52 protein-coding genes, 1 pseudogene and 1 riboswitch are annotated in these 54,922 nt (G+C 36.4%); of the genes and pseudogenes, 21 read left to right on the top strand and 32 right to left on the bottom strand.

The features are described 5' to 3' along the window. The first annotated feature begins 583 nt into the window (after positions 1–583). A complete protein-coding gene (locus tag ACE3RB_RS13300) occupies positions 584–1,441 on the top strand; it encodes a retropepsin-like aspartic protease (RefSeq protein ID WP_374464648.1) in 858 nt (285 codons plus the stop codon). Positions 1,442–2,438: 997 nt separating this feature from the next. On the opposite strand, the gene ACE3RB_RS13295 is transcribed toward ACE3RB_RS13300, so the two are convergent. The 7 genes from ACE3RB_RS13295 to ACE3RB_RS13265 form a co-directional block, all read right to left on the bottom strand. Beyond that, positions 2,439–3,464, bottom strand: coding sequence for a hypothetical protein (locus tag ACE3RB_RS13295; protein WP_374464647.1), 1,026 nt, complete (start codon positions 3,462–3,464; stop codon positions 2,439–2,441). Beyond that, positions 3,457–4,260 carry a molecular chaperone gene (locus tag ACE3RB_RS13290; RefSeq protein WP_374464646.1) on the bottom strand — a complete coding sequence of 268 codons (804 nt, stop codon included), beginning with the start codon at positions 4,258–4,260 and terminating at the stop codon, positions 3,457–3,459. The genes ACE3RB_RS13295 and ACE3RB_RS13290 overlap by 8 nt, the downstream gene beginning before the upstream one ends. 82 nt (positions 4,261–4,342) lie before the next feature. Beyond that, on the bottom strand, positions 4,343–4,867 hold the full coding sequence (locus tag ACE3RB_RS13285) for a hypothetical protein (RefSeq protein ID WP_374464645.1): 525 nt from the start codon (positions 4,865–4,867) through the stop codon (positions 4,343–4,345). Positions 4,868–5,240: 373 nt separating this feature from the next. After that, complete coding sequence (locus ACE3RB_RS13280) at positions 5,241–5,528, bottom strand: hypothetical protein (protein ID WP_374464644.1); 288 nt, start codon at positions 5,526–5,528, stop codon at positions 5,241–5,243. A gap of 54 nt (positions 5,529–5,582) precedes the next feature. Further along, positions 5,583–6,362 carry a helix-turn-helix domain-containing protein gene (locus ACE3RB_RS13275; protein WP_374464643.1) on the bottom strand — a complete coding sequence of 260 codons (780 nt, stop codon included), beginning with the start codon at positions 6,360–6,362 and terminating at the stop codon, positions 5,583–5,585. 353 nt (positions 6,363–6,715) lie between these two features. Beyond that, positions 6,716–6,862 (bottom strand): hypothetical protein, encoded by a 147-nt coding sequence (locus tag ACE3RB_RS13270; RefSeq protein ID WP_374464642.1) that lies wholly within the window; start codon positions 6,860–6,862, stop codon positions 6,716–6,718. Positions 6,863–6,886: 24 nt separating this feature from the next. Continuing rightward, the gene (locus tag ACE3RB_RS13265) at positions 6,887–7,030 is read right to left on the bottom strand and encodes a hypothetical protein (RefSeq protein ID WP_002980068.1); all 144 of its coding nucleotides are present in this window, start codon (positions 7,028–7,030) and stop codon (positions 6,887–6,889) included. A gap of 272 nt (positions 7,031–7,302) precedes the next feature. Between ACE3RB_RS13265 and ACE3RB_RS13260 the strand changes: the two genes are divergently transcribed. Further along, positions 7,303–8,175 carry an alpha/beta fold hydrolase gene (locus ACE3RB_RS13260; RefSeq protein ID WP_374464641.1) on the top strand — a complete coding sequence of 291 codons (873 nt, stop codon included), beginning with the start codon at positions 7,303–7,305 and terminating at the stop codon, positions 8,173–8,175. Between the two features lie 46 nt (positions 8,176–8,221). Beyond that, entirely contained in the window at positions 8,222–8,587 is a 366-nt protein-coding gene (locus tag ACE3RB_RS13255) for a VOC family protein (RefSeq protein WP_374464640.1), read from the top strand. A 78-nt stretch (positions 8,588–8,665) separates the two neighbouring features. Here ACE3RB_RS13255 and ACE3RB_RS13250 read toward each other — a convergent pair whose 3' ends face one another. From ACE3RB_RS13250 to ACE3RB_RS13215, 8 genes are all read right to left on the bottom strand, one after another. Then, entirely contained in the window at positions 8,666–8,998 is a 333-nt protein-coding gene (locus ACE3RB_RS13250) for a helix-turn-helix domain-containing protein (RefSeq protein ID WP_374464639.1), read from the bottom strand. Between the two features lie 22 nt (positions 8,999–9,020). Continuing rightward, on the bottom strand, positions 9,021–9,788 hold the full coding sequence (locus ACE3RB_RS13245; RefSeq protein WP_374464638.1) for a hypothetical protein: 768 nt from the start codon (positions 9,786–9,788) through the stop codon (positions 9,021–9,023). A 17-nt stretch (positions 9,789–9,805) separates the two neighbouring features. Further along, complete coding sequence (locus tag ACE3RB_RS13240) at positions 9,806–10,669, bottom strand: hypothetical protein (protein WP_374464637.1); 864 nt, start codon at positions 10,667–10,669, stop codon at positions 9,806–9,808. A gap of 8 nt (positions 10,670–10,677) precedes the next feature. After that, positions 10,678–11,499: a hypothetical protein gene (locus ACE3RB_RS13235; protein WP_374464636.1), complete on the bottom strand. Its 822-nt coding sequence runs from the start codon at positions 11,497–11,499 to the stop codon at positions 10,678–10,680. Positions 11,500–11,818: 319 nt separating this feature from the next. Continuing rightward, complete coding sequence (locus ACE3RB_RS13230; RefSeq protein ID WP_374464635.1) at positions 11,819–13,099, bottom strand: hypothetical protein; 1,281 nt, start codon at positions 13,097–13,099, stop codon at positions 11,819–11,821. A 267-nt stretch (positions 13,100–13,366) separates the two neighbouring features. Beyond that, entirely contained in the window at positions 13,367–14,845 is a 1,479-nt protein-coding gene (locus tag ACE3RB_RS13225; protein WP_374464634.1) for a hypothetical protein, read from the bottom strand. 275 nt (positions 14,846–15,120) lie between these two features. Next, entirely contained in the window at positions 15,121–15,552 is a 432-nt protein-coding gene (locus ACE3RB_RS13220; RefSeq protein ID WP_374464633.1) for a transposase, read from the bottom strand. Positions 15,553–15,987: 435 nt separating this feature from the next. Then, positions 15,988–17,466, bottom strand: coding sequence for a PLP-dependent aminotransferase family protein (locus ACE3RB_RS13215; RefSeq protein ID WP_374464632.1), 1,479 nt, complete (start codon positions 17,464–17,466; stop codon positions 15,988–15,990). A gap of 84 nt (positions 17,467–17,550) precedes the next feature. Between ACE3RB_RS13215 and ACE3RB_RS13210 the strand changes: the two genes are divergently transcribed. Next, positions 17,551–18,102 (top strand): GNAT family N-acetyltransferase, encoded by a 552-nt coding sequence (locus ACE3RB_RS13210; RefSeq protein WP_374464631.1) that lies wholly within the window; start codon positions 17,551–17,553, stop codon positions 18,100–18,102. Positions 18,103–18,197: 95 nt separating this feature from the next. After that, positions 18,198–18,740: a hypothetical protein gene (locus ACE3RB_RS13205; RefSeq protein ID WP_374464630.1), complete on the top strand. Its 543-nt coding sequence runs from the start codon at positions 18,198–18,200 to the stop codon at positions 18,738–18,740. A 73-nt stretch (positions 18,741–18,813) separates the two neighbouring features. Here ACE3RB_RS13205 and ACE3RB_RS13200 read toward each other — a convergent pair whose 3' ends face one another. Further along, on the bottom strand, positions 18,814–19,275 hold the full coding sequence (locus ACE3RB_RS13200; RefSeq protein ID WP_374464629.1) for an Lrp/AsnC family transcriptional regulator: 462 nt from the start codon (positions 19,273–19,275) through the stop codon (positions 18,814–18,816). Between the two features lie 192 nt (positions 19,276–19,467). Further along, positions 19,468–19,655, top strand: a riboswitch (cobalamin riboswitch). Between the two features lie 173 nt (positions 19,656–19,828). Between ACE3RB_RS13200 and metE the strand changes: the two are divergent. After that, a pseudogene (metE, locus tag ACE3RB_RS13195) lies at positions 19,829–22,132 on the top strand (5-methyltetrahydropteroyltriglutamate--homocysteine S-methyltransferase). A gap of 117 nt (positions 22,133–22,249) precedes the next feature. Here the strand turns inward: metE and ACE3RB_RS13190 are convergent. Together ACE3RB_RS13190 and ACE3RB_RS13185 are read right to left on the bottom strand one after the other, a co-directional pair. Further along, complete coding sequence (locus ACE3RB_RS13190) at positions 22,250–23,047, bottom strand: helix-turn-helix domain-containing protein (protein WP_374464628.1); 798 nt, start codon at positions 23,045–23,047, stop codon at positions 22,250–22,252. 105 nt (positions 23,048–23,152) lie between these two features. Beyond that, positions 23,153–24,568 (bottom strand): aldehyde dehydrogenase family protein, encoded by a 1,416-nt coding sequence (locus tag ACE3RB_RS13185; protein ID WP_374464627.1) that lies wholly within the window; start codon positions 24,566–24,568, stop codon positions 23,153–23,155. Between the two features lie 490 nt (positions 24,569–25,058). On the opposite strand from ACE3RB_RS13185, the gene ACE3RB_RS13180 reads away from it, so the two are divergent. Next, the gene (locus ACE3RB_RS13180) at positions 25,059–25,688 is read left to right on the top strand and encodes a DUF1062 domain-containing protein (RefSeq protein ID WP_374464626.1); all 630 of its coding nucleotides are present in this window, start codon (positions 25,059–25,061) and stop codon (positions 25,686–25,688) included. A 55-nt stretch (positions 25,689–25,743) separates the two neighbouring features. On the opposite strand, the gene ACE3RB_RS13175 is transcribed toward ACE3RB_RS13180, so the two are convergent. The 6 genes from ACE3RB_RS13175 to ACE3RB_RS13150 form a co-directional block, all read right to left on the bottom strand. Further along, a complete protein-coding gene (locus ACE3RB_RS13175) occupies positions 25,744–26,976 on the bottom strand; it encodes an RNA polymerase sigma factor (RefSeq protein WP_374464625.1) in 1,233 nt (410 codons plus the stop codon). A gap of 112 nt (positions 26,977–27,088) precedes the next feature. Then, complete coding sequence (locus ACE3RB_RS13170; protein WP_374464624.1) at positions 27,089–27,430, bottom strand: YciI family protein; 342 nt, start codon at positions 27,428–27,430, stop codon at positions 27,089–27,091. Positions 27,431–27,507: 77 nt separating this feature from the next. Continuing rightward, complete coding sequence (locus tag ACE3RB_RS13165; protein WP_374464623.1) at positions 27,508–28,419, bottom strand: PhzF family isomerase; 912 nt, start codon at positions 28,417–28,419, stop codon at positions 27,508–27,510. 157 nt (positions 28,420–28,576) lie between these two features. Next, positions 28,577–28,990 (bottom strand): hypothetical protein, encoded by a 414-nt coding sequence (locus tag ACE3RB_RS13160; RefSeq protein ID WP_002980051.1) that lies wholly within the window; start codon positions 28,988–28,990, stop codon positions 28,577–28,579. Between the two features lie 197 nt (positions 28,991–29,187). Further along, a complete protein-coding gene (locus ACE3RB_RS13155; protein WP_374464622.1) occupies positions 29,188–30,390 on the bottom strand; it encodes an MFS transporter in 1,203 nt (400 codons plus the stop codon). Between the two features lie 115 nt (positions 30,391–30,505). Continuing rightward, entirely contained in the window at positions 30,506–31,462 is a 957-nt protein-coding gene (locus ACE3RB_RS13150) for a helix-turn-helix domain-containing protein (RefSeq protein ID WP_374464649.1), read from the bottom strand. Between the two features lie 268 nt (positions 31,463–31,730). Between ACE3RB_RS13150 and ACE3RB_RS13145 the strand changes: the two genes are divergently transcribed. Beyond that, entirely contained in the window at positions 31,731–32,576 is an 846-nt protein-coding gene (locus tag ACE3RB_RS13145) for a hypothetical protein (RefSeq protein ID WP_374464621.1), read from the top strand. Between the two features lie 126 nt (positions 32,577–32,702). On the opposite strand, the gene ACE3RB_RS13140 is transcribed toward ACE3RB_RS13145, so the two are convergent. The 3 genes from ACE3RB_RS13140 to ACE3RB_RS13130 form a co-directional block, all read right to left on the bottom strand. Beyond that, positions 32,703–33,314, bottom strand: a complete 612-nt coding sequence (locus ACE3RB_RS13140) for a response regulator (protein WP_374464620.1) — start codon at positions 33,312–33,314, stop codon at positions 32,703–32,705. Between the two features lie 5 nt (positions 33,315–33,319). Beyond that, on the bottom strand, positions 33,320–36,307 hold the full coding sequence (locus ACE3RB_RS13135) for an ATP-binding protein (RefSeq protein WP_374464619.1): 2,988 nt from the start codon (positions 36,305–36,307) through the stop codon (positions 33,320–33,322). 738 nt (positions 36,308–37,045) lie between these two features. After that, positions 37,046–37,693 carry a DUF1349 domain-containing protein gene (locus tag ACE3RB_RS13130; RefSeq protein WP_374464618.1) on the bottom strand — a complete coding sequence of 216 codons (648 nt, stop codon included), beginning with the start codon at positions 37,691–37,693 and terminating at the stop codon, positions 37,046–37,048. An 88-nt stretch (positions 37,694–37,781) separates the two neighbouring features. On the opposite strand from ACE3RB_RS13130, the gene ACE3RB_RS13125 reads away from it, so the two are divergent. The 9 genes from ACE3RB_RS13125 (at position 37,782) to ACE3RB_RS13085 (ending at position 46,642) form a co-directional block, all read left to right on the top strand. Continuing rightward, on the top strand, positions 37,782–38,519 hold the full coding sequence (locus ACE3RB_RS13125) for a LuxR C-terminal-related transcriptional regulator (protein ID WP_374464617.1): 738 nt from the start codon (positions 37,782–37,784) through the stop codon (positions 38,517–38,519). Between the two features lie 91 nt (positions 38,520–38,610). Beyond that, on the top strand, positions 38,611–38,967 hold the full coding sequence (locus ACE3RB_RS13120; RefSeq protein WP_374464616.1) for a helix-turn-helix domain-containing protein: 357 nt from the start codon (positions 38,611–38,613) through the stop codon (positions 38,965–38,967). A gap of 429 nt (positions 38,968–39,396) precedes the next feature. Next, the gene (locus ACE3RB_RS13115) at positions 39,397–40,653 is read left to right on the top strand and encodes an aminotransferase class I/II-fold pyridoxal phosphate-dependent enzyme (protein ID WP_002980041.1); all 1,257 of its coding nucleotides are present in this window, start codon (positions 39,397–39,399) and stop codon (positions 40,651–40,653) included. Between the two features lie 5 nt (positions 40,654–40,658). Next, entirely contained in the window at positions 40,659–41,291 is a 633-nt protein-coding gene (locus ACE3RB_RS13110) for a TetR/AcrR family transcriptional regulator (protein WP_002980040.1), read from the top strand. Positions 41,292–41,390: 99 nt separating this feature from the next. Continuing rightward, positions 41,391–42,476 (top strand): DNA polymerase III subunit gamma/tau, encoded by a 1,086-nt coding sequence (dnaX, locus tag ACE3RB_RS13105; protein WP_374464615.1) that lies wholly within the window; start codon positions 41,391–41,393, stop codon positions 42,474–42,476. A gap of 38 nt (positions 42,477–42,514) precedes the next feature. Continuing rightward, positions 42,515–43,090: a hypothetical protein gene (locus ACE3RB_RS13100; protein ID WP_374464614.1), complete on the top strand. Its 576-nt coding sequence runs from the start codon at positions 42,515–42,517 to the stop codon at positions 43,088–43,090. Between the two features lie 399 nt (positions 43,091–43,489). Next, a complete protein-coding gene (locus ACE3RB_RS13095; RefSeq protein ID WP_002980037.1) occupies positions 43,490–44,572 on the top strand; it encodes a chorismate mutase in 1,083 nt (360 codons plus the stop codon). Between the two features lie 143 nt (positions 44,573–44,715). Beyond that, positions 44,716–45,642, top strand: a complete 927-nt coding sequence (gene rsgA, locus ACE3RB_RS13090) for a ribosome small subunit-dependent GTPase A (protein WP_374464613.1) — start codon at positions 44,716–44,718, stop codon at positions 45,640–45,642. Positions 45,643–46,225: 583 nt separating this feature from the next. Next, positions 46,226–46,642, top strand: coding sequence for a nucleoside-diphosphate kinase (locus tag ACE3RB_RS13085; protein WP_034722935.1), 417 nt, complete (start codon positions 46,226–46,228; stop codon positions 46,640–46,642). A 73-nt stretch (positions 46,643–46,715) separates the two neighbouring features. On the opposite strand, the gene ACE3RB_RS13080 is transcribed toward ACE3RB_RS13085, so the two are convergent. Next, positions 46,716–48,563: an alpha-L-fucosidase gene (locus ACE3RB_RS13080; RefSeq protein WP_374464612.1), complete on the bottom strand. Its 1,848-nt coding sequence runs from the start codon at positions 48,561–48,563 to the stop codon at positions 46,716–46,718. Between the two features lie 153 nt (positions 48,564–48,716). On the opposite strand from ACE3RB_RS13080, the gene ACE3RB_RS13075 reads away from it, so the two are divergent. Genes ACE3RB_RS13075 through ACE3RB_RS13065 form a run of 3 tightly spaced genes read left to right on the top strand, consistent with a single transcriptional unit; the run spans position 48,717 to position 50,558 of the window. Next, positions 48,717–48,938, top strand: coding sequence for a hypothetical protein (locus ACE3RB_RS13075; RefSeq protein WP_374464611.1), 222 nt, complete (start codon positions 48,717–48,719; stop codon positions 48,936–48,938). A gap of 3 nt (positions 48,939–48,941) precedes the next feature. Next, positions 48,942–50,036, top strand: a complete 1,095-nt coding sequence (locus tag ACE3RB_RS13070) for a DUF692 family multinuclear iron-containing protein (protein ID WP_374464610.1) — start codon at positions 48,942–48,944, stop codon at positions 50,034–50,036. A 36-nt stretch (positions 50,037–50,072) separates the two neighbouring features. Beyond that, on the top strand, positions 50,073–50,558 hold the full coding sequence (locus ACE3RB_RS13065) for a DUF1772 domain-containing protein (protein WP_374464609.1): 486 nt from the start codon (positions 50,073–50,075) through the stop codon (positions 50,556–50,558). A gap of 218 nt (positions 50,559–50,776) precedes the next feature. Here ACE3RB_RS13065 and rpe read toward each other — a convergent pair whose 3' ends face one another. After that, positions 50,777–51,427, bottom strand: coding sequence for a ribulose-phosphate 3-epimerase (gene rpe / locus ACE3RB_RS13060; RefSeq protein WP_374464608.1), 651 nt, complete (start codon positions 51,425–51,427; stop codon positions 50,777–50,779). A 339-nt stretch (positions 51,428–51,766) separates the two neighbouring features. Beyond that, entirely contained in the window at positions 51,767–52,840 is a 1,074-nt protein-coding gene (locus tag ACE3RB_RS13055) for a M42 family peptidase (RefSeq protein WP_374464607.1), read from the bottom strand. A gap of 51 nt (positions 52,841–52,891) precedes the next feature. Between ACE3RB_RS13055 and ACE3RB_RS13050 the strand changes: the two genes are divergently transcribed. After that, a complete protein-coding gene (locus ACE3RB_RS13050) occupies positions 52,892–53,596 on the top strand; it encodes a DUF4294 domain-containing protein (protein ID WP_374464606.1) in 705 nt (234 codons plus the stop codon). A 21-nt stretch (positions 53,597–53,617) separates the two neighbouring features. Here ACE3RB_RS13050 and ACE3RB_RS13045 read toward each other — a convergent pair whose 3' ends face one another. Further along, positions 53,618–54,034: an NUDIX domain-containing protein gene (locus tag ACE3RB_RS13045; RefSeq protein WP_374464605.1), complete on the bottom strand. Its 417-nt coding sequence runs from the start codon at positions 54,032–54,034 to the stop codon at positions 53,618–53,620. 145 nt (positions 54,035–54,179) lie between these two features. Beyond that, positions 54,180–54,854 carry a tRNA (5-methylaminomethyl-2-thiouridine)(34)-methyltransferase MnmD gene (gene mnmD / locus ACE3RB_RS13040; RefSeq protein WP_374464604.1) on the bottom strand — a complete coding sequence of 225 codons (675 nt, stop codon included), beginning with the start codon at positions 54,852–54,854 and terminating at the stop codon, positions 54,180–54,182. Positions 54,855–54,922 lie beyond the last annotated feature (68 nt).

Below are 54,922 nucleotides of genomic sequence, written 5' to 3'. Positions count from 1 at the left end.
CTTGAAAACTGTTGACTGTAACAGGTCCGGGGGTTCGAATCCCTCACTCTCCGCTTAGAGAGACGTTAATTTTAACGTCTCTTTTTTTATGTATTGATTTCAGTCATTTTCCAATAATGCGTAGCAATATAGAAAGATATGTTCGGGTTCCGGTGTTCTTTAAACGAAAAAAGAAATTCATCACTGACATATTCTCATTATCCATTATTAAGTGTTCAATATTTCTTTAACCATTCAATCTTATAGCTCAAAAATCATCTTTTTTGAATGCAGTGGCTAACTTGTCTAGGAAATTTAAGATAATGATGGGTTCATTTTCACTAAATATCCATTTTTTCTCAGGATTTTTTATCGCTTGAATAGTAGACGCCATCCGTACAGAATCCTTTTTGTTAAGTTTATAATTCACCTTTATACTCTACGTCAAACATTCGTCATTGGTTGTTTATGTATTTGTTATTCAATATTTTGCTTTATGAAGTGTCTTTGAAGTAAGGATCAGGAAGAATACTATCTATAAATTTGCAATGCAGGAAGACGATATAATGGGCTCCTGTACATAAATATTTAAAATCTAACCCAAATGAAAAAAAAATTTGTACTAATACCTTTAATGTTAGGTATTATTTTAAACGCACAAACATCTCCAAATTTTAAAGAAAAAATTGACTTCAGGTTAGCTGAAAACTCAAGCCACATTTTGATAGATGTTAAGATAAAAGAACAGAAAGGTACTTTTGTATTTGATACAGGAGCTACCACTACTTTGGTAGATGCCGGTTTTGCAAAAAGTGTAGGAATTGAACCTAATTTCCAGCAGAAGGCTTCCGGTGGTGGTGGAAGTAAAGTATACGATGTTGCTTTGAATCAGTCTTTTGTAGTAGGGAACTCAAAAATAGACCAGGCTCATTTTGTACTGGAAGATATGACAAGAATGAGAGAGAAGCTTGGAAATATTGATGGAATAACAGGGAATAATTTAATTAAGAAGTTTATAACTGAAATTGATTTTGACCAAAAATCTATTTTCCTGTATAATAATGATGAAAAATTAGATGTAAAGGATTTCAAGACCATACCATTTGAGTTTGGAAATAATATCCCAATTCCGCAATTTGATATTAAAATAAGACAAGGACAGAAATGGTACTCTGGAAAAATCCTTTTTGACAGTGGAGCTGGGGCAAGCCTGATACTTAACAGCCCTTTTGAAGATAAGGAGAAATTGATGGAAAATTCTGTAAAAAAAATTAAGAGTATATCTAATAATCTGACTGGAACAACCATTAATACATCTTTTATTATAGATGAGATATCAATAGGTGATTACTCATTCCCTCAGGTTCCGATTGATCTACAAAACCTACTTCTATTTTCTTATCCTTATCAGAAGAAGTATATGCATATTCTGCTCCTCTTCCGAATAGTGAAACTTCCATAAGTTTACTGATATTCCCCAAAGTAAATTCACTTTTTTCCCTGCGATAAGTCAGGTAAGTATTGCTCACCACAGGATCGCTTTGGTTATTCAGGGTATAAATATTACCACGGATAAACATATAACCTGAGGGAAGATTAAAGCCACCTGACCCGATAAGCTGATACATATCTGTATTGTTGCCAATGCGTCTGTAACTTGCTGTTATGGTATTTTTACTGTAATTGGAAAACAGGTCGAATTCAGCGTCTTGATAACGCTGTGTAGAAGAAACATTTTGTACGGACACGGAAGTATTCCCGAAGATTTCCTTGTCCGGTTCTCTGAAGCCGGCAATATTCACCGTAAACTGAGAGCTTCTGAGCAGGTTGCCTGAAGGAACAAACCGGAAAACAAATACGGAATCTTTCTGAACATTGATCGTTCCCTTTTTTTCAATAAACAGATTTTTCTGGGTTGCTTCCGGAATCTTAAATACGATGGTCACATTCTGTTTTTTATTCCCTAAATTGGAAACTCTTGCCCGGACTTCCAGAGAATCCTTATAAGTCCCCATGTAGACAACAGGATTTTCAGCGGTTATCCTCATGTTGTTATTCTCCGTCACTTCATAAGACAGACTTTTCTTTATAACCTGGTGTTTTTTTTCATCAGTAATGGTGAAGATCAGATCGGCTTTACCTGAAAGTATTGTAGCGCTTTTCAGTATTTTTATGGGAATAAAAAGTTGCTGGCCGGGATTCAGCTCAATTTCAGGATTACTGTCAGAAATGGTTCTGAAACCAGTGGGGGTGTTTGCTTCAACTCTGCCTTTAAAATGTTTGCTTTCATTGTTTTTCAAAACAAGCAGTACATCTATAATGTTCGGATTAGCTGAATTCTGTTCATTGCGGATTTCCATGCTGATACCTGCATCAGCCTGAGCTGAAGCCCAAATAGAAAACGGGATCAACAAAAAAAGTATTATTTTCGTGAATAGCTTGTTGTGAAGCATTATAAATTATTGAGGCGTAATCTCGAATTGAATGGTTGTAGTGTAATCTTCTGATTTGGCATTGATGAACCTTTCGTCGTTAGGTTTGGTAGAATACCGCATGTCATAATAAACGTCAGAATTCTGCGTGGAACCACCATTTGCTATAAGCTGAGGAGCTGTACTCAGCAAAATCGTATTTGCAGTTCCCGTGTTGCCTGAAACCGGTATCAGATTAAGCTGTACAGCATCAAGAGGAAGAAAGTTGCCGGAAGAAGCACTAAACTGGTTCTGAAGCGATTTTACTTTGATCTGATAATTTGTATTGCTTTTTACAGTAAGTGCATTAGAGTAAATGACACTGGCCCCGTTTGCGTAATCCTGCATATTTTTAAATTCCAGAATACCATTCATTGCAGAAGCTCCGAACTTCATAGACAGCTCCGGAATATCTGTAGGAGTACCAGAAAGCGAGCCGATCTGAAACTGAAAATTATGATCCACGGTACCAAGAATATTATTGTACTGATCATAGGCTGTAAACTGTAACGGAGCTATAAAAGTGATCCATGCAGGATATGATCCCAGATATGATCCTCCTGCCAGGCTGATGCTGTATTTGATCTGAAGGCTGTAATAACCATTGGGCTGAGCCGGCTGATTAAACAACGCCGCATTGGACTGTGGAATCAGGAATACTTCTTGTCCTTCCTTCAGGATTACATTAAGTGGCATGCCAATTTGCGGAATAGTGGGAACGGGGTTGGGGTAAGCTTTTCCTGACGATGAAACCGGCTGAAACGAAATTTTATTAGCTGGTAATATGTAATTCCCGTTGTTTGAGGTAATAGGCTGTTTCAATCGTACAGAAACTCTCCAGTTGGGTATATTGATATTGCCATTTCCTGCTAAAGTAAGATTGTATGCATCAGGATTGGTATTACCGTTATAAGAATTAATCTGCAGATAACCGTTTACCCATGAGCTGTATGAAACCTGTGAGAAACAGCTTACCGAGAACAGAAATAGGAGAAGACATAATATTTTATTCATAGGTAAAATTCAGTTCTGCCAACTCCAGGTTATTGTTGTCGCCATAATCAATCATTACCGATGCGGTATATTTTCCCTTCGAAAGTGTTGCAGGAAGGGGAATATTTACCTCTCTTTTGTTTCCAGGCATGGTATAAAAAATAATCTGGTCAAGTGATACCTTATTACCGTTTTCTGTGTTGATAAGCTCTGTCTGTATTTTTCCGTCTGCCCAGATATTACCCTGATTTTCAAATAAAACAGTAAGATCCTTTTTTGATTGGGCTAAAGCAAGGTTCTGGATTTCAATTTTTTTAGTGGCTTTGGTCGTCAATTTATGGAAAAGTTTAATTCCTGAACGGATGCTTACTTTGATATTGGCTCCTTTATTGTCCACATCATTCACAGGATTCATCTGGCTGACATACAGAACGGCAGTATGAGCCAACAGCTGATCCACTAATGCATTGGGAGAAGTAATGGTTACATCAATATCTTTTCTTTCCCCCGGGCCTAAGGTAAAATAAGTGTCTTCATTTTTTATGGTTACCCAGCTGGCGCAGGATGTCGGCAGCGTATTGGCTGGGGACATTTTGTTTTCTCCAGTTCCGTTGTATTCCCAATCTCCCAGACTGACAGCCATGTCAAGGGAGTTTTTTGCGCTTACATTGGTTACCGTTACTTTTTGGGTGGTACTTTTGCCTGCGTCAGATTCAAAATAAAGTCTTGGAGGAGATACAGATACCCCTGTCTGGGCTTTAGTCTTGGTACACAAAAGAAATAAAGAAAATAAAAAGATGATGTAGGAACGGCTCATTATTATAATTTGCTCTTAAAGTACAGATAAAGTGCTACAATCTGTAACACTTTATCCATATAATTTTATAATATTTAAATACTTATTGTGAAATAATAGTATACGTTAGCTCTGTTGTATAAACAGTTGGATCCTGACCTGCAATGTAATTGTCAAGATAAGCATTCGCGCCGGCACCTTTGTATTCAATGTTGATTTTTTTGTCTACACCACCATTTGCAGATGTTACCAATGTTGCTTCAGTAGCTGAAAGCTGTACGTTTTGCGCATACTGAGCTCCGTTTACTCCATCAGTTCCTGCACTGGCTTTAATCTGAATGGTATTAGCCTGGATATTCTTGGCACCGCTTTGTAAAGCTGCATTGGCACTTTTTACCTTAACCTGAAAGCCACCGGTACTATAAATGCTTAAATGGTCAGCATTTACGGAAGATACTCCGTTTGCATAGTCATCTTTGGTTTTATAGTCTAAGTTAACAACCTTTTGAGCAGGGTTAACGATAAGGGTTTGAATAGGCTTTAATCTGACATTTAAAGTTACGGTTTGTTGAGCTTTTAATGCAACAAAACCCAATAGCAACGTGGAGGCTACAATATATTTCTTCATAAAATAACAGGAGTTTTTATTAGTGTATTCTTGTTTTTTTTCAGGTGCAAATTTAGACAGAGCTACAGGTACTCATTTTGTGAAAAAGTACTAAAGATTTGTAAATTTGGTTTTGGAAAAAAACTTGATAATAAAGAGTATTTTATAAAGAAATATAACGATTTCAGTTAATTAAAAATTAAAAAATCTGTTGATATTGTTAAACGAATATTATATTATTATGAATTTACTAAAAATAAATAATCAAAAATTAAAAAAAATAATATTCAATGCATGGTAAATAGCATCAAATCTACTTATTGAGAGATTAAAGTTAACATCATAGAAGTGGACTTATCTTTAAACTCTTTTATAATTTTATCTATTTTTTGATTTATGATGAATTTTTTTCTATAACTCCATTGTGACTTTTAATAAGATTATACTCATCATTTTCATCCTGCTGAATTCCTAACTGAAAACCGGACGGGCTTGAAATGATCACAGAATTGATTTCCGATTGGGTAGCTTCATTCATTTCATCAATCATTTCACTGTCACCTCCAACAGCAAGCATTTGTGTGGGGTAGAGCCTCACATTTACCTGAACATCATCTGCCTGGGCAAATATGTTAACGGAAACAAAAAAGAATACTACTGAAAAAATACATTTTATCCCCATATGGTATTTTTCACTTATTTGTTATTTATCCAAAAATACAATATTATTTTTATATTATTTCATTTCTGAGGGATTTTTTCCTGTATGTTTTTTAATAAAATTGCTGAAATTTCCTTCATCGCTGAATCCCAGCTTATAAGCGGTTTCAGAAATGTTGTACCCGGAGAAACTAAGTGATTTTTTACATTCATTGATGAGCTTTTCAATAATAATATGTTTCGCACTTTTTCCCAGAACATATTCGGTCATCTCCGTTAATTTTCTTGGGGTGATGTTCAGTTCATTGGCGTAGTAGGAAACCTTTTTAGCTTTTTTATAATCCCGCTGCAAAAGGATTTTAAACCGGTTTACATAGTGAAGGTAATCAAGTTTTACATCTTTTTTCAGTGTTTCTGCAGGGATATGCAGAAATGCATCCAGGATCAGCCTTTCGATAGCATTATGAGCTGCTGAAATAAACAGGCTTTCGTCCTTATGCTGAAAGTTGTGCATCCTTCCCATAAAAACTATGTTCATTTCCCTTATATTTTCAAAAGGGGCTATAAAAACATCAGAATCATAATTAAAAAAAAGCCTTGAATTGAGAAACATACTGTCTTTTGCAGATCTTTCATAAAAACTGGAAGAAAATGTGATAAGATAAACCTCACCTCGTTTGGTTTCACCAAATACAATCTGCTTTTGAGGGCCTAAAAATGCGATGTGCCCACCTTTTATGAAGTGCGGAATATTTTCTATTTCCAATGTGATGTCTTCTATAATGATATAAATACAGAAATACTCAAGTGTATTAAAACTTCTTTTATTATTATTCCTTTGTATTACATTATTCAATGTGTTGATGCTAAATCCTAAATTTTTTAATTGGTCTGTTATAACGTACATAATAATAAGCCTCAATAAAAATGGTTAATCTGTCTTATAAAAAGAAAATTTATAAATCAGATAAATGAACCTGTAAATCAAATCAAAGTAGCATACATGTGATATTTCAGTTCTCACTTTGTAACTTGATTTAAAGACTTATATAAATGTATATAAAATAACTTGATCTTCAGAGGGCTTATCGGGAATATTTAAGTGTTTTTTATACTACAGGTTACTGAAGGCTATTTTGAAGATGTAAAAAATAAAAAGCCTGCAATTCATACGAATTGCAGGCCTTATCTGGAGAATACAGTTTTTTTTTAACTTAATATTTCACATGGTGCTACACAGATTACCCATGGGCATCTTTTGATTCCCGGAGGTGGGCAGCACGCTTCGGAACAGCTTAGAGCTCCTCCGTTGATACTTTTCAACTGTTTTCTTGTGATTTTTTTAGAATTTTTCATAGTCAAGTAATTGTTTTAAACTGATTAAGGCTGGTTTCCACCACCACATCCGTCGTATGGCATACATTGCCATTTACCACCAATTAAGCATAGCTGGCCGCCTCTGCAGTCAATACCTCCTTTAATTGTTTTCAATTCCTGTCTTTCGATTTTCTTTAAATTTTTCATAATAATTTAGGTTTAGTTCTTTCCGAAATTAGTAAATTTTTATCAACTGTTGTAGAATTATTGTGAAAATATTTACTTTCAATCAATATAATTTTTAATATTTTACCTTTAATCTGCTGAAAATAAATAAAATGTAATATCTGTTACAGAGTGAAAATTATTTATTAAATGAGGAATAATCATGTTTATATAAAATCTTGTCTTGTGGCAAGTTGGATCTCATAATGACTTGTTAATTTTGAATAAGTTTAACTACCAAATCCAATGCTATTATGAAAAGTATATTTAATTTCTCTGTTCTGCTAAAATCATTGCTGATGATAACTGTTTTTTCCGCTACATGTATGGTATGCGCACAAAAAGTGAAGCCATCTGAAAGCGGTTATGTGCCCGTTAACGGTCTCAAGGTGTATTATGAAGTCTATGGTAATGGTAAGCCTCTTGTATTACTGCATGGTGCTTTTATGACCATTGATATGAATTGGGGAGAGCTGATTCCTGAACTGTCTAAAACCAGAAAAGTAATTGCTGTTGAACTTCAGGGGCATGGACATACCCCGTTCTCGGAACGTAAATTATCACACGCTGTTCTGGCCAATGATGTTACAAAGGTGATGGACTATCTGAAAATTGATAAGGCTGATGTGGCAGGGTATAGTTTTGGTGGGGAAGTAGCGTATCAGCTGGCGATACAGAGCCCGGAAAGACTGAATAACCTGGTAATCATTTCGTCAACGTATAAAAGCAGCGGCTGGCTGCCGGAAGTCAATAAAGCATTTGAAGGAATGAAACCTGATCTCTTTACAAACAGTCCTATGCATACTGCTTATAATGCTGTAGCCCCTGATAAAACAAAATGGACAAAATTCCTGGAGCAGATGATGGCTTCTGCCGGAAAGCCTTTTGATCTGGGGGATAATAATATTTCTAAAATTCCGGTACCTGTTTTAATCATTGCTGGTGATAATGATGGACTGGATAAAACCGAGCTTTCAAAAACCTATAAATTATTGGGAGGCGGAGTTTCTGCGGATATGGGAGCTATGCCGAAATCCCAACTGGCAATTGTTCCGGGACAAAGCCATGTCAGCCTGATGATGCAGACCACAACCATTCTGAACTATCTGAACAGCTTTTTGAAATAGTCTGATACATCAGCGAAATCTATTGACAATTATTAAAACTTATCTTATGATTACAAAATTTGAGGCAGGAATTAATATCGCTATAAAAATTCCTAAAAATAAATATGAAAAAACCGTTGCTTTTTATAAAGATATTTTAAAACTGGAAGTTGAGGAAAAACCGATCAGCAATCCCACTGTTTCAAGGACCCATGAAGTAAAATTCGGGAATAATGTGATCTGGTTAGACTGCGTAGACAATTACACCCATTCTGAAACCTGGTTACAGCTTAAGGTTCCTGATGTAGAAGCAGCAACACAATATTTGCAGTCAAACGGAGTAGAAACCTGTGACGAAATTGAAGCGCTTCCTGAAAATATGCACTGGATTACCGATCCGGCGGGGACGGTGTTTAATCTGCAGCAAACATAATAGTAATATAATATTCTCTTTTAATAAAAAAACCTCCCAAAATAGGGAGGTTATAAAACACGTACTTTGAATAAAAAATTATTGAATGTCGGGGACTAAGCCGAGCTTTTTCCATTTTGCAACAGTATTTCTGCTGAGCTTATACTTTAGAGCAAGCTGAGTGTTGTTGAGATTATGTTTTTTTTGATCTTCTAATATTTGTGTTATTGACTGCTCATCATAAGAGCGGTGCTTTTGGTTGAATACGGTAGTTTCATGGCTGCTTGTTTCAAAAATAAGATTGTTAAGGGTAATAACATCTATTCCTGTTAAGCTTTCCTTATTCAAAATATTCTCACAAACCTTTGCTTTTTGGGGATACTGATATTGAATGATATCTTTGAATATCTTCTTGTAATCCGGGTTATTCATTTGCCAATTGTAAAAACTTTATTTATAATATTCTTGCTAAGCTGATGCTGCTGTCCGGTGTTCCTCCGAAAGTAAAGGCAGCAATAGACAATCCGGGAGTGCTGATGTTAACCCTGAAATTGACATCATTATTCACATCAAGAAACAGAACGGTGTCTGCCGATGCTGAAAAGCTGTTTGCACTGATAAAGGCTGCATTGGCTGACATATAGGCTTTTTGTTCTCCGTTTACAGCAATGGCAATATTTACTTTTACTCCTGCAAAACCTATATTTCCTCCATTGAATAACACATTGAAATTGATTCTATACAATCCCTTCTGGCGTATCCGGAAAGTATCTGACGGTCTGAAAACAGACAGGTAATCCGAAAACTGATTGCTATTATTGGGAATAGATAAAGGAAGATTTCCTGAAGAACACAAGAAAGCGAGGCATCCTACGCTGGAGGGTTCTATCCTTGCCCGGGTCCATGTAGTGGCTTTTCCCTGAGGAATAAATGCCTGTTTCCATGTTGTTCCGTCATACACTTTGGAAACGGATGCATTCTTGTCATACATCAGCATGGCATCCATTGTAGGATCATCATCATAACCGTCAGGCTGGGCTGCATTATATTTTGGCAAAGTTGTGCTGTTACTGGCAGCAGGCTGTATCAATACTTTTTGTCCGGTAGTATTCTGTAGTTCTAATTGAGTGTATGGAGATTTAACATTAGCTCCTCCCATAACTACCTGGGCATTCAATAAACATCCGGCCAATATATTGCTTAATAATATGTATTTTTTCATTGTTTTTGTATTAAAAGTTATTTTAATCGCTGTACATTAATAAATGTATCGGTATGATCTGTAGAATTGCCATAAGTAGAAATCAGTGAATTTGTAGATACGGCAGCTGCCAGTCTGATTCTGCTGTTAGCGGGTAATGTAATGGTGGAAGATACACTGGCACTTTTATACCCGGATTGTCCGAGGTCAAGGAATACGCCTCCGCTTTGGCTGGTTTCTTTAAAAGCAAGGGTAGACCAGGTTGCTCCGTTATCATAGCTTACATCCAGGTTTACCCAGTACGAAACATCCTGTCCAAAGCCCAGTAAGCTGGTTCCGTTAAAACCTACTACACCTGAAACGTAATACAGTCCTGCAGCAGGAATAACAATATAATCAGTTCCAACCTGGGTATTTAAATTATTAATAAGGAGCTGTGACCTGTTTGTAAGGTTGGATAAAGGAATGGTCTGTCTGTTATTGCTTCCAAACAGCTGTGACAATGAACACGTATTAATTCCTGCAAGTGAGACACATGCCCATAATTTTACTCCGCTTGCTTTTGTACGGGCTTCAAAGGGGTTGTGAAACCCTCCCAGCTGTAATGCAGGAATCCATACGGTACCATCATATTTGTAATACTGTTTATCTTCTTTATTGTATAGAAGGGCTCCTTCCAGAGCCGGAAGGTCATCGAAATGGTCTTCTGCTGAGGCATTGTATAGTGGAAAGTTTCCTATGCTGTTGGTTTTTGTCAGTATGAGTCCTTTTGCAGGATCTTTTATATCAAGTAGTGCATTAACGTGTGGACTACCTCCTGTTTTGGAAATCAGGACCTGTGAAGAGGCTGAAACACCAAGCAGTACAGAAAAAAGGAAGGTAAATATTTGTGTTTTCATCATGTGTATAATTAAAGGATTACTTTTTCAAAAACGAGCTCTCCGGTGCCATTCGTTCCATTGTTCTGGAAGATAGAAGATACTGAGATACCAGGAAATGGTATTGCAGGAAAATACTGCATATAGCCGGCCAGACGAATTTTATCACCAACATTCAGTTGAGTAACAATTGAGCCGTTAAATACCGGATTATATCCTAAACTGGCATTATCAGATGTGAACGATTGTGAATCAATATCAGTAAAGTTGGTTGGGGTAGCAGCACTTGCTTTTTGAAGTTTTAAACGTACTTCGGTAGGTGCGGGACCTAACACCGCATAGGACCTGTAGGTGATCCTGTATAATGCTGCTTCATTTACAGTAATAATATTGGAGGCAAGAGACAGGTTGATATTAGTTCCCTGAAAATCTGAAGCGCCAGAGCTGCTAATAGGTATTACTATATTGGATACTGAACAGCCATTTCCAAGAAAAGGGATTGTACATGACAAAGTAACATTGGAAGGTCTGGAAAAGTGGGCAAGATACTGTGGTTTGGTTTCAACAATATAGTCATAGGTACTTTTCCATCGTGTTCCATCGTGTTCGTAAACAGAAGCATTGTTCTTGCTGTATACTAATGCTCCTTTAAATGTATCATCTCCAACAGGGCTTGCTGCACTGCTTATTTGAGGTACGGAAGGGAGCAGGACAGCCTTGGCAGGAGTTGTGGATTTTACATCCAGTATGGCATTGGGATGTGGTTCATGATCACTGGGATTAGTGGAAATACTAACCTGTGCATACCCGTTAACGGTCAGCATGCAGAATAGCATGAAATGTGTTTTTTTCATCGTATAATTTTTTTTACATTCTTGTGTTTTAATTCAGATTTAGAAGGGAAGGATAAGGGAAAATATCCTTCCTCCTAATTCATACTGTAATAACATTTGTGTTAATAGAATCGGAACCCCAATAATATCTGGTGATATAATTTTAAGCTTTTCACTACGACAATAGTAACTTGCTAATTATTATTTCAACTGATCATCCGGATTATGTGGCAAAGATATTTTAAGGGTTAATTTCTAATACTATAAAAGCATTATCATAAGCTAGCGAAAGCTGTCGTTTTGTTAATCGGGATTGTTAAAAAGGTAAAAAATGTTGAAATTATCCAAGATTTAGTATCCATGTATACATGTTTTCCTCTGTGCTGATGTTCAGCTTTTTTCTGATTCTGTATTTTTTACTGATTACGGAATTGAGGGTTACATTTTTATAACGTGCTATTTCTTTGGTATCAAATTTTAATTTGATCAGCGCGCAATATTCCAGATCAGAATGGGAAAGCTGCGGATTGATTTTCAGCAGTTGTTTATTAAATGTTGGAAAAACTTCAGAAAACTTCAGATGGAAAGATTGGTCATTGTTATGAACGAGCTGTATGAGTTCATTAACAGCGTCGGGATTGATATCCTGTTTTACCTTTTGATAAGGAAATATATCATTTTGGTTTGAGCTTTCCACAGTATCAGTGAGGGGTTCAGGTGTTTTGTTATGGGGTTTTCTTCTATAAAAAATATATATGACAATACCTGCAATAGAGATAAATAAAATAATAGTGATCGTCAGTGATTTATTATCCGGTTCTGTTTGAGCTTGAGTATTCTTTTCATTAGGAGCAGAAATAACATTATTCAATACCTTCTTTTCAACCTGAAAGATACTGTCTGTTATTTTTTGTGCTTTTGCAGAATAGACGGCCTGGTTTTTATAATCTTCAAGACCTAAGTAAGATTCCGCTTTTCCTGAATAAATATCTTTTACCAGTAATGGATAAATTTTAGCCTGCTGGGCTGCTTGGGCTGCCTGTTCAAAATTCTCCAACGCTTTTTTGTAGTTTCTCCTTTTATTTTCTATGTTTCCTTTTAATGTATAATATCTGATGAACTCTGATTGATCTTTTTCTGTTTTCATATTTCCGGCAAACAGCGCCAGATATTTTTCAGTATTTTTGAAGTCATTTTTAGAATAATATTCGTCACTTAATTCTATGGCAAAGGAAGAAATATAAAAATTTCTATAGGCAAATGCAGAGCTTGTTTTCTTTGATTCATTATAGCCACTGTGAAGATATAGTAAGATAGAATCTTTTTTTTCGGTTTCATTTTCCTTTCTCAGGTTTCTTGCCATGGTCCTGTATGCTGTCGCTTTAATGATATGAGCTTCTTCATTGCTGGTGTTATCTGTTTGGGCAAGGGCTTTGTTGAGAGATTTCCGTGACCTTTTGGTATAGCCTAGTTCAGTATAAATCATCGCTTCTTCCAGATAGAGCCAGGCTAAAGTGTCATAATCATGATATTTCTCCGCTAAAATTTTGCCTTCAGGGATTATTTTCAGGGCTTCTTCATACCGCTGTTCATTCATATAAATGGAGGGTATGATTTTCATAGATTCCGTAATTCCTTTTGAATATTGAATATCTTGGGATTGTGAAAATATGGTATGCCACAGTTTTAATAATCCTTTGCTTCCAATATTACTGTAGGCATCTTTACTTTTTCCAATTTTTATTAAACTGTCAATGCTCTTTTTCCGCCCGGAATAATCTTGCGGGTAATAGTATATGCTGCTGAAAATAAGTAATATGGAAAAAAATAATTTTGTTCTCACTGTAGTAAGTTTAAAAATTCAATATTTTTTGAAGTCAAATAAAATTTATCCGATATTCAGCATCCAGGTATACATGTTTTCATCAGTGCTTATGTTCAGTTTTTTTCTGATCCGGTATTTTTTACTGACAACAGAATTTATAGTAACATTTTTATAACGGGCTATTTCCTTGGTATCAAATTTCAGCTTGATTAAAGCACAATATTCCAGATCCGAATGGGTAAGCTGGGGATTGATGCTGATAAGTTTCTGGTTGAAAGCCGGAAAGGCTTCAGAAAATCTGAGAAGAAAAGATTTGTCGTCATTTTTGGCCAGCTGAACAAGTTCCCGGAGTACTTCAACCTCTGTTTCAATCCTTGCATTTTCATAGATAATCATTGGTTTAGGATCCTGTTCCGGTAACTTTTCTTCTACAGTTGCTTTGTTTGGTTTTTTACGATGTGTAATATAGAACGTCAAACCCGCCAACACTATGAGTATACCTGCAACAAGATAATAATTGATATTTTCCTTGTCAGGAATAGATTCCTCATTTTCATTAAAGTCTATTGTTCGGTTTAGGAATTCCCGATCAGCCGTAACAATACTATCTGTAATTTTCTTTGCTTTTGTACTGTATGCTGCCTGATTTTTAAAATCTTTAAGTCCTAAATAAGCATCTGCTTTCCCTGAATAAATATCTTTTAGCGTGAGAGTGTATATTTTATATTTCTGATTGATTTCCAGGGCTTTGTTGAAGAAATCCAGTGATTGTGTATAGTTGTGCTTTTTATTTTCTATATTTCCTTTAAGGATATAATAATGGATGAATTCAGATTGATCCTTTTCCTGAGACATTATTTTCTTAAACTCATTCAGGTACATCTCTGATTTTGATAAATCATTTCTCAGATAATACTCTTCTGCCAGATCTGTTGCGAAAAGACTCAGAAAAACCTTTTTATAAGGACTTTTATTACTCATTTTCCTTATTTCCTCATAACCTCTGTATAGATAGACCAAAGCAGAATCCTCTGTACTGCCTGCTGCTCGAATGTTTTTTGCTTTTGTCCTGTCAACAAGCCCTTTTATCAAATAGCTTTCTTTTACAGGTATTTTATTAAGAAGGAGCAAGGAGTTGCTAAGTGCTTTCTGAGATTTTTTAATATATCCCAGTTCAGAATAAACCACAGCTTCCTGTATAAGAAACATAGATAACAAATAATGATTATCATCTTTCTTTGCAAGACTTTTACCTTGCATAATCTTCTCAAAGGCGTCTTTATAATTCTGTTCATTCAGGTAAACTTCTGACATTTTCAGATCAGCCTGTATCATTCCGTTGGTGTAATCAATCTCTTTAGATTGGTAATATATTTCAGTACAGATCCGTAAGACCTCTTTGCTTCCTTTGGTGGCATAAATATCTTTACCCTGAACAGCAACAATCATACTGTCAATACTTTTTTGCTGTTCATTATTGTCCTGTGAATAACAAAAATTATAGAAGACAACCAAAATTATCAGTAAAAATTTAATTTTCACAAATAAAAGTTTTTAAATATTGGATAAAATCCCATGGGTAAACACAATTCATGCAAAAGATTTACCTATTAAAGTTACTTATTTATTATTATATTTTATCGGATTATCATAATATATGACAGCCAGGTTTTATATCTGTATGGATATAAGTAATTGTTTGAACTTTTTATAATGTCCGATAGTGTTTTTTAAACTCCATTGTATCAAGAGAGTGTAAAAGAGTAAGAATATATGTAATTGTATATAAAGGGCTGTAGAACAACTGTTGATTACAACTAATGAAATCCATTTTTATATTTACCAATCCATTTATATAATGTGGTTTTAGGAATTTTGTATTCATCCATCACTTCCTTTTTACTCTTTTTCCCTGAATCAATAAGATCCAGGATGAATGAAATAATTTCCTGGGTGTAGAGTTTTTTTCTAAACTGCGGGAGCGAAGATTGGGCATTGCTGTTATTTACTTTGGCAGGAGGTGCATAAAGGATCAGGTAATTGGAATAGACCCTGAAAAAATCATATTCAAGCAAAATACTGAATCTTAGAATCAGATCGCTTTCTATGGATTTCTGGGATAATATTTTAGTTAATTCTTCATCTGTACATTTTATAAACTTACAGATTCGGTTATTATCTATATTATATTCTTTTATTCTTTGGGTGATGAGGTCACCCATATGGATATTCTTAATATCGTAAATCATCCGTAGTATTAAATTTGTGTTTTTAAAATAAAAAATATTTGAAGCAGATTACAGCATTTTCAAATCGTATGCAAAATTATCAAGATTGCTCAAATACAGGGATTGTCATAGCTGTCGATAACTGTCGAAACTTATCAAATTCTGTTATTTACTGGCTGATTTTACCTTTTTGGGAAAAAATCATCATGAAAATACAAACTTTTAAATCCAATTATTAAACCTGATTTTTACAGAATAAATTAAAATAGCTAGCTGTCATTTACTGTCAAAATCATATAAATTACAATACAATTTTTGACATATTGGCTGTCAAAAAAAGAATATAAAGTCTAAAATTGTATGATTCTTTTCGCAATGCAAATTTATCAATAGAGTGGTTTGGATATGTAGTCCGATTTTGATAAAAGATATAGTCCAATTTGATTTTGAAAAAGTTTAGATTAATCCTTTCAGAATTTCTACACTCCGCTCAAGCTGATCTATGGTGGATGAGGCAAAACCCATACGTATTGCATTCTGATCATATCCTTCATACCGGTGTAAACTGCCATCTGATATGTATAAGCCTTTTGAATAGGCGTATGCTGCCAGTTTTTCAAGATTAATGCTCTTGTCAAACCTTGTCCAGACAGTCATTCCTCCTTCAGGAACCGAAAAATATATTGCTTTGTTAAGCTCGGATTTCAATAAATTACAGAAATGATCCCGTCTGTCCTGATATATACTTAAAGCTTTTCTTGTATATCGCTGCACCGTTCCGTCGTTTATAATATCTGCTATGGCATTGTCAAGGATATGATCTCCCTGCCGGTCCAGCAGTACACGTATATTGGAAAGATGTTTAATGACATTTTCTGAAGCCACCAGATAACCCATACGAAAGGCAGGAGAAAAGCTTTTGCTGAAAGAACCGCAATAGATAACCATTCCGTTTTCATCAGCACTGGCCAGCGGGAGTAAAGGGCGGTGGCTATAGTGAAAGTCAAAATCATAGTCGTCTTCAAAAATAATAAAACCATATTCATTGGCAAGTCTCAACAGTTCAAGCCTTCTGTCAATACGTAGCGATACCGTAGTTGGATAATGATGATGGGGGGTTACATATACCATCCTCACTTTAGTTTTTTTACAGATCTTTTTCAGTTCATCCACACATAACCCATACTCATCTACAGGAATCCCTATATGTTGGGCTTTGGCATGTATAAAATTGTGTTCTGCACGCTGCCATCCCGGAATTCCTGATACTACTACATCACCGGGGTTTATCAATCCTGTACAGACAAGATTAATTCCCATCAGGGTTCCGCGGACGGATAAAATATTTTTCAGAGAAGTTTTTAATCCTCTGGTTTCGTTCAAATGATTGGATAAGGTGGTTTTGTAAAATTCGGAACCATCAGGAAAACTGTAACTCCCGAATTTATCATATAAACCACTTCTGGTCAGCTGGTTTCTGTACGACCTGTAAAGTTCTTTCAAGGGAGCCAGCTTAGGATCCGGATAACCATCATCCAAATGAAGGTCTGAGTTGGGAATAAAGCAAGGATTAGGAAGGTAATGATTTTCATTAAGTTCAAAACCTGCTGTTTTAATTCCTTTATTGCTTACAATGTCCTGAAGTTTTTCAGGGTCGGGTTCCGGAATGTGTGAGGAAACGAATGTTCCGCGTCCTATGAAGCTTTCCAGCCAGCCCTGCATCTGTAGTTCATCGTACGCCTTAGATGCTGTGATCCGATTGATATTGAATAGCTTTGCCATTTCTCTTGACGAAGGTAGTTTTTGTCCTGTTTTTAATTTCCCCTGTCTGATAAGGATTAAAATTCCATCTGATAACTGGAGATATACTGCCCGGCCAGAAGCAGGGTCAATAGTTATATGGTTCAGCAGACTTTTAATAATCGGACTATTCATTTTATTTATATTGGACTACAAATATACTCCAATGTACGGCTAATTTTGCTGCAGTTAAATAATAAAATTTAAAACATAAATAATATGAAATTTAGTATTCAACCTCATTTAGAAACTGAAAAAGTAAATTTATATCCTTTGAGGGAAGAAGATTTTGAAGAAGTATATGTTGCAGCGTCAGATCCTAAAGTATGGGAGCAGCATCCCAGTAAAGACCGATGGAAAAAAGATGTATTTAAAGTGTTTTTTGACGGAGCTATTCAAAGTAAAGGCGCATTCCGGGTGGTTGATAAATTCACAGGAAAGATTGTAGGAAGTACCCGTTTTTATGATTATAATTCCAGTGAAAACAGCATTTTTATAGGATATACTTTTTATTCGGTCGATTGCTGGGGTAAGGGAATAAATCAGGTTGTGAAAGCTGCCATGTTAAACTATATTTTTCAGTATGTTGAAAAGGTGTATTTTCAGATTGGAGCCGATAATGTCCGTTCACAAATAGCAATTGGCAGGATTGGAGCAGAGAAGGTAGGTGAAGAGGAAGTAAGCTATTTTGGAGAAGGCTCTTCATTGAATTATATCTATGAAATATCAAAGGAGAAATGGGGAGTTTATTGTGGTTCTGCAAAAAATTAAAATAGTAAAGGGATAGATTATTAATGTTTTGTAGGACTGAATAATGTAATTTTAATACCTTTAACCTTCAAATCATTAAAATTTTAAATTATTTCATGAAGACGAAATCATTCAGTTTCATTGTAACAATCTTTTTTCTGGCATTAAGTGTAACTGCATTTTCACAGAAAACAGCAGCTTTAAATTCTTTATTAGACAGGAATTCAGAATTTATTTTCCCGCAGACAACCGATAAAATCTCAAAAGCATTGAATGTAAAACCCGTTTTTTATGAAGATGCCAATGAAGAAAAATATGTGAAATGGCCAATGAAGACGGGGCTTGAAATGTATACCAGCCTGGGAAAGGATAATACTGTTAATGAAATGTTTTTCGTTACTTCAGACAACAGGCCTGTAGTAGTAGAAGGGCTTCCTTTTGGTCTTATCATTAATAAAAGCACATTGCAGGATTGTAAAACAAAGTTCAGTAAATACGGTGCGAAGACACAGAAAATGAGGGCAGAAAGTGAATTCCCCGGAGGGTCGAAACTTGTTTTTAAAAAAGGCAAACATTATGCAACATTGCAGTTTGACAGTAAAAACCTGCTAAAATCATTAAGTTTAACAACAGAAGTTATAAATCCGGCAGTGAATTAATCTGAGCGCAAAAAATACTATAAAATCCGTCAAACAATGGCGGATTTTTATTTGTAACGTGAACTTTAAAAGTTTATATCGTCAATCCATGGTTGTTTTTTACCTCAGCCATCACAAAAGTACTGTGGGTACTTCCTATAGAATCTACGGAGCCCAGTTTATTGAATACGAAATCCTGGTAATGCTTCATATCCCTTACCTGCACTTTCAGAAGAAAATCAAAATCCCCTGAAATATTGTAGCATTCGGCAACTTCTTCTATTTCCAGAATTTCTTTTACAAAATCATAACCGACTGATCTGTCATGAATTTTCAGCTTGATCTGACAGAAAACGGTAAATCCACGGTTGAGCTTTTCAGCATCGAGAACTGCAGCATATCTTTTAACGAAGCCTTCCTGTTCAAGCCTTTTTACCCTTTCAAAAACCGGATAAGCAGAGAGGCTTACTTCTTTTGCAAGTTCTTTTACGGTCAGTTTGGCATTTTTCTGGAGCAGCCTGAGCAGCTGTAAATCCTTATCATCGAGTTGTTCCACAGAATATTATTCTTTAAAATTATAAAAACAGTCAAATATACAGGATAATATGCTTTTAATTATTTATAAAGTTTTATTTGCTTAATTATTGTATGTTGGATGAATTTTTATTCTGTATTGTTAATTTTACCCAAAATTAAAAACTTTTACAGAAGGCAATTGTTGAAAGTAAAAGTACAGTTCTTTAGAGATACTTCATCAAACAGAAAAGGTTTTACTTAACGTAGATTAATAGGGAATCGTGTGCAAATCACGAGCTGTCGCGCAACTGTAAGTAACACACCAGAGGTTTCTGTCCTTTGCATATCCACTGCTAAAAGCGGGAAGGATGACGGAAACTGTTACAAGTCAGGAGACCTGCCTTTACTGAATTGACAATGCTTTCGCGGTTTGAAGCTTTGGGTCATACAGATGATATATCAGATAAGTACGTTTTCTCCTGTGGGAAAACTGTAGGGTCTGCTATGCCATTTTCCCCGAAATTTCTATTCGTTAAGCATTGAGAAGCATTTAAAAAGACTTTAAATCAAGTTTTAATATAAAAGTTTAAAAAATGCAAACTCACATTCTGGGCTATCCGCGTATTGGTAGCAAAAGAGAACTCAAAAAAGCCTGCGAGCAGTATTGGTCAGGTAAAATCCTTCCGGAAGAACTTCTGAATACAGGCAGAAATATCTGTAACCAAAACTGGAATATTCAGAAAGAAGCGGGAATAGATCTTATTCCGTGTAATGATTTTTCGTATTATGATCAGGTTCTGGATATGAGCCTTGTGGTGGGAGCAATCCCGTCCCGTTACCATGAAGTGGTCCTTAAAAAGAATAACTCTGAGCTGGATCTTTATTTTGCCATGGCAAGAGGATATCAGAAAGAAGGACTGGATATCACAGCAATGGAAATGACCAAATGGTTCGATACCAATTACCATTATATTGTTCCCGAATTTTATAAAAACCAGCAGTTTAAACTGAGTTCAGGCAAAATTTTCAATGAATTTGCAGGAGCAAAGCAGGCTGGGATCAATGCCAAGCCGGTTATTATCGGACTGGTTTCTTATTTGTTATTGGGAAAGGAAAAAGAAGAAGGATTTGATAAGCTGGATCTGGCCGAAAATCTTCTTTCTGTATACTCAGAGATTTTAACCAAACTTCAGGATCAGGGCGCAGAGTGGATTCAGTTTGATGAACCTTTTTTAGCATTGGATTTAACGGAGAAAGCAAAAGAAACATATCATTCTGTATATGCTGAAATAAGGAAACGTTTCCCAAAACTGAAATTTATTATTGCCACTTATTTTGAAGAATTAAAAGATAATGCATCACTGGCTGTTTCACTTCCTGTGAATGTACTGCACATAGATCTTGTAAGAAATCCTGAACAGCTGGATGATATTCTGGATATTATTCCTGAAAGCCTAAGTCTGTCATTAGGGGTGGTTGACGGAAGAAATATCTGGAAAAATGATTATGAAAAGTCATTGTCTCTGATAAAAAAAGCAGTGAATCAATTAGGCTCTGAAAGAGTTTTGATTGCACCATCGTGCTAACTGCTGCATTCCCCTTGTGATCTTGATTTTGAAACCAATCTTCATCCTGAAATTAAAAACTGGCTGGCTTTTGCCAAACAGAAAGTAGCGGAAGTAGTAACGCTTAAAGAGCTGGTATCAGAAACGGAAAGTGAACAGATTCCTGAAGCATTTGAAGAAAATAAAAAAGCAATTGAAAGCAGAAGAACTTCTTCTCTTATTCATAATGATCAGGTAAAGCAGAGAGCTAATGCTGTAACAGAAAAGGATGCACAAAGAATCAATCCCTTCAGAATCCGTAAAGAACAACAGCAAAAAGTATTACAGCTTCCTTTATTCCCGACAACAACTATCGGGTCGTTTCCGCAGACTGCAGAAGTCAGAAGCTGGAGAGCAAAATTCAAAAAAGGAGAACTGACGGCGGAACAGTATGACGCATTACTAAAAGAAGAAACGCAGCGAACAATCCGCTGGCAGGAAGACATCGGGATTGATGTGCTGGTTCACGGAGAATTTGAGCGTAATGATATGGTAGAGTATTTCGGAGAACAGCTGGAAGGTTTTGTATTTACTAAAAACGGCTGGGTACAGAGTTACGGAAGCCGTTGTGTAAAGCCTCCTGTAATCTTCGGTGACGTTTCCCGCCCAACTCCGATGACGGTTTACTGGTCTCAGTATGCACAATCCCAGACTGAGAAATGGGTAAAAGGAATGCTTACAGGCCCTGTTACGATTTTACAGTGGTCTTTCGTTCGTGATGATCAGCCACGTTCGGAAACCTGCAGGCAGATTGCATTGGCGATCCGTGATGAAGTGGTGGATCTGGAAAAAGCAGGGATCAGAATTATTCAGATTGATGAACCTGCGATAAGAGAAGGCCTTCCGTTAAGAAAAACCGACTGGCAGAATTACCTGAAATGGGCAGTAGAAGCCTTCAGAATTTCAGCAAGCGGAGTAGAGGATGCTACCCAGATCCATACACATATGTGCTATTCGGAGTTCAATGACATCATTGAAAATATTGCTGATATGGATGCAGATGTGATTACGATAGAATGTTCCCGTTCCCAGATGGAGCTTCTGAATGCTTTTGCAGACTTTAAATATCCGAATGAAATTGGCCCCGGGGTATACGATATCCATTCACCAAGGGTTCCGTCAAAAGAAGAAATGACTGAGCTGCTGAGAAAAGCCCAGAATGTAATTCCTGCCGGCCAGCTTTGGGTAAACCCTGACTGCGGGCTTAAAACAAGACATTGGGAAGAAACCGAAAAAGCACTGATAGCAATGGTAGCTGCTGCTAAAGAAGCTTCAGTAGAATATGCACTTTAAAAAACTTTACAATAATTAGATTCAATTATTCAGATCGTGTCATGAAAATCATGACGCGATCTGATATTTTAAGACTTAAAACATGGATAAATGCTATATTCAGTTCACTTTTTTATTCTATTTTGCCTGTAATGAACTTGGAGGGTAACCAAACTGTTTTTTAAAGGCAAAAGAGAAATGGGATAAATTTTCAAACCCCAGATCCAGATAAATATCAGAAACCGATTTTCCTTTTTGGGTTAGCAGAAAATGGGCTTCTTTTAATCTCCGGTGCTGTAACCATTGTCTCGGTGGAATACCGAATATTTTCTGAAAATCTCTTTTAAAGGCAGATAAACTTCTTCCCGTTAAATAGGCAAAACGTTCTATATTGACATTGAAGTGAAAATTTTTATTCATAAAAGATTCAATATCAATTTTATGAGGCTCTGAGAAATCAAATAAAATATCCTTAAGACCGGGATCATAGTTCAGCATCAGAAGTAATGCTTCCTTTTGTTTGAGACGCAGCAGTTCTTCAGATGAAGGTAATTCCTCGTAGGGAAGCAATGAATACATAAAAGAAGTTAATGCCTTCTGATTGGGTTTTATATAGGCGGGTATATTTTCTCTTTTCTCTGCCTGATATCCGTACTCACGGCTGAAATCCCGTAAGATAGCTTCATCAAAATAGATGGTTACAGTTTTGATTTCGCCATCTTTAGGAGGATATTTTGCAAACTTCACCAAACGGTTTTTTCTTGCAGAATAAAGTTCGCCTTCTTTGAATATCGTTTTGGTAATCCCGTCATTCAGCTCCATTTCCCCGGAAAGAACAAGCCCCAGGCTGTGAATCCGCGCAAACTGTTCTCCTTCCCTGAATTCTGTGAAATGACAGGAATAGTTTATTGGAAAAGGAATATTATTTTCACTCATGGCTCGAATGTTATTTCTTGATCTGTTCTTTTTTCAAACTTACAAAACTTTTTAGCATCATCACAGCAGAATGCTCTGGAACATTGTACTGTGATGAATATCATTTTATACAATAACAGCCTTTGGCTCCAGATAAGCTTCCAGTCCGAATACACCATATTCACGTCCTATCCCGCTTTGTTTAAAGCCACCGAAAGGTGCATAAGGATCATGTGAAAAACCGTTGATGCATATTCTACCGGCATCAATCTGTGCGGCTACACGTTCAGCATGCTCCTGATCAGAAGAGCTGATATAAGCTGCCAGACCATAAGTGGTGTTATTGGCAATAGTAATGGCTTCCTCTTCATTGGCATAAGGAATAATGGATAATACAGGTCCGAAGATTTCTTCCTGGGCAATACGCATATCATTACGTACGTTGGTAAAGATGGTTGCCTTTACAAAGTTACCGTCTTCAAGACCTTGCAGCTTACCTTCACCACCTGCCAGCAGAGTTGCGCCTTCTTCCTGTCCCAGACGGATATAACTTTGTACACGTTCAAATTGTCTGACACTTACCATAGGGCCTACAAGAGTATCCTCTTCTTCAGGATTTCCTACCTTTACCTGTTCTGCAGCTTTTTTAGCGAGTTCATTTACCTCATCCAGCCGGTTTTGAGGAACAAGCAGCCGGGTAGGGGCAATACATGCCTGCCCGTTGTTCATATAAGCCCCGAAAACAGCCATAGGAATAGCTTTGTCAAAATCCGCATCTTCAAGGATAATATTGGGAGACTTTCCTCCCAGTTCCAAAGTCACTCTTTTCATGGTGTCTACAGCTCCTTTGGCAATTGCTTTTCCGGTTAAGGTAGATCCGGTGAAGGAGATTTTAGCGATATCAGGATGCTGAGTAATTTCTGCTCCAACAACGTTTCCTAATCCGTTAACGATGTTGAATACCCCTTCAGGTAAACCGGCTTCATGAAAACATTCGGTAAGCATCTGGGTCTGGGCAGCACTCATTTCACTGGGTTTGATAACGGCGGTACATCCGGCAGCAATAGCGGTTGCCAGTTTGTTGCAGATAAAGCTGTTGCTGGCATTCCAGGGTGTGATGATTCCTACTACACCTAGGGATTCAAAACGTATTTTAGAATGTCCGGCTGTTCTTTCAAAATCATAAGATTCTAAAGTCTTGATCGTAGTTGTAAAGGCAGAGATTGCATTCTGAACGCTCATTCTGCAAAACTGTAATGTTCCTCCGTATTCACTGACCATGACAGAAACAAGTTCATCTTCCCGTTTGCTTACCGCTTCATGCAGTTTTTTAAGAAAACCAATGCGTTCTTCTTTTGTTGTTTTTGAAAATGTTTTAAAAGTTTTTTTCGCGGCTGCGATAGCCATTCGGGTGTCTTCCTCATTTCCCAGAATTACTTCGCCTGTTTTTTGATTGGTAACCGGACTTATAAGATCAAATCTTTCTGTTCCTTTCGGCGTAACAAATTCGCCGTTGATGTAAATTTTATTAATCTGATTCATTTTGATGATTTTAATACCACAAAGTTCGTCAGAAACGGGAAAGAAGGGTTTGTTGTAAGGTTCAATTTTTGTTTGTTGTATGGCTCATTTTTTAACCCTAAAACGTGGCGCAAATTTCCTTACCTGAAATTAAATGTAAAAACTCACTGTTCTTCAATAAAATTAACTACTTTTATCATAACCAAGTAAACAACTTGTTTTGAGAACAACTCTTAAACTTATTATCGCTTAGTATCAGTCCCAGTAACCACAGGCTGATCGTTCTTTCGTTTGGGTAATTCTACCCGAACAGGTTTTCATTTCATCATATTATTTATTGCAATGCCTGTAAAAGCAGTTGTGTCTGTATTTTGTCTGTAACAATGACGAAATATACAGCAAAACGACCTTAAATAAGTTCCGGGTAAAATCAGATGTATCTCAACTTTACTGCAGTGTGTGAATAATATGGAAAAAATCCTACAAAGAATATTAAGCACAACTATAAGTAATGAGTACCACACATATATGGGAGGTAAAAGCGAAAAATACTCCCTTACTAAAAAAGAAATGCAATCATTGTAACAGCTACAGATTTCAATGCAGCGATAAATTCAGACTGAATGCTCAAAAAAAGAATATTGATATATGGTTAATTTACCGGTGTGTACAATGTAATAACACCTACAATATAACTGTATTTTCAAGAATCAGGACAGAAGCTATCAGTAAAGATCTGTTTGATAAATTGTCAGAAAATAATTTGGAAACGGCTTGGGCATATGCATTTTCACAGGAAACAATAAGGAAAAATAATGCGGAAACAGATCCGGAAAGTGTAGAATATGAAATTATCCATGATGATCTTTCTGTTGAAGACCTTACGAATATGAAAAATGAAATGATTTCGTTTCAAATAGAATATCCTTTTGATTTTAATGTAAGGGTTTCAACAGTTATAAGAAAATGTTTAGGTCTTTCATCTTCCCAATTGAATCAACTGCTCGATATTAATGCGGTTTATTGTAATGAAAAACTCCTGCAGAAGAAGTCTAAAATTAAAAATGGTGATGTTGTTCAAATCAACAGACAAGAACTCATCAACCTTCATCTCATCGGGAAAGAGAATTATTCTCAATAACCACAGATGTTAAATAATTATAGAAAAGTCTCTTGAATATTGGTCAGGAGGCTTTTTATTTTGAACGTAAAAGATTAATCTGTTTCTGTAAAGTCTGCTTTTTCGGCTTTGATTTTGTCAGACGGATGGCTTCCTGATAATGATGAATAGCTTTATTGGTATTGAGCTCCGCATATAAATACCCCAGCAATCCATGATAATATTCGCTGGTGATGAGGCTAAGTTTTTCCGCTTCAATGACAGCCTTCTGATTTCCATAGACTTTTGAAAAAGCAAAAGTCCGGTTTAAAGCGGTAACAGGCGAGTATTCAATAACAACAAGCTGGTTGTAGAGGTTTAAAATCTGCTGCCATTTATCTTCAGCTGATGAAGTATACCAATAGGCGATACCAGCCTCCAGATGGTATTTTGAAACAGAAGAGTTATTGGTCTGGCAGGCCTCTACCAGGTAATAGTTTCCTTTTTCTATTAAAGCTTTATCCCATAATGTTTCGTCCTGTTCATCAAAAAGAATGGCTTCACCTTTATCATTAATCCTGGCATTGAGCCTTGAGCTTTGAAAACACATCAGGGCCAGCAATGCGTTGGCTTTGGGAGTATTGGTGAATGGATGGTCAGTGAGAATCAAAGTAAGCCTCATAGCTTCCAGACAGAGGTCTTTACGAATTAAAAGATTATGGCTTCTTGAAAAATACCCTTCGTTAAACAATAGATATAAAGTAGTTAATACCGTTTCCAGACGCTGATGAATATCCTGCTCACTTAAAGAATCTATTGTAAAATGATGTGTTCTGAGTGCTTCCCGGCCTCGCTGCAGGCGTTTTTTTATGGTTTCCGTTTTGGATAGAAAAGCATTGGCAATTTCTTCTATACTGAAGCCACAAAGAATCTGAAGGGCCAGACATATCTGAGTTTCCTGGGAATTGACAGGATTGCAGGCAGCAAAAATCATCTCCAACTGGCTGTCTGAAATATTTTTGGTATCAAAATCGATTGTCTGGTAGTTGTTTTCGGCGGTTTTTACTTCTTCCTGTTTGTTTTTTTCAATAACGGAAAGGTGTTTGAAATAATCCTTTGCTTTATTCTTTGCCACGGTGTAAAGCCAAGCTGAAGGATTATCGGGAAGTCCGTTCAGCGCCCAATATTCTGAAGCTTTCAGAAATGTTTCACTGGCAATATCTTCGGCAATTTCGATATGTCTGATATCAAAGCTTCTGCAAAGTACTGCAACGATCTTGCTGTACTCAGTCCTGAATAAATGCGGCGTTATTTCATTCGGATTTACCATGATTCATGAAAAGACTATATCAAAGGTAAGTATATTTGTTCCGGGAAACTCAAAAGCGCAAAGAAAATGAAATGAATCGATAATCCTGCGCTTTTGAGTTTGCAAAATCATGCTACAGTTTGCTGATCTCTCTTATTTCTACACTGCCACCCAATAGCAGGACGGGACATTCCTTGCATAAAGCGGTAGCTTCTTCAACAGATTCAGCATTGATCAGTGTATAGCCCAGAATTGATTCTTTAATCTCAGCATACGGTCCGTCAGAAATTAATCCGTCTGACTTCAGAACCTGTCCGGTGCTTTCCAGGCGGTTGCCCCGGTCTGCCAGTTTATTCTGAGCAGCAATTCCGGCGATCCAGTTCATCCATTTCTGGGTATTGGCCTGCATTTGTTCCGGTGATGTCTTAGGCATAGACTTGTAGTCTGCACGGAAGACTAATAAGAATTCTTTCATTGTATTCAATTTTTTGATTCACCTTAATGACGACTGGTATAATCCTATGGGGACAATTTTATTATAAAATGCGAAAATTAATGCAAATCCATGGTTGTTCTGAAAACATTTACTGCATTTCCGGTAATACTGACGGTATCAGGCTTACTATCTTTGATATTGACACTTACTTTTACTTTACCAACCCTGTTGATGGCTTCACCCTGTTTTCCGGTAAATTCAAAGGTGTCATCAGAAGTCTCAATGATTTTGTTTTGAATAAGATAGCCTCCAAGTGGTCCGTTCGCATTTCCTGTAACAGGATCTTCAGTAATCCCGATGGCAGGTGCAAACATTCTTCCGTTGGTTAATATCTCTTTTTCATTGGTATCGAAAGTAAATACAAAATATCCGTTACAGCCAATTTCCTTACTAAGTTTTGCCAAAGCGGTAAGATCAGGAGCCAGATGACTTAAAATCATATTGCTTTTAATACCGATCATTACTTTTGAATGGCCTGTAGAAGCAATTTGTACCGGACATTTTTCATCAAGATCATCCATTGTCAGTCCCAGCGCCAGTACAATTTTTTGAGTCATTGCAGGGTCAAAAGCAGGACTTAGCTCAAATTTCCCCTGTGTCATGGTAATAAGATAATCATTGTCTTTCCTTTCAATATAAACCGGTAATATGCCGATTTGTGTATGGATTCTGACGGTACAGGAATCCAGATGATCTTCCTGAGCTTTTGCATAGAGGGCTGCAATTGTGGCATGCCCGCAGGAAGGCACCTCTGTAGTGGGAGTAAAATACCGGATGTGATAATCATAATCTTCTCCGGGATGAGGAGGTTTAAAAACAAATGCGGTTTCAGAATTATTTAGTTCCCTGGCAATGAGCTGCATTTCTTCAGACGTCATATGCTCAGCATTTAACACAACTCCAGCCGGATTTCCTTTGAACTTTTCTTTGGTAAAAGAATCGATTTGATAAACAATAACTTCTTGCATAGCGGATGATTAGGTTTACTGTAAAAATACGGAATCAAATTGGGTATCCGGTAGCTGTTTTATTGTTATTTTGGGTAAATTCTTTGAACCCTTTCAAAAAAAGAAGACCACAATTTACCATGTAAATTGTGGTCTTCCTCAACTAAGAACTATTTAACTATGATTCTGTCTTCAGATAGCCATAATGTAAAGCGGTTTCTTTTCCGAATAAGCTTGAGAAAATATTCTGAAACTCATGGATGTATTTACACTTGATGGCGTTTCCGTATATTTTCAACCCTTCCATTATTTTTCTGGAGCTCAGGTCGATATCATATTTTATAAATGCTTCCGGTCTTTCATAGCGTATACTCTGATCCGAACTGTCTGTCCGTGAAAATCCCAGCTTTTCAAGCCATTCTTCAGTTATTCTGATAGGCTTGATGGAAGCGGCCGGGACCGAAATACTCTGAATATCATTTTCAATTTTAACAAAATAAGCCTGGTCGACATTCTGAAAGATCTCAGTGATCGTATAAATCTGATTTTTGTACTCGACTAAGTTCTTGATTTTTAGATCTGCTACGTTCATAATATTTTGATTTTTAGGTGGTGATATGGTCCTTGATAAACAGCAAATAGTATGCCCGGCATTGCATTGCCAGCCGTTGTTTTAAGCAAGATTAGGTTAAATTTTTACTATAAAAAATTAATAATGTGTTAAAATAGTACACCAGTACACGAATTATAGCATTTTCACGAAAAATAAAGTGTGGTATATGTGTGGTATCAGCTTTTCGCTTTTTCCCTTGGATTCACATTAGCTGTGTTCAAAAGGAGGGCAATAATAACAGACAGAATAAGGACACTTATGAAAATATTCCAGGAATAAGCATGAAGAATATAACCGGTACCGCTTCCCAGAATGCTTGAACCAAAATAATAGAAAAGCCAGTAAATAGAAGTTGCTGAAGATTTCCCACGCTTGGCGTACAAAGCTGTCATCTGGCTGGCCATAGTGTGTGCCGCAAAGAAGGAGAGGGTAAAAAGACCAAGCCCGAAGATAAGAATGTAAATATTTTCCGATAACAGCAATGCAGCTCCGGTCAGCATAAAGAGGATAGAGCCCTTAAGGATGTCGTTCATTGGAAATCTTCTGGAAAGACGCCCCACAATCATAGTTCCGAAGACCCCGAAAATATACATCAGAAAAATAAAAGCAATAATAAAGTGGCTTAATGAAAATGGTTTCGCTTCCAGCCTGAATGTAAGATAATTATAAACGCTTACAAAAACTCCCATCAGCAATGCAGCAGTACAGTATAAACGGAGCATGTAAGGGTTGGTGAGGAAAAATTTCATCTGTTTTACCTTAAGGTGATAATCCGTTTTCTGAGGATTGAAAAACCTTGATTCCGGGAACAGTTTCCAGAATACAGCACCCAGAATGAGGCTTTCTATTCCAATAAGCAGCACAGCATTACGCCATCCGAATTCACCGGCAAATAAAGTGGCCAGTATTCTTCCGCTCATTCCTCCGATCGTATTGCCGCTGAGATACATACTGATGGCAGCAGGCACAGCAAGAGCATTCACTTCCTCTGTAAGATAGGCCAAAGCTACCGCAGAAACTCCTGAAACAACAAAACCTTTTAATACTCCGATAGCAATCAGAAGGCTTAAAGCAGGAATCCAGGTAGAAATAATGGTAAGCATGGCAGATGAAATCAGTGAAAAGACCATCAGGCTTTTTCTCGAATAGCTGTCAGCTTTGAAGGCAAAAAATAATAATCCCAATGCCATGCCTATTGTAGAGGAGGAGACAAGCAGGGAAGTATCACCTACGGATACCCCAAACTGTTCTGCCGCCATAGGCAGCATGGGCTGAAAGAGATACAGCTGTGCAAAAACCGAAAGTCCTGAAAAGAAAATACAAAGTTTTATGTATCGGAGGCGCCGGCTTCCCTGAAGAGCTTTTTCAGATGAATTCATGAGTGTTTGCAATTACAATGCAGTGGATTAAACAGAAAATCAAGTCCAGTAAATTTCCTGATTATTTTCCGGATTTAAAAATTATTGTCTCAATGATTTTTATTGGTGAAACAAATCAGTGTACCTGTAAATTGCTGATATATTCAGATGGAGTAACGTTTTCCATCTGTTTGAATACCCTGTTGAAAGTAGATTGATTGGAAAATCCTGCCTCAGTGTAAATGTACATCAGAGTAACCTTTTCAATATCATTTTCATGAAGAAGTTTTTTTACGCATTCAATCCTGTGCATATTCAGATAATTGTTGAAATTGGGGTACCCCTTTGCACGTATTGATTTTGATATATAACTGCTGTTGATATCTATTACTGTAGAAAGCTTTGAAATATTGAAATTTACATCTTTATACAGTTGTTTTTCCTGCATTACAGATTCGATTTTTTCAAACAGCTCATCTGCAAAAGGAATTTTTTCTGCCACCGGAGCGGATTGAGTTTCCGGAGCATGAGCCTTGCTTTCAATTTCGTGGTAAATTTCAACCCGTTTTATTTTATCTTTAAAATAGAGCAGAAGCGATATAACAGCGACATTGGAAATCATAAGGATCGTATCTGTAATTCTTACATCATCCTGACTGTGCAGAGGGAAGTCAAAGCTGAAGTTTTTTGATATAAGATATCCTGCTGCAATATTCAGTACAACAAAGAGACTGTAAATGAAGACATATTTCCTTGAAAAGAAAACATAGGCTGCCAGCGGAATAGGAATAAGCCAGACAAAACTTGCTATGGAATTATTCCAGAACACAAGCATGATGTAAAAATAGTAAAGAGTGGCAATAATAATGTAAGAATGCACCATAACATTTACAGAGTAAGTCTTGCGTACAATCAGATAAGTATACACCAGCAAAAAAAGTCCTCCGTAAAGATACCAGGCCATGACCTGATCCGGAATGATAAAGGTAAATATCAAACCAAAGACGGCAAGAATAACAGACATCAGAATGTTGTAATAATAGATCAGCTGTCTTTTGTACTGTTCAATTTGTATGTCTTTTGTGGCGGTCATTTGTGGCAAGAGATAATTTTTTAAATCATTCAATATAATTTATTGCAGTCATTTTTCAGAAAATAACTGGCTTAATTGTTTGATTTTTAGTGTATTGTGTTTTATTGAGCCGTTTCCGGTTTTTCATTGATTATTCAGAAAATTGATTGGTCAATGCAGATAACTTTGCACCAGCTAGCTCCTTAAAGGCTGATTGATGGTATGTCAATTGACCTGCACGATTTATTTCTTTTTAATAAATCAATAATCTTTAAACAAATATACTAAAATGAAGAAAATAAAATTAACTCTTTCCGGCATTATGATATGCTTTTCACTGGCTGCCTATTCCCAGGTTGGTATTAATACAGATTCTCCAAAAGTAACATTGCAGGTAGAGGGTAAACCCGATACTGCAACAGTTCCCGATGGAGTAATGGCGCCAAGGTTAACCGGGGATCAGCTGAGAGCCAAAGATAATGTCTATCTGGCTGCACAAACCGGAACATTGATTTATGTGACTCAGCCTGTAACCGTGCCTTCTGCAAAAACAGCAAAAGTAGACAAGGCCGGTTATTATATGTTTAACGGAACAACATGGAAATTTGCATTTGGAGGGGTGGATGATGATATTACAATCGGAGATTTAATTTACTATCATGGAAGCATACCTGCCGGGGTTTCCGGAGTCAACACGCTGGCCAGCACATATCTTTCAGATCTTCCTGTTCTGGGTGGTTTTTTAAGGCTTGATGCACAATTTGACAGCAGTTCAGCAGGAACAGGAGCTTCTACAACTTTCAACCCAAGGCTTTATAATGTAGGAACATCAGATGTGAAGATCTGGGTCTCAGAAATGTCTACTCATACCGGAGACTCGGACAACGGAAATATTAAATTATCACCAGGTGCCTACAGACAGTTTGATGATGGGGTTTACCTGACGCAGACCCATAATGAGACCGTAACATTTGATATCACCATACAGGAGCCGGAGCCAAGATGGTACAGAGTATATTATGCATTCCGTGTTGATAACAGGTCCAGCACAGGAAGCAGTAATGCAACCACAACGGACTCCAATACTTCCGATAATACAAGAGAACTGTACCTTTCTGTACAGAGACTGTATTAAAGCTGTTACATGATTCTAAAAATACAATGATATATAAAACTAAACAAATCAACAGGTTATCTGTTTTCTAATGAGATTTGTGTTTTTTCTGGGGGCTGGAATATAATAAGGGTTCCGCCCCCTTTTTTAATGCATCATTTCATATACCTTGATCAGTTCTGCAATATTGGTGACATCAAGCTTTTGAAAAATTCTTTTTTTATAAGTACTTACAGTAGACATCTGAATATTTAGTCTGTTGGCAATTTCAAGGTTTCCGTTTCCGTCTGCAAGAAGTTTGAAGATTTCATATTCTCTGGATGACAGCTTTTCTACAGGATTATTTCTTTTGTTTTGAATAATCAGGCCGATCAGCTCTGCAGGATAGAAATACCCTTTTTCAATTACTGTTTTCACTGCATTTTTAATTTCTTCTTCACTGCTTTGTTTGTTCAGGTATCCTTCAGCACCTTCTCTGATATACTGAATTGCAACATCTTTGTCATATCCTGAAAATATGAGGATCTTAAGGTCGTTCTGTATGTTTTTAAGCTCCGGAACCATTTTTTTATATTGGGTTCCCGGCATGTCAATATCCAGAATGAGAAGATCATACCTTTGATTTTCCAACTTCTTTTTCACTTGGTCATAGTTTTCCGCAAAATCTATTTTCAGTCCCGGATATGCAGTTTCAAGGACCAGAGAGGTTCCGGCTCTTACTACATAATGATCATCAGCGATTAAAATTTTTTCATTCATAGAGGTTAGTTTTTATTGAGTGTTATTTCCACAATCGTTCCCTGAGGTTGGTTTTGTCTGAAGCTTATTTCAGCATTGATCTTTTTTACCAGATGAATCACCATATGCAGCCCCAGTCCTTTTCCTTTGAAGCTGGGAGTTTCCAGTTTTGGATTTCTGAACAGGTTCATATAAATGTCAATCTGTTCTGCTGACATTCCTGTTCCGGTATCAGTAATTGTTATTATGGATTTTTGCTGGCTTCCAGTAATAGCCATGGTTATATTACCCTCGAAGGTGTTTTTCACAGCATTATCAAGGATGTTATGAATAATGGCTGTTAAAATGCTTTCATTGACCCTGGAATAAACCTTCTGTTCAGAAAGATTGGTTATTGTTGTTCCTTTTTCTTTTGCGATTTCACAGAACAGCCTGTTCTTGATTTCCAGGATTCTGTTGATAGGATATTCCTTTTCCTCAAAGATGTTCTCGGCTTTATAAAGCTCGGTATACTCTTTTAAATTCAGGGTAAACTGATACAGCTGCTCTGAGGATTTATAAATACTGTCAAAATACTTCTTCTGAAGTTCCACATCATCAGACTCATGAAGCTTTTGCGAAAGCATGGCAATAAACCTGATAGGAGTTGTAATATCATGGCTGATGGTTTCTACCAGTTTCTTCTGGTATTCCGTTTCTTTCTGCAGATTGCTTTTTACCAGCTCAAGGTGAAGGGATGTTTCTTTCAGCTCAGAGTTTTTATTATGTACAATCTGTTTCAGAGCCTTATTTTTTATCCTTAGGAAATTAGTTGTTAGCTGAACAATAATTATAATGATGATCAGAATTATGATAGAAACTGACACTCTGAAAGTCAGTGTCTGATAAAAAAGAGGCTGGATTTTGAAACGTACTGTCCTTACTTCATATTGCCCGTCCGGAGAAACCAGTACCCGCACACTCAGGGTATAATCTCCCGGAGAAAGATTGCTGATCGTGTATTTTAGCTCCGTTCCTGTTGTAACCTTTTCCCATTCAGTATTCTCTTTTCCTGATATTCTGGCTTCAATATAAAGGTTTCCTGGATTGGAAAAATAAGGAATATCAATAAAGACCTCTGCTGTTTTGTAATCATTCTTTAAATCAAATACCTGATGGAAATACTTAGGTTCAGAATTTCCGATTTTTACCCTTTCAATATAAATTTTGTTTCTGTCCGGATAATAAGTCCGGATGCTGTCCGGATTGAAAAACAAAAAGCCATCCATCGATGGGAATACAAAATCCCCGTTTTCAAGAGCATATGCGTTAGGTTCTGAACTTCCATTAAATTCATTCGTCAGAAAGCCGTCTTTTTTGGTGAATCGGTAATAGAAAACCGGAGTGTTTTTGTTGTCTGCATAGCGCAGCAATTGTTTTTTAGGAACCTTAAACATACCGTTATTAGAAGAAATCCAGTAATATCCTTTCTGATCTTCAAGAATATAATGTGCAGACTTCAGGTAATCATTGATGTCATTCGGCATTTTGATAAGCCTGTGGTTCCTGAAAAGATAAAATCCGCTTTTACTTGTAGTAATCCATATCAAATTATCCTTTGTCCTGATAATACTTTTAACATGGATGTTTTTCATTATAGGAGTTATCCTGTTGCTTCCCAGCATTACAGAATACAGACCATCACTGTTTCCGGTCAGAATTTCATTTTCACTGTACTGATAAAAAGTATTGATGAAACTTTTAAAGTTAAAAGTATAATCCGGCTGTGTAAATATATCTTTCCTGTAAAGATGGAGCTGGGTTCCTGAAGGATGGGTAAAGGCTGTTCCGTACAGATTTCCGCTTTTCATAAAAGACAGAAGTCCTTTTCTGCAAAGAGCAGAATCCTTCTTTTTATATCCTGAATTTTTATAAAACCTCATAATGCTGTTTCTCTTTCTGATCAGAATATCTCCGGAATTGTCATACATCATCAGGTAATTGTCATTGTACCCGAAAAGATGCTTGTTTACAATACCGTTTCTCCCGAATTCTGTACCGTCTTCACTAATGATAGTATTCTTACTGAAGGGAAGAGAGGTATAATAAACATTATTGGAAAAATCAGCTTCTTTTTTTGAAATATAAAAATTGGAAAGCTTAACTATATTCAGCCCGTTATTGAGCGTTCCAAGATATAACTTATTGAAATCCTTATCGTAGAACATAGCACAGTAAGGATGGTTTCCGATTTCCTCATACTTTACAAGGAATCTCAGACGAAGATCACTGGCAGTACCTTCTACGATATAAATATTATTGTGGTTGATAATGAAAGTCTGATTCGTGATCTGCTGCCAGTAAACTTTGGTATCCGGATGATTAAAAAGTGTAGGTTGGGAAGAAACGGAAAGATGACCTTTGTAGATAGAATAGGTTTTTCTTTTTTTCAGATCATTAATAAAAAGGGTGTCATTGAAAACAAAAGTATTGTTCAGATCTTTGTTGGTAAAGGGAAGTCCGATTTTTGTTTCTTTTTTTCCTTCCTTATAGATAATGGCATTTTCTGTAAAATGGTAAACAGAATTCTTAAGCCGGATAAAATACTGTACATCATTATAGAAATCCGATGTAATGATGTTGTTTGCAATACGGTGTATAATGCTGCCTCCTCTGGAGTAGATTATTTTATCATCTTTGGTAATGCTTGCAAGCTTCGGGAACCTGTTTTTAATGATGATCTTATTCTCCTGAAAATTATTAAGAACCGTTATACTGTCAAGAAGCGGATCACCGATAAATTCACCGAAATGCAGGTTATTTACCCTGAAATTATTAAAAGTAATAAATGAACTTCCGTCATAGCGTACCAGTCCGTTTTCTGTGGAGATCCAGATAAAGCCATATTTATCCTTGACGATGGCCTTTGCACTGCTTTGCGGAAGCCCATTGTCTATGTTGTACCACGAAGAAGTGTGGCGCTGTCCGGAAATGTTTAAATATATGCAAGCAAAAATAAATGCCCAGATTCTCATATATGTGCAAGACTTATCTTTATCTGCTGCTAATGCAATAGATGGTTAATAATAGTATTCGTATAAGTCAAAGTCTTTTTAAAGGGCAGGAACGATTGAGAATAAATTTTTATCATTGAAGTTTTCTGGTCTTTTGTGTTTTATATTTTTTGATCGTGTAAAAATAGTGAAATTATGGAGATAAATCAGCATCCTATCTCCTGTTTTCTGTAAGTTATATGGTGGTTTGCCGTTAGCATGGTATTCAAAATTTCCCGAAAAATTATTATATTTCAACAATAAGTGATAAATTTATGACAGTTTCATTTTAAAATCCTTTAGTAAATCATAGTGATGTACCGGGTTTTGGATTTATTTTAGAATTTTATAAATGACAAATATTGATGTGTCTGTATATTTTTTACAGATTTATTAATAACGGCTTAAGTTTTTTTTAATTGTTATTTGTAGTAATAATTTGACAAAAATCTGAGGTTAATTCTACATGATATCTTTGCCAGGGCTCATGGATATTCATATTTTTGCAAAATATTCTCATAACGACTAAAGAAGCTTTATTGTCACAATAATGATTCTAAGAACACAAACGGTTTTTATCTCAAAAACACAAGAGGCTGTAATAACATCAACAGCCTCTTTTTGTTGTCACCTGCCACCTGTCTTTATAAAAACAAAAAACCTCCCGGAAATGTTGGGAGGTGAATAAAATTGACTGTATATTGAAGTATAATTCAATCACTATTGATGAGTTTCAAGCCACTGCAGCCTGCGTTGATCCGGAAGATGCTTTACTTTAAAGTGTTCAAAAGTTGCATTGAATCCTTGTCCGTCAGGACATGCCGCCATTAATCCGACCATTACAGGAGTATTATCCTGAAGAGGAGCGTTACGCATCATGATATAGTTCTTGTCATCAAAAGAATAAAAAATCTCAACAGCATCTAATCTTCTTACTGCTTTGATCCATACTGCGGGAGGTGTTTTCTCCAGTGTAATGACGCTCCAGTCACTTTTATTGTGGGTTACTACCGTGCTCAGGTTATATTTTCCATCTACAAACTCCACTCCGGCTTTGATATAATGCTCTTTATCTGTTCTCAGCATAAGGCCCATCTGATCAAATCTGGCCTTATAGCTTCCGGTTATTTTTACTTTTGCCTCAAATTCGCCGCCATAAGTTGTATAATAAAAAGGAGCATCATCTACAGTAAATCCGTAATGTGAAACCCTCCAATAGTCGCTTTGAGGAGTTACAAACATTGAAAGACTGTTGTTTTTTATTTCCCATTTTTCAGGTTCATTAAACCATGTCATTTTCTCCAGGGTCTGGGCGGAAAACTTTTGAGTCAGGAATAAGGTGCAAAAACCTAAAATCAATTTCTTCATTCTCTTTGAAATAAGTTCTAAACGTAATTATTATTTTAGCAAAAGTATTATTAAACCACATTTTCGTCAATACTGATAAATAACCATTATGGAAATCCGTGAACAGCTTAGCGATAAATTACTTGATAACTCTTCAAAAAAATGCCTGCTTGATATAGAAACTTATAAGCAGAGGGCTTTGGCATATTCTCAGATGGAAGGTGCAATAGGTGTATTGAGCGATATGCAGGAGAATAAAAGTTATATTTATAAGTCTGAAGCAGCAACAGAACTTGGGCTTCGTACAGATGAAAATCCTGCAGAAATTGAAACCATCTGGGAAGAAGAAATGCTGAAGAAGATACATCCGGATGACCGTCTGAAAAAATATATCCACGAACTCCGTTTTTTCAAATTACTTGATGCGATGGAGATGAAGGAACGTACAGCATACAGCGTACTTTCAAAAATCAGGATGAAAGATAAAAATGAAAAGTACAGATGGGTAAAGCACCGTATGTTTTATATTTATTCACCTCACAACGAAAGGTTGAGGCTGGCATTATGCCTTTATAATATTGCTCTGACTCCTTCTAATGCTCCTGATTTTATGATAGTGAATATGATAAAAGGAGAAGTGGTTGTAAAAGATAAACTTGATTATAAAAGCATTCTGAGCCCGAGAGAGCTGGAGGTTCTGAAGTTTGTTGGCGAAGGATATGCCAGTAAGGAGATTGCAGATATGTTGTCTATAAGTTTCAACACCGTAAGCCGCCATCGTCAGAATATTCTGGAAAAGTTGAAGGTGAAGAATTCTACACAGGCTTTTAAAGATAGTTTTTATTAAATGTTGACTTTAAATATCCGAAAAGTTCACCGTGCTGTTTTGTCTGTAATGTTTAATTTTATAATTTGAATACAGATTAAGAAGAATCCGAATGATGAAAAGAAGTGAAGAGATCACCCGTCAGTATTTTAACTTTTTAGACAAGCATATCCGGGATGTCATTTCCGGGACCGTTCCGGAATTTATGGAATTAAACGAAATTGCCGGAGCGCTTGCTGTATCTCACAAACATCTTACCGATACTGTTAAAAAGGAAACCGGACAGCATCCTTGTTTTTTTTATGATGAAAAAATAATTGAGCAGGCCAAAAATACGCTTATTACTTCCAATAAATCTGTAGCGGAAATTGCCCGCATTTTTACTTATGACCCTTCCAATTTTTCCAAGTTTTTCAAAAAAATGACCGGACAGACTCCTGGAGAATTCAGGGAATCCAATAAATCTTAATCCGTTTGTTTTATTTCTTTACAATTGCTTTAACAGGTAATTTACGGCAATTCCTATCTCTAGGTAGGGATTTAATCATGCTGTAATGATGTTTTAAATACAATTTAGTGAATTATATTGTTAAAATTACCGCAAAATAATCTTTTATAAATGAGGGTGTTGTAAAAAATAATTGCATTTTTTTATTATTTATCTATTAATATTTCTTTATTGTTTACTTTTTTTATTAAATTTAGGTAAGAAAAAACTAATTAATTCAATAAAGAAAAATGTTAAAAGAAACAGAGGTATACAATTGAGTTTGGTTTCCAGAACATAAGAATAAATTATTGTGCTTTTAATAATATTTAATCTTAGTAAGGGAGCTTAAGCCCTTTAAATAGTTATATATTTGTTTTTTTTTAAACCACACAACAAACAAGATTAAGGATGAGCATCAATTTCACAACAGCAACTATTAAAGACTTTGAGAATATACCAGACAATGACATGGCTCAAAGGGCAGAAATTTTTTATGAATATTTAGACTATGTAAAGTCTAACGGGCACATGAACTACAGACTGAAGAATACTTCAGGAACCAATGCAGTACTGAATGTAAATATTGCAGACCGCAACAGAGAATTCGTTAGTTTCGTATCAAGTGATTATTTGGGATTTACACAACACCCGAAAGTAAAGCAAGCAGCTATTGAAGGAATAGAAAAATATGGTACAGGTACAGGAGCAACTCCTCTTATCGGTGGATATTTTGATTACCATAACGCTTTAGAAAAAAAGATTTCAGGTTTTTTTAAACGTACAGAAGACGAAGCCGTAGTATTTACTACAGGATATACTGCTAACAGTGCTACTTTACAATGCTTAATGCAGAAAGAGGATCTTGCTATTTTAGATATGGCAGTACATGCCAGCGTGCATGAAGGATGTGCTTTTACCAATAAAAAAACATTTCCACACAATAATCTGGAATCTTTGGAACACATTTTGAAGGTATCTGAAAATCTGTACCGTACGAAACTCGTTGTAGTGGATGGAGTGTATTCCCAGGATGGAGATACTTCCCGCATTAATGAGATCTATAATCTTGTAAAAAAGTACAATGCCTTTCTGATGGTGGACGACGTACATGGTGTCGGCATCCTTGGAGAAACAGGAAGAGGAACTTTGGAACAGGCCGGGTTATTGGATAAAGTAGACCTTATCACTGGTACATTCAGCAAAACATTTGGAAATCTTGGAGGATATGTCATTGCAGACAAAAAAATAGCTGCATTCATCAGATTCCATTCCCGTCAGCAGATCTTCTCAGCTACAGCTCCGCCATCATCCGCAGGAATCGTTAAAGCCATTGATTTAATTGATGAAGAACCTATCTGGAGAGAAAAACTCTGGAATAATATCAACTATTTCAAAAAAGGACTTGATGATTTAGGATTAGATACCGGGGTAACCTGCTCCGCCATTATTCCAGTAAAAATTGGAGACCCTTATGTAACAGGGGAAGCCGGAAAACTACTAATAGAAAAAGGGATCTATACTAACCCGATTCTTTACCCGGCGGTACCAAGAAAAGATGCGCGTATCAGGATGAGTGTGACTGCAAGACATGAAAAAGAACATCTCGACAAAACGCTTAATGCGTTTGATGATATTAATAAAAAATTGCATATTGCGAAAAAATAATAATTATGCCTAGAAAAGTAGTGCAGGGCCCCATTAGGGACAAAGAAAAAACAAAACAGAAACTGCTTGCTGCAGTTGGTAAAATTTTAAGAGTAAAAGGATATTCCGGATTAAAAGTAAGCAAAATTGCTGCCGTTGCCGGATTTGATAAAAAACTGATCTATGAGTACTTCGGAAGTACTGATAAACTGATCGATGAGTATATCAAATCGCAGGATTACTGGAGCCAGGTCAACCAGGATGTTGATATGGACTTTTCTGACGGCGGACATGAACTTACCAAAATGGTGGTGCTTAATCAGTTCGAAAACCTGAAGAAAAATAAGGAACTTCAGAAAATTATTCTTTGGGAACTTTCTGAAAGCAAGCCTATCCTTAAAAAACTGGTTGATCAGCGTGAAGAAGTAGGAGAGGTGTTATTTGGAAATATCTCGGATCCTTACTTCGGAGAAGGCGTGGCAACAAGACACAGGGCAATCATGGCTCTTATTGTTTCCGGTGCTTATTATCTCAACCTTTATACAGGGTACAACGCAAGTAAGTTCTGTGGGATTGACCTGAAAACTGAAGAAGGCAGAAAAGAAATTGAAGGCGCTATCGTTGAGCTGATCGACTTTGCATACAGCAAAAAAAAGTAGGAATTAAAAGTTTTCCGATTTAAGCAGAAATATATTTTTTGTTGATAATTTGAAAACTTTTAATTTTCAAATTAAAACTATATTTCTTACTTTTGGCCAATGGAAAATTTTATAGTATCTGCAAGAAAATATCGTCCTCAGGAGTTTGATACGGTTGTAGGACAATCCCATATTACGGATACTTTAGAACATGCAATTGAAGAAAGCCAATTAGCTCAGGCATTGCTTTTTTGCGGTCCTCGTGGTGTGGGTAAAACTACTTGTGCCAGGATTCTGGCAAGAAAGATCAATGAGAAAGATGGCTCGGTTTCAGAAGACGGCTTTGCGTATAATATCTATGAGTTGGATGCTGCATCCAATAACTCTGTAGATGATATCAGGGAACTGATAGATCAGGTACGTTTTGCACCTCAGGTTGGTAAATACAAAGTATATATCATAGATGAGGTTCATATGCTGTCTTCTGCCGCTTTCAATGCTTTCCTGAAAACGCTGGAAGAGCCGCCTACCCATGCCATATTTATTTTGGCAACCACGGAGAAGCATAAGATTATTCCTACTATTTTATCGCGCTGTCAGATCTATGACTTCAAGAGAATTGTTATTGAAGACATCCAGAATCATCTGAGAAATATTGCCGAGAAAGAAAATATCCGGTATGAAGATGACGCATTGTATCTGATTGCCCAGAAAGCCGATGGTGCCTTAAGAGATGCGCTTTCCATTTTCGACAGGCTGTCTACTTTCTCCCAGAAAAACATTACGCTGGCCAAAGCTGCCGAAGTACTGAACATTCTGGATTACGATCAGTATCTCAATATTGTAGATCTTGCCAAGGAAAATAAAATTCCGGAAGTGCTTTCTGCGTTCAATGAAATTGTAAAAAAAGGTTTTGACCCTCATATTTTCATTGCCGGATTAGGAAATCACTTCAGAGACCTGATGATGGCACAGAATGCTTCTACGATGGAGCTCATTGAAGTAGGAGAGAAAACCAAAGCCAAATTTGTAGAACAGGGACAGAAATGGACCGCCCAGCAGCTGATAGATGGTATTGAAATCTGCAATCATGCGGACATCAATTATAAAAATTCCAAAAACCCAAGACTTACGGTTGAAATTGCATTAATGCAGCTGGCTTCACTGACAGCTAATTTAGGCGATACTAAAAAAAAAAGTTCCTGATACTGGCTCCGTTTCTCAGTGAGAAACAGGAAGTGAAAATGCCGGAAAAATCTCCGGAGAAAATAGATGTTAAAGCAGAGCAGCAGTCTGCAGCCTCCCAGACAGTTCAGGCAGTTTCAGTAGCCAAAACCACCAAGCCGTTGTCAAGGCCGGGAATCTCTTCCGGTTTCAGCATCAATTCCTTTTTGAATAAAGAAGATAAAGTGGAAGCAACAGAAGATGTAGTTGTGAGAACTGAAAATCTTCCGCAGAACCATTTTACAGATACAGATCTGCAGACAGAATGGAAAATTATGCTTAAGCAGCTTCAGGTTAAAAATAATTTTGTGTTCAACGCAGTGAAAACCTTTAAGCTGGAAAAGGCTGAAGAACATAAAATCAAAGTTTTGTTCCCTTCAGATTCTGCCAAAGTAGAATTTGATAAAATAAGTGGAGAGTTTTTTAATCATTTTAAAAGAAAAGTTCAGAACCATAAAATCGAGATAGAATACGTCAGAGACGTTGAAAATCTGAAGATTGAGGTAGTGACGAAGAGAAAAATGTTTGAAAAGTTTATTGAAAAAAATCCACTTTTGAAAGATCTTGATGATTTAATGAAGTTTGATTTGACATAATTTTTATATATTTGTCAAATATTTCTGTCGAAAATAAGTTTTTGACAAAAATAAATTACAACCAGAAACGCTAAAACAAAGACATTTCCAGAATAAAATGGAAAAACTGACTAACACATATCTGTCTTTTTTTGCACCCGCTAATTACTTTTTTAGCGGTTATTTTAGTTTTTCTGCTTCTTATTATAGAAATTTCAGAACCTATTACCGATTTTATTGGTACTGTTAACTGAATTTCTTTCCAAAAAATACAGGAGAAGTAGAGCCCTATTATTTTCCTGATTCCTTTAAACAATTTTGAACGGCATTTTTTGAAAAGAATTATAAATTAAATTTTATAATCCAAAGGGCTATTGCTGTCAACAAAAAATTATATAAAAAACAATAAAATTTAGAATAATGAATTTAAATGATTTAAAAAATGAGTGGATCGATGGGCTTACACAGCCTTTAATGATTGCAGGACCTTGTAGTGCGGAAAGTGAAGCTCAGATGCTTGAAACTGCGAGGAGAATTAAAGAATCCAATGCTAATGTATCGGTTTTCCGCGCAGGAATCTGGAAACCCCGTACCAAACCAAACGGTTTTGAAGGAGTAGGAGTGATCGGTTTGAACTGGCTGAAAAAAGTAAAAGAAGAATATGGTTTTAAAACAGCTACTGAGGTAGCTAACGCACATCACGTGTTTGCTGCTCTGGAAGCAGATGTGGATGTTCTTTGGATCGGGGCACGTTCTACAGTGAACCCGTTTACAGTACAGGAAATTGCAATGGCTTTAAGAGGAACCGATAAGCCGGTATTCGTGAAAAACCCTGTTAATCCGGATCTTGCTTTATGGATAGGAGCTTTGGAAAGACTATTGGGACAGGATATTAAAAACCTTGGAGTAATCCATAGAGGATTTTCAACATACCAGAAAACAAAATACAGAAATAACCCGAACTGGCAGATTGCCCTTGATTTCAAAAGCCAGTTTCCAAATATACCAATGCTGATTGACCCGTCACACATCTGCGGAAACAGAACAGGTCTAGCTGATATTACGCAGGAGGCACTTAACGTAGGGTATCAGGGAGCAATCATTGAATCACACTGCAATCCGGATGAAGCGTGGAGTGACGCTTCTCAGCAGATTACGCCGGAGGTTCTTGCAGATCTTATCGGTAATTTAAAGGTGAGAAGCTCTAATCTTGCTGGGTTTGAAGGAGAAATGGGAAGACACAGAACTTTAATTTCTGATCTTGACTTCCAGTTAATTGAACTTTTATCCCAAAGGATGAAAATTTCTGAAAAAATTGGTAAGCTTAAAAAGGAAAACGATATTGCGATCTTCCAGCCTGAACGTTGGAAAGTAATTACAGAATACGCTACACAAAAAGCCAAAGAAACAGGAATGTCTCAGGAGTTTATTGAAAAAGTATTCAAAGCAATCCACGAGGAGTCTATTGAAGTTCAGAATAACATTATGATCGATAAAAGATAATAGAATTAAAACTTGTACCGGAATTTCGGTATTAATATAGATTAGGGCTTAGGCATCAGGATTTAGGGAATTGAAACATGTGTTTTTAAACCTATTTCCTGAATTCTAAGCCCTAATTCCGTATATTTGCAGCAGTATTATCTATGAAAGGAAAAATCATTAAATCTACAGGCAGTTGGTACCAGGTTTTGGAATTGGAAACAAATAAAATTTTCGAGGCCAGAATCAGGGGGAAATTTAAACTGATAAAAACCAGACTTACCAATCCGCTTGCTGTAGGAGATTTTGTTGAGTTCCAGCTGGAACAGGATGATATTGCGTGGATTACGAAAATTGAGCCGCGCTCTAATTATCTGATCAGAAAATCAGTTAACCTTTCAAAAGAAGCGCATATTATTGCTTCCAATATTGATCTGGCATGCTTTATCTTTACCCTGAAGCATCCTGAAACATCATTAGGATTTCTGGACAGGTTTCTGGCATGCTGTGAAGCCTACAATATTACCCCGCTTATTCTTTTTAATAAAATCGATGTTTTACACGAAGAAGAAATTGAAATTGTAAAAGACATTGAATTCCTATACCAGGAAATTGGTTATAACACCCTGGAAATTTCCTCCTACTCAAAATTAAATCTGGATCAGCTTCAGGAAATTCTGAAAGATAAAACTTCCGTATTTTTCGGGCATTCGGGATGTGGAAAATCTACTCTGGTAAATGCGTTGCAACCGGGATTGAACTTAAAGACATCTGAAATTTCAGACACCCATCTGAAAGGAAAGCATACCACAACTTTTGCACAAATGCACTTCTGGGATTTTGGAGGAAATGTCATTGATACTCCCGGTGTCCGTGAATTTGCAATGATCGATATTGAAAAAGAAGAGGTGCAGCATTACTTCCCTGAGATTTTCAAGAAGAGAGAAGAGTGTAAATTCCACAACTGTCTTCACGTAAATGAACCGAAATGTGCCGTTATTGAAGCACTTGAAACCGGTGAAATCCAACATTCCCGCTATGCAACCTACATTAAGCTGATGGACGAGGCTGAAGAAGCTTCCCAGAAATAAAAGGACAGACATTTTTTTATATGTCACATGAATCCGGACAATCTGTATCATTTTATTTGATGTCAGATAAAATAATATTCTAATAAATTACTTCCTTAAAGATTAAATTTAAGATACATAAAAGCATTTGTTTTTTATGAATTGTTTTTTTTGAATTTTAATGAAAAAAAATCTGTTTTTGAATAATTCCACTTTTTGGCACTACCTTTCTCATAAATAACTCCAATTTTGTCACATCTTGATTGAGCTTGAAAAATGACACTAAGGGTAATTTTGGCTATTGCAATAATAGCAAAAAAAATGATAAAATTATTTTATATGACTTTTTATGTTGCTGAAAATTATGGAATTAGTAAAAAAATGTGGTATTTTTTTTGAAATAAAAAACCCAGCCGAAGCTGGGTAAAAACTAATAACCATGAAAACTCAAATTAAACATGAGAATCGCAATAGAATAAACAATTACTGTGCCAAAGTTTGCTTCATGATTTCTTAATAAAAGTTATTTTTATGTTAAAAAAAAATTAAAATAAAAATCAAAGATATTTTTTGTAATTTTGCGCCATTAAAAAAATATACATTTATGTCTAACATTACATTCACTATGATTAAGCCTGATGCTGTTGCTGACGGACATATCGGTGCTATATTGGGTAAGATTGCTGAAGGAGGTTTTAAAATCAAAGCTTTGAAATTGACTCAGCTTACAGTTGCTGATGCAAAAAAATTCTATGAAGTACACGCTGAAAGACCATTTTATGGAGAATTAGTAGAATTCATGAGCTCTGGTCCTATCGTAGCTGCAGTTTTAGAAAAAGACAATGCAGTTGAAGACTTTAGAACATTAATCGGTTCTACTAACCCTGCAGAAGCTGCAGAAGGTACAATCAGAAAAATGTTTGCAAGAAGCATCGGAGAAAATGCTGTTCACGGTTCAGATTCTGACGAGAATGCATTAATCGAAGCTCAATTCCATTTTTCAGGAAGAGAGATTTTCTAAGAAAATCATCTTATACAATAAAAAAATCCGGAGAACTTTCTCCGGATTTTTGTTTTTCTATTGCAGAGGTATATTAAAGATTATTTTCAATAGCTCCTACATTTTCTCTGTACAGTTCAAGAGGCTTATCAAGCAAAACTGCAACGACGGTCATCTGTTTATCCAGTCTTTCTTTAGGAATATCAATGTAAATGATTCCCGGCCTGTCACTCCAGTAAAGTTTATTGTAAATGGTATGGGTAAGCATACTGCCTTCACCTGCGATTCTTATTCTGGCAATGTTGTTTTTTATTCCTTTCAGCGCAATTGGTCCTGTTGGAGTTCCTTCCACAAAAAGATAAAGCGTTTGTTTGTCTTTTGATAAAGCACTCATTCCCGGGAAATGACCTTCCGGCAGCCCTTTTCCTGTTTCAAATAAAGCTTCTGCATGTTTGCTGATCCATTGCAGCGTTTCAGGATTTGTTGCAGGCGTTTTTTTGATTTTCATGCCAAGGCCATCATTGGTTAATCCTGCATTTGTGAGCAGATTATTACCATCATGTAAAGCATTGGCTACATCATAAACCGCTTCCCGGGTATTTTTGTTTTCCAGTATTTCGGCAAGAGGATGTTCATTCTTTTTAAAATCTTTCAGAAATGCAGGAGGAGTATCAAAAATAAGTTCTGCCACTGTGACATCTTTGTCAAATTTTACATTGGAGAAATTCAATGTCAGAGTTTTTTCAGCATTATAATCCGTTTTAACAACAGCGGATGGTTCTCCGATGATTTTTACCGAAAGAGGTTTTGTTGCCAGTCCATAGATCTTTGTGAAGTTTTTGGCTTCTTCAAGATACAGGAATAAAGATTTTTTAGAGGTTGACAAAGCAGATTTCCCTTTGTAGTTTTCAAAAGGAATTCCGCGGGTTGTTTCGTAAATGGCATGCTGATTTTTTGAGGTCCATCTTCCCAGGTTTTTAAGAATCTCAACCTGCTCCTCCTGAATGGTGCCATCTGATCTGGGACCTATATCAAGCAGGAGATTTCCTCCCATACTGATTACATCTGCCAGCGTTCTGACAATCATATTAGGGGTTTTATAACTTTTGTCAAAGGGCTGATATCCCCAGGAATCATTCATGGTATAGCAGAGTTCCCAATATGGATTCTGAGGCGGAACTACCGGGACACCTTGTTCCGGAGTGTCATAATCTCCGTGATTGTTGAGCCTGGAATTGATAATGATATTGGAATTGTATTTTCTCAGCAAATCTAAAGTCTGAGAAGCCTGCCATTCCTCAGAAGTATGCTCCCAGTCCCCGTCGAACCAAAGAAGATCCGGAGAATACTGAGAAGAAAGTTCGTTAAGCTGGCTCTGGTAATAGCTGATGAAACGCTGCCAGCGTGCAGGATCGTTTTTGAGTTCATAACGCTTTTTTGTCCGGGTATTGACATCATAATAAGGATGACTCCAATCCGGCAAGGAGAAATAAAGTCCTGTTTTTAATCCTGAATTTTTCAGTGCAGTAACAAAAGGACTTAAAACATCCTTTTGGGCTAGTGAATTTTGAGGAATAGTTGTTGCTTTTTCTGCTTTTGAGTTCCACAATGAAACTCCGTCATGATGTTTTGTTGTTATAACCGCATATTTCGCTCCGGATTCCTTAATGAGATTTACCCATTGTTCCGGCTGATATTTTGAAGCTGAAAAACCATTCAGCTGCATCATATAATTTTCGTGATTAATATAATTATTGAAGAATGACCAGGATTCGGAAATTCCGTTGACGGAGTAAATTCCCCAATGAATAAAGATACCCAGCTTGGCATTTTTAAACCATTCCATTTTTTTGCTGTTGCCGGCTGTTTGTTCCTGTGCTTCAATAGTACCTGCAGATAATATCAATCCAAGGAAAACAGCTTTAATCAGACTGCTTTTCATATATAGATTTATTTTAACATTAAATATAAATAAAGAAAACATTACAGGATAAAATAGTTTTAATATTTAGCAATAATTATTATCAAACTGTTTCTTATTATTGTATTTTAGAAATGGAACGTTTATTGTAAAATTTACCTGAAAAAAGCAATTATGAAAATTCCGGCAATATTAATGGCAAGTTTGTTAGCGGTAGGAGTCTCTGCACAGACTACTAAACCTGTAACTAAAACAAAAAAGCCTGTTAAAAAGGTAAAGAAAGCTGCTGCTTCGGATACAGTTGAAAAGAAAAAACCGGGAAGTCCTAAACCGGTCGTAAAAAAAGATACACTTGTACTTCATGGATATGGCTGCCCGGCCTGCGGAATGGGATAGGAGATGAGAAAGCCAATGCTGGGAGTATCAATGATGGCAGAAGCAGACTTTGTTTCCGCTGTTTTACCATTGCTTCAGAATAATTCCATCGATGTGCTGGAATGGTCTTTTGATACTCTTTATCATCCGTATGAACCGGATTGGCTTTGTGACCTGTTAAACTTTTATGCAGATAATGGACGTTTGATAGGTCATGGCGTTTACTATTCTTTGTTTGATGCAAGATGGACAGAAAGACAGGATGAATGGCTGAAAAAGCTTAAAGAAGAAGTCAGGCTTCGGAAATATAACCATATTACGGAACATTTTGGTTTCATGAATACGGAAAATTTCCATCAGGGAGTACCATTACCGGTATCTTTGCATCCAAAGACTTTACAAATAGGAAAAGACAGGCTTTACAGGCTTCAGGAAGCAGTGGATATTCCTGTAGGCGTAGAAAATCTGGCATTTTCATTTTCCATAGATGATGTTAAGGAGCAGGGGATATTTCTTGATCAGCTTACAGAAGATACAAATGGCTTTCTGATTCTTGATCTCCATAATATTTATTGCCAATCCTGTAATTTCGGGGTAGGAATGAAAGAGATCATTGATTTATATCCTTTGGAGAAGGTAAAAGAGATCCATCTTTCCGGAGGAAGCTGGCAGGAGAGTGCTTACGGGAAAAAGCCGGTGAGGAGGGATACTCATGATGACGCCATTCCTCAGGATATTCTTTCTGTTTTAACCTCTGTAATTGAACAATGTCAAAATCTTGAATACATTATTATTGAAAGACTCGGGCATACTGTAAAAACGGAAGAAGAAAAAGCTTATTTCCTGAATGATTTTAATACTGTCAGAACGATTATTGAAACATCCGACTTGAAACAGGGAGAAAGCAGTTGGATGAAAAAAGAAATAACTCTTCTGGAAAAACCTTTGGAAGATGGGATGCTATATCAGGAACAGTCGGAGCTTACTAAGCTTCTTTTTGAAAATGCTGATGTCTCAGTTATTAAAAATCATAACTTTCATTATTTCAAGACAGAAAACTGGGACCCTGAAATGATTCTTACAGCTCAGAACATCATTAAAAAATGGAATCCTTATTAAATTCTATTCTGATAACCAAAATCAAATTATATGAAAATGACAACATTAGTATTGATCATTACCGCTGTTCTCACTGCATTGATAGGAGGACTTTTTTATGCTTATTCATGTTCGGTTGTTCTCGGGCTGGGAAAGCTGTCTGATCCGGAATACCTGAAAGCTATGCAGAATATCAACCGGGAAATCCTTAATCCTGTTTTCTTTATGAGTTTTATGGGTACTGTAGTTCTCCTTCCTGTTTCAACGTTTTTGTTTCGTGGGCAGCAGCCTGTCTTTATTTTTCTCCTTCTGGCTACATTGACTTACCTGATCGGAGTTTTTGGAGTTACGATTGCCGGAAATGTTCCGATGAATGATGCACTGGATAAGTTTGATATTACAGGTTCCACTACGGAAGCGATCAGACAGATGCGGGAAAATTTTGAAAACAGATGGAATTTCCTGAATAATATAAGAACTGTTTTTTCTGTCATTTCAATCATTTTTGTGATCTGTGCCTGCGTCTGGAATAAGGAAATATAAAAAACTATAAATGGAATTAGGTAAAAATACGTAAACATCAGATTCAGTATTTCTACGGATGTGTACATGTGGTTTTATTCAGATCTTTGTCTTGTTAGTAAGACAGTTTTAAACATTTTCAACAAGTTGAAAAAAAGATTATAACCAAGACGACTTAAGTTTCCAAACAAGAGAAAAGGCAGCCAACGGCTGCCTTTTGTATATGATAAAAGAGGTTTTTAGATCTTTAAAAGTTCGATTGTTCTTTCAGGGCTTTCAGCTGAGAAAACAGCATTTCCTGCAACAAGAACATCGGCGCCGGCTTCAAATAATTTAGAAGCGTTGTCAAGATTTACACCTCCGTCTACCTCAATAAGTGCTGTAGAATTGTTGCTTAAGATCAGATCTTTGGTTTCAGCAATCTTTTTATAGGTATTTTCGATGAACTTCTGGCCTCCAAATCCTGGGTTTACGCTCATTAATAATACAAGATCGACATCTGCAATAATATCTTCAAGCATTAACACCGGAGTGGAAGGGTTTAAAACAACACCGGCTTTTGCTCCTTTATTCTGAATATGATGAATGGTTCTGTGAAGATGGGTACATGCCTCATAATGTACAGAAACAAGGTCTGCACCAAGATTGATGAATTCATCAACATATTTCTCAGGTTCCACAATCATCAGGTGAACATCTACAAATTTTTTAGCATGTTGCTGAACAGTTTTCATTACCGGAAAACCAAATGAAATGTTCGGTACAAATCTGCCGTCCATTACATCAACGTGGATCCAGTCGGCCTGAGAATTGTTCAGCATTTCAATGTCTCTTTGCAGATTCCCGAAGTCTGCAGATAAAAGGGATGGAGCAATAAGCTTCGTTTTCATTTTTACTTTTTATACTTTTACTTAGATTTTTTCTTTAAAATGGATTAACAACCAAAAAATAATACAGAGAAATACCTCCGAGTAGAATAGCCTCAATGATTGTTAATTTGATATTGTTAATTTTAATAACTAATAATCTGTCAATTATAAATAATCCTACAGGTACAACGCTGACAATTAACAACATCTCAAGAATCATATTGTATGCTGATCCTATTTTGGGAGGATCAAATATTTTATATACAGCCAGAAAGATGATGTAACTAAAAAAGACAGCTGTTAAGACCGATATAAAAGTTGGTTTCCGGATCAGATGATAAAAGACATTTTTCATTTTAATTAATGATACTTCAGTTTCATTTCCGGCTTGATTTTAAGGACCGTTTCGTAGATAAGTTTAATAACATTAGCTACATCTTCCTTAGACACCATTTCTACCGTAGTGTGCATATAACGCAAAGGTAAGGAAATTAACGCACTTGGTACTCCGCCGTTGGAATGGGCAAAAGCATCTGTATCAGTTCCTGTAGCTCTGCTGGCTGCAGCTCTTTGGAAAGGAATTTTTTTAGCCTTTGCTGTATCAATGATTAATTCTCTGATGGTGTGGTGAACGCTCGGTGCAAAGAAAACTACCGGACCTGCGCCGCATTTCTGATCACCTTCTTTTTTCTTTTCAATCATCGGAGTTGTCGTATCATGGGTGACATCAGTTACAATGGCAATATTCGGTTTGATGGTATCAGCAATCATATCTGCTCCGTATAAGCCTACTTCTTCCTGTACGGAATTAGTGATGTAAAGCCCGAAAGGAATTGATTTCTTATTTTCTTTTAAAAGTCTGGCCACTTCAGCAATCATAAAACCACCGATTCTGTTGTCCAGAGCTCTGCACACAAAATACCGGTCGTTCATTTCAAAGAATTCGTCAGGATAAGTGATCATGCATCCTACAAAGATTCCCATTTCTTCCACTTCCTTTTTGGAAGTAGCACCACAGTCTATAAAAATATTTTCAATCTTTGGAGTCGGCTCATTCTGGTTTGTTCTTGTATGAATGGCAGGCCATCCGAATACCCCTTTTACAATTCCGTTTTCTCCATGAATATGTACTACTTTGGAAGGGGCAATGGTCTGGTCTGAACCTCCGTTTCTGATGACATAAATCAATCCATCGTCAGTAATATAATTAACGTACCATGAGATTTCATCGGCATGCGCTTCAATCACTACTTTAAATTCAGCTTCCGGATTGATAATTCCATAGCAGGTTCCATAATGGTCTACTTCTATCTTATCTACGTACGGCCTGATGTAATCCATCCAGACTTCCTGTCCTTTATGTTCGTAACCTGTTGGTGATGAAGTGTTTAGATATTTTTCTAAAAATTTTAAAGATTTCTTTTCAAATTTCATAAAAAGGAATGATTTTTGCGTTCAATTTTTGTTCTTATAAGTGTAAAAATAATGAATTTTAGTAAGATTATCTGCCTTTTTATTCTCTTTTTTGGAGTCAGTGTTTTCGGTCAGAAAGATGGTATTGTGGCAAAACCTCTCAGTCAGTACCCGCCTGAATCCCTGAAAGTGGACGAATTTGGGAATAAGTATTATTATGACGAGCAGCAGAAAATTAAGGTTTATGAAATCAATGGAGAACCTGTCGTCGTTTTGGATGAACTGGTATTGGTTAACAAGCCAAGGTTTAACAATCAGCTGGATAAGAATTACTATTACTTCCTGAATAAAAAGCTCTATAGGGTATATCCGTTATTTGTTACCGCATTGCAGCAGTACAGGGATATCCAGAAAGATATGAATGATATGGATAGTAAAGCCAAAAGAAAGTTTGTAAGAGAGAGACAGAATATACTGGCTGACCAATATGAGAAGCAACTGAGAGATCTTACTACTACCGAAGGACAGGTTTTTGCAAAGCTGATGAACAGGGCTACCGGCAAAAATGTATTTGAGATTATCAAAGAGCTGAGAGGAGGATGGAGCGCTTTCTGGTGGAATGTGAAAGGAAAAATGGCTGATATTGATCTGAAAGAGCGCTATGATCCTCATACCAACAGAAGCGATGAGTTTATAGAATCACTGCTGCAGTCCAACTGGAACTCAGGGTATTTACAGCCTTATCCGGGAGCTAGCGATTTTAAAGTAAAGAAATAATATAAATTCCTGTAAGGTTACTTACAGGAATTTTTCTTTTAATTTATCGAATACGATTTTATCGATGGGAAGAGGGAAAGGATTGTCCGGTCTGTCAATATCAATCCATTCTGTTTTTTCAATGCAGGGATCCATAATAATAAAGTCTTCTTCATTGATGATGTCTACAATATAATATATGGTAAGCAGCTGTTCATTTTCTCTGAAACGGGAAACCAGAAAGTTTTCCTGTGTGTAGAAATGTTCCAGTACATTTATTTTTACATTCAGTTCTTCATCAAACTCACGATGCAGGCATTCCAGTACACCTTCTCCGTATTCCAGTCCGCCACCCGGAAATTTCATTAAAGGTTCGCCGGCATATTCTTCAAATAAGGTTAAAACCTGCTTATCTTTTACCGCACACGCATACACTCTAATGTTGATCTTATCTATCATATATATAATGTATAATATTTTGTATAGCTAATGTAAGGAAATTTTACAGAGATGAAAAGGTGATATAGTGAAAAAGTAAATTTGAAGATCAGCTTCTGGACACTTTTGCCTTTTAGCAATTTTGCCCTTTTCCCTTTCTGCCTTTTTACAGTTTCACTGCGTTAATCATCTCTCTTTTCCCCGGCGGGCCCTGTTTTTTTTCAACCTGGAAATTCAATTCCTGAAGAATTCTTCTTACGCTGCCTTTTGAAGAATAAGTTGTTAATAATCCGTTAATGGCCATTTTGTCAGAAACCAGCTCAAACAACGGCTTTTCCCAAAGGTCAGGCTGTACTCTCGCCCCGAAACAATCAAAGTAGACCAGGTTAATTTCAGGCAGATCAATGTCTTTCAGGTCAAAAAAATCACATTCTATCTTTTTTAGGTTGAATCCACTAATAATTTCTACTGACTTTTCCCAATCTGACAGATGAATTTTCTGATAAATATTTTTTAACTCTGGGTTATCAAAAAGTTCATCGTAAGCCAAATCTTTAACTTCGGATTCATTTATGGGGTATTTTTCGAGCGAAAAATAATTGATGACATGATTTTTGTCAGTTTTTAAATATTCATTAATTGTTACCAAAACATTCAAACCTGTTCCAAAACCGAGTTCTAAAATATTAATTTCGCAATCATTTATCAAATTCAGTCCATTTTTGATAAACACGTGTTCAGCTTCCTGTAGTGCCCCGTGATGAGAATGGTAGTTTTCGTTTAATTCATTGATAAACAATGTTTTACTACCGTCGTTTGTGGTCTTAATTTCTCTTTTCAAGCTATTTTTTTGTCAAATTTACTCTAAAATTTTTATATTTAGAAAATTATGTTAAATTTGTAGAACAT

Origin of the sequence: Chryseobacterium sp., assembly GCF_041914225.1 — a bacterium.
Lineage (GTDB): Bacteria > Bacteroidota > Bacteroidia > Flavobacteriales > Weeksellaceae > Chryseobacterium.
Note: the sequence above shows the minus strand (reverse complement) of the source record. Positions and strands in the feature narration are given on the sequence as shown.

What these genes read in the sequence shown, in the direction of transcription:
- ACE3RB_RS13300 (WP_374464648.1), top strand. Translation starts at nt 584, where the DNA reads ATGAAAAAAAAATTTGTACTAATACCTTTAATGTTAGGTATTATTTTA.
- ACE3RB_RS13295 (WP_374464647.1), bottom strand. Translation starts at nt 3,464, where the DNA reads ATGAATAAAATATTATGTCTTCTCCTATTTCTGTTCTCGGTAAGCTGT.
- ACE3RB_RS13290 (WP_374464646.1), bottom strand. Translation starts at nt 4,260, where the DNA reads ATGAGCCGTTCCTACATCATCTTTTTATTTTCTTTATTTCTTTTGTGT.
- ACE3RB_RS13285 (WP_374464645.1), bottom strand. Translation starts at nt 4,867, where the DNA reads ATGAAGAAATATATTGTAGCCTCCACGTTGCTATTGGGTTTTGTTGCA.
- ACE3RB_RS13280 (WP_374464644.1), bottom strand. Translation starts at nt 5,528, where the DNA reads ATGGGGATAAAATGTATTTTTTCAGTAGTATTCTTTTTTGTTTCCGTT.
- ACE3RB_RS13270 (WP_374464642.1), bottom strand. Translation starts at nt 6,862, where the DNA reads ATGAAAAATTCTAAAAAAATCACAAGAAAACAGTTGAAAAGTATCAAC.
- ACE3RB_RS13265 (WP_002980068.1), bottom strand. Translation starts at nt 7,030, where the DNA reads ATGAAAAATTTAAAGAAAATCGAAAGACAGGAATTGAAAACAATTAAA.
- ACE3RB_RS13260 (WP_374464641.1), top strand. Translation starts at nt 7,303, where the DNA reads ATGAAAAGTATATTTAATTTCTCTGTTCTGCTAAAATCATTGCTGATG.
- ACE3RB_RS13255 (WP_374464640.1), top strand. Translation starts at nt 8,222, where the DNA reads ATGATTACAAAATTTGAGGCAGGAATTAATATCGCTATAAAAATTCCT.
- ACE3RB_RS13250 (WP_374464639.1), bottom strand. Translation starts at nt 8,998, where the DNA reads ATGAATAACCCGGATTACAAGAAGATATTCAAAGATATCATTCAATAT.
- ACE3RB_RS13245 (WP_374464638.1), bottom strand. Translation starts at nt 9,788, where the DNA reads ATGAAAAAATACATATTATTAAGCAATATATTGGCCGGATGTTTATTG.
- ACE3RB_RS13240 (WP_374464637.1), bottom strand. Translation starts at nt 10,669, where the DNA reads ATGATGAAAACACAAATATTTACCTTCCTTTTTTCTGTACTGCTTGGT.
- ACE3RB_RS13235 (WP_374464636.1), bottom strand. Translation starts at nt 11,499, where the DNA reads ATGAAAAAAACACATTTCATGCTATTCTGCATGCTGACCGTTAACGGG.
- ACE3RB_RS13230 (WP_374464635.1), bottom strand. Translation starts at nt 13,099, where the DNA reads ATGAAAATCATACCCTCCATTTATATGAATGAACAGCGGTATGAAGAA.
- ACE3RB_RS13220 (WP_374464633.1), bottom strand. Translation starts at nt 15,552, where the DNA reads ATGATTTACGATATTAAGAATATCCATATGGGTGACCTCATCACCCAA.
- ACE3RB_RS13215 (WP_374464632.1), bottom strand. Translation starts at nt 17,466, where the DNA reads ATGAATAGTCCGATTATTAAAAGTCTGCTGAACCATATAACTATTGAC.
- ACE3RB_RS13210 (WP_374464631.1), top strand. Translation starts at nt 17,551, where the DNA reads ATGAAATTTAGTATTCAACCTCATTTAGAAACTGAAAAAGTAAATTTA.
- ACE3RB_RS13205 (WP_374464630.1), top strand. Translation starts at nt 18,198, where the DNA reads ATGAAGACGAAATCATTCAGTTTCATTGTAACAATCTTTTTTCTGGCA.
- ACE3RB_RS13190 (WP_374464628.1), bottom strand. Translation starts at nt 23,047, where the DNA reads ATGAGTGAAAATAATATTCCTTTTCCAATAAACTATTCCTGTCATTTC.
- ACE3RB_RS13185 (WP_374464627.1), bottom strand. Translation starts at nt 24,568, where the DNA reads ATGAATCAGATTAATAAAATTTACATCAACGGCGAATTTGTTACGCCG.
- ACE3RB_RS13180 (WP_374464626.1), top strand. Translation starts at nt 25,059, where the DNA reads ATGAGTACCACACATATATGGGAGGTAAAAGCGAAAAATACTCCCTTA.
- ACE3RB_RS13175 (WP_374464625.1), bottom strand. Translation starts at nt 26,976, where the DNA reads ATGGTAAATCCGAATGAAATAACGCCGCATTTATTCAGGACTGAGTAC.
- ACE3RB_RS13170 (WP_374464624.1), bottom strand. Translation starts at nt 27,430, where the DNA reads ATGAAAGAATTCTTATTAGTCTTCCGTGCAGACTACAAGTCTATGCCT.
- ACE3RB_RS13165 (WP_374464623.1), bottom strand. Translation starts at nt 28,419, where the DNA reads ATGCAAGAAGTTATTGTTTATCAAATCGATTCTTTTACCAAAGAAAAG.
- ACE3RB_RS13160 (WP_002980051.1), bottom strand. Translation starts at nt 28,990, where the DNA reads ATGAACGTAGCAGATCTAAAAATCAAGAACTTAGTCGAGTACAAAAAT.
- ACE3RB_RS13155 (WP_374464622.1), bottom strand. Translation starts at nt 30,390, where the DNA reads ATGAATTCATCTGAAAAAGCTCTTCAGGGAAGCCGGCGCCTCCGATAC.
- ACE3RB_RS13150 (WP_374464649.1), bottom strand. Translation starts at nt 31,462, where the DNA reads ATGACCGCCACAAAAGACATACAAATTGAACAGTACAAAAGACAGCTG.
- ACE3RB_RS13145 (WP_374464621.1), top strand. Translation starts at nt 31,731, where the DNA reads ATGAAGAAAATAAAATTAACTCTTTCCGGCATTATGATATGCTTTTCA.
- ACE3RB_RS13140 (WP_374464620.1), bottom strand. Translation starts at nt 33,314, where the DNA reads ATGAATGAAAAAATTTTAATCGCTGATGATCATTATGTAGTAAGAGCC.
- ACE3RB_RS13135 (WP_374464619.1), bottom strand. Translation starts at nt 36,307, where the DNA reads ATGAGAATCTGGGCATTTATTTTTGCTTGCATATATTTAAACATTTCC.
- ACE3RB_RS13130 (WP_374464618.1), bottom strand. Translation starts at nt 37,693, where the DNA reads ATGAAGAAATTGATTTTAGGTTTTTGCACCTTATTCCTGACTCAAAAG.
- ACE3RB_RS13125 (WP_374464617.1), top strand. Translation starts at nt 37,782, where the DNA reads ATGGAAATCCGTGAACAGCTTAGCGATAAATTACTTGATAACTCTTCA.
- ACE3RB_RS13120 (WP_374464616.1), top strand. Translation starts at nt 38,611, where the DNA reads ATGATGAAAAGAAGTGAAGAGATCACCCGTCAGTATTTTAACTTTTTA.
- ACE3RB_RS13115 (WP_002980041.1), top strand. Translation starts at nt 39,397, where the DNA reads ATGAGCATCAATTTCACAACAGCAACTATTAAAGACTTTGAGAATATA.
- ACE3RB_RS13110 (WP_002980040.1), top strand. Translation starts at nt 40,659, where the DNA reads ATGCCTAGAAAAGTAGTGCAGGGCCCCATTAGGGACAAAGAAAAAACA.
- dnaX (WP_374464615.1), top strand. Translation starts at nt 41,391, where the DNA reads ATGGAAAATTTTATAGTATCTGCAAGAAAATATCGTCCTCAGGAGTTT.
- ACE3RB_RS13100 (WP_374464614.1), top strand. Translation starts at nt 42,515, where the DNA reads ATGCCGGAAAAATCTCCGGAGAAAATAGATGTTAAAGCAGAGCAGCAG.
- ACE3RB_RS13095 (WP_002980037.1), top strand. Translation starts at nt 43,490, where the DNA reads ATGAATTTAAATGATTTAAAAAATGAGTGGATCGATGGGCTTACACAG.
- rsgA (WP_374464613.1), top strand. Translation starts at nt 44,716, where the DNA reads ATGAAAGGAAAAATCATTAAATCTACAGGCAGTTGGTACCAGGTTTTG.
- ACE3RB_RS13085 (WP_034722935.1), top strand. Translation starts at nt 46,226, where the DNA reads ATGTCTAACATTACATTCACTATGATTAAGCCTGATGCTGTTGCTGAC.
- ACE3RB_RS13080 (WP_374464612.1), bottom strand. Translation starts at nt 48,563, where the DNA reads ATGAAAAGCAGTCTGATTAAAGCTGTTTTCCTTGGATTGATATTATCT.
- ACE3RB_RS13075 (WP_374464611.1), top strand. Translation starts at nt 48,717, where the DNA reads ATGAAAATTCCGGCAATATTAATGGCAAGTTTGTTAGCGGTAGGAGTC.
- ACE3RB_RS13070 (WP_374464610.1), top strand. Translation starts at nt 48,942, where the DNA reads ATGAGAAAGCCAATGCTGGGAGTATCAATGATGGCAGAAGCAGACTTT.
- ACE3RB_RS13065 (WP_374464609.1), top strand. Translation starts at nt 50,073, where the DNA reads ATGACAACATTAGTATTGATCATTACCGCTGTTCTCACTGCATTGATA.
- rpe (WP_374464608.1), bottom strand. Translation starts at nt 51,427, where the DNA reads ATGAAAACGAAGCTTATTGCTCCATCCCTTTTATCTGCAGACTTCGGG.
- ACE3RB_RS13055 (WP_374464607.1), bottom strand. Translation starts at nt 52,840, where the DNA reads ATGAAATTTGAAAAGAAATCTTTAAAATTTTTAGAAAAATATCTAAAC.
- ACE3RB_RS13050 (WP_374464606.1), top strand. Translation starts at nt 52,892, where the DNA reads ATGAATTTTAGTAAGATTATCTGCCTTTTTATTCTCTTTTTTGGAGTC.
- ACE3RB_RS13045 (WP_374464605.1), bottom strand. Translation starts at nt 54,034, where the DNA reads ATGATAGATAAGATCAACATTAGAGTGTATGCGTGTGCGGTAAAAGAT.